This is a genomic window from Streptomyces smaragdinus (assembly GCF_009604385.1).
GTDB lineage: Bacteria > Actinomycetota > Actinomycetes > Streptomycetales > Streptomycetaceae > Streptomyces > Streptomyces smaragdinus.
Genome location: NZ_WEGJ01000033.1, coordinates 1 through 57461, shown reverse-complemented (window position 1 = coordinate 57461; position 57461 = coordinate 1). Strand labels below are relative to the sequence as shown.

The window sequence follows — 57461 nt, the reverse complement described above, 5'->3', positions numbered from 1 at the left end:
GACACACAGCAGCCCCCCGGACACGGGTCCATCGCCGGCGTCCACTCCGAGGACGCCAGCCCTTCGAGCAGCGCGAGGTTCATTCCGCAGATGAGGGCGGGGAATTCGGTCGCCAGCGTATGAAAGGGGCAATTGCGCAGCCGTAGCGTGTCCCCGTCCCGGTACGGCTCGTAACCGCGCTCCCTCAGCGCCGCCTCCATGTCACCCGAGACCGGCGTCCCCGCCGCCCGGGCCGCCGTCTGCAGCTCCCGGTCCAGCCCCGCGTCCTCCAGCACCTCCGCCAGCAGCCGCCCCGCGGCGTCGTACGAGCGCGGCGGCACGGACACCGCGTGCTCCCCCTCGGCCCGCCGGTAGAGCTTCGCCGGACGGCCCGCACCGGGGCCCGTGCGGCCCGACAGGCGGCGGAACGACACCGCGAGCAGGCCCGCCTCGACCAGCTTGTCCAGATGGAACGCGGCGAGGGACCGCGAGATCCCGGCCGCCTCCGCCGCGGCCTCCCGCCCCACGTCGTCGGGGGCGGCGGCCACGTGCTCGTAGAGGCGGCGGCGTACGGGATCGCCCAGGGCGGCGAGTACGGAGAAGTCGTCGGTCACCCGTCGACTCTATGACCAACGTCGGCTGCGTAAACAGCTCACCGTACGGTCGCGAAGATCCCCCGGACCTGCTCGCCGTCCGCCCGCGTCCAGTTCGCCTCGAGGTGACCGCGTACGCCGTCGGGCGCCGGACCCTCCGCCAGACGGCGGTTGACGTGCAGCGTCCGGGGCTCGGGGAGGAGCCGTACGTCCGTACCCCCGAGGACCGCGTCGATCGTCACCGGCGCGTCGCCGTGCGGCAGGCTGCCGGTCACCGTCGGGTCCAGGGTGTCGCTGACGCTCTGCGCCTGCGCCTGGACCTCGCCCCGCAGGAACGCGAAGAGGGTGGCCACCAGCGTCGGGTCGTACACCCCGTCGTAGATCCAGCGCGAGCCCAGCACCCCGTGCTCCGACGTGCCGATCAGCCCCGCCTCCGCGCCCTCCAGCGGCGCCGCCCGGTACGTCATCGGCACCAGATAGGCGTCCTCGCCGCTGCCCACGACCATGAACTCGATGCCGACCTCCCCCTCGGGGTCGTCCAGCCGGAAGCCCCCGGAGCGGCGCAGGTCCGCCGGGTCGCCCGCGTACCAGTCCTGCTTCGGCAGCCATGCGGCGAGCAGCTCAAGCTTGGTGGGGCTCATCGTGGTGTGGTGGATGTGCGCCATGGGTACGCGCGTCCTTCCCGTACGGGTGCGGTGACGGGGATCACTCTCTCACCTGCGGGTATGCCGCCGTACAGTGTTTTCGCCCGCCGCCCTCGAGGCAGCCCGCCCCCGGAAGTGAGGTCAACGATGACCAATCTCGCCCGCAATCTGGTGACCACCGCCGCCGCACGGCCGGCGGCCGCGGCCGTCGTACTGGACGACCTCACCCTGGACTACGCCGCCCTCGACGCACGCAGCGCCCGCGTCGCCGGCTGGCTGGCGGCGAACGGTGTCGGGCCCGGCGACCGGGTGGCGCTGCTGCTGCCGAACATCCCGCACTTCGCCGTCGCCTACTACGGCGTCCTGCGCGCCGGGGCGGTCGTCGTCCCGATGAACCCGCTGCTGAAGGCCGGCGAGATCGGCTACAGCGCCGGCGACTGCGGCGCGAAGCTGCTGCTGGCGTGGGCGGGCGCCGTGCCGGAAGCGTCGGCCGCGGCGGAGGCGCTGGGGGTGCGGTGCGTCGATGTCACCGCCGACGGGTTCGCCGCCGAACTGGCCGCCGCCGAGCCGGCCGCGGAGGTCGTGGAGCGGGCGGACGACGATCTGGCGGTGCTGCTCTACACCTCCGGTACGACCGGCCGCCCGAAGGGCGCCAAGCTGACGCACGGGAATCTGGGCAGCAACACCGCCACGCTGGTCGACATGTTCGACATGACGGCGGACGACGTCGTCTTCGGCGGGCTGCCGTTCTTCCACGTCTTCGGCCAGACCTGCGGGCTGAACGCCGCCGTGCGCGCCGGTACGCGGATCACGCTGCTGCCGCGCTTCGACGCCGCGAAGGCGCTGGAGATCCTGTCGCGCGACCGGGTCACCGTCATGCAGGGCGTGCCGACGATGTTCATGGGGCTGCTCGCCGCCGCGGAGGGCGTCGATTCGCTCACCGACACCATCCGGTTCGCCGCGACAGGCGGATCCGCGATGCCGGTGGAGGTGCTGCACCGGTTCGAGAAGACCTTCGGCTGTCCGGTCGTCGAGGGATACGGGCTGTCGGAGACGGCACCGGTCGTCACGTTCGGGGACATCAACGGGCTGCGCAAGGCCGGCTCCATCGGTACGCCGCTGGCGGGCGTGAGCGTGCGGCTGATCGACGACGAGGGCAAGGACGCCCCCGAGGGCGAGGTCGGCGAGGTGGCGGTGCGGGGGCCGAACGTCATGGCCGGGTACTGGCAGCGGCCCGAGGCCGACGAGGCGGCGTTCGTCGACGGCTGGTTCCGTACCGGCGATCTGGCGCGGCGGGACGAGGACGGCTTCTACTACATCGTCGACCGCAAGAAGGACATGGTCATCCGCGGCGGCTACAACGTGTACCCGCGGGAGATCGAGGAGGTCCTGTACGAGCACCCCGACGTCGCCGAGGCCGCCGTCCTGGGCGTCCCGCACGAGACGCACGGCGAGGAGGTCGCGGCGGTCGTCGCCCTGCGGCCGGGCTCCACGACGACGGCGGACGAGCTGCGGGAGTTCGTGAAGGCGCGGGTGGCCCCGTACAAGTACCCGCGGATCGTGCGGCTCGTCGAGACCCTGCCGAAGGGGCCGACGGGGAAGATCCTCAAGCGGTCCATCCGCGTCGAGGGCTGACCGCTCGTAGGGTGTCGCGCATGGCCTCTGCTGTACGTGTCGAACGCGACGGTCCCGTGTACACCGTGATCCTCGGGCGGCCGGAGGTTCGTAACGCGGTCGACGGTCCCACCGCCGCCGCCCTCGCGGACGCCTTCCGTGCCTTCGACGAGGACGAATCGGCGTCCGTCGCGGTGCTCTGGGGGGAGGGCGGTTCGTTCTGCGCCGGCGCCGATCTCAAGGCCGTCGGGACGGAGCGCGGCAACCGGGTCGCCGCCGACGGCGACGGGCCGATGGGGCCGACGCGGATGCGGCTGTCGAAGCCGGTGATCGCGGCGGTCGCCGGTCACGCGGTGGCCGGGGGGCTCGAGCTCGCGCTGTGGTGCGATCTGCGGGTGGCGGAGGAGGACGCGGTGTTCGGCGTCTTCTGCCGCCGCTGGGGCGTGCCGCTGATCGACGGCGGGACGGTCCGGCTGCCGCGGCTGATCGGGGAGAGCCGGGCGATGGACCTGATCCTCACCGGACGCCCGGTCCCGGCGCGGGAGGCGTACGGGATGGGGCTGGCGAACCGCCTCGTCCCCGCAGGGACGTCCCGGTCCGCCGCCGAGGCCCTGGCCCGCGAGCTCGCCGCGTTCCCCCAGCTGTGCCTGCGCCACGACCGCCTCGCCCTCCTCGCGGGCCAGGGTCTGCCGGTGGCGGAGGCACTGGCGGAGGAGCACCGGCACGGGCTCGTACCGCTGACGGCGGGCGAGACGCGGGCGGGGGCGGGGCGGTTCGCGGACGGGGCCGGGCGGCACGGCGCTTTCTAGAGGACGTCCGCCAGCTCCGCCGTGTCGATGATGTGGGCGCGGCGGGACAGCACGCGGTCCAGCAGAAGGGTGTGCACCTCGGGGTCCGGGTCGGCGACGCCGTCGGACAGGACGTACAGCTCGTAGTCGCGGTCGGCCGCGTCCAGGACCGTGGTCAGGACGACGCCGCTGGTGCTGACGCCGGAGACGACCAGCGTGTGCACGCCGCGGGCACGCAGCTGCCGGTCGAGGTCGGTGGTGGACATGGCGCCGTGGCGGGTCTTCCGTACGACGATGTCGCCCGGTTGGGGGGCCAGCCGCTCGTGGACGGCGGTGGCGGGGTCGGCGTCGGGGAGGCCGCGGTGTTCGGCGACGGCGGAGAAGGCCTTGTTCGCGGCGGGGATCGCGGCCCAGTCGTCCTCCGTGAAGGCGACGCGGACGTACGCGACGGTGCCGCCCTTCGCGCGGACGTCGGCGATGGCTCCGGCAACGCGGTCGAGGAGGGCGTCGGGGTCGTCGAGGGAGGCGAGGATGGCGGGCTGGAAGTCCATGACGAGGAGGGCGACGCTCATACGGGGGTGCTCCTTACGGGGGTGTGCTGTTTCGCGCCTTGCGGCAGCCGGGGGAGGAGAAGGGGGGTGGCCAGGATCAGCAGGCCCACGACCGTGAGGGCGGTGCGGGGGCCGGTGGCGGCGGCGAGCAGGCCGCCGAGGGCGGTGAGGACGGCGATCGCCGTCTGCTGGCCGATCGACCACGCCGTGAGGGTGCGGGCGACGAGGTGCTTCGGGGTGTGCTCGAGCCGGTAGGTGGCGAGGACCGGGTTGTACAGGCTCATGTTGACGATGATGGCAAGCTCCACCGCCATGACGGTGACCAGGCCCGCGACACCCGGCCGGACGAACACCAGCCCGATCAGCCAGACGGCGCGCAGGGTGCCAGCGACGCGGAAGACGCGCGCCTGCCCGTACCGGGCGACGACCCGGCGGGCCAGCCGGGAGCCGACGAGGCCGCCGAGGCAGGGGGCGGCGAAGGCGAGGCCGTACTGCCAGGGCGGGAAGCCGAGGTGGCGCAGGAGGAGGACGGCGAGGATCGGTTCGGTGGCCATGATGAGGCCGGCGACGAGCATGTTGTTGAGGTAGAGGGAGCACAGGACGGGGTGGCGGAGGATGTGGCGCCAGCCGTCGAGGACTCCGGCGGGAGTTTTCGCGGGAGGGACGGCCGGTTGGGATTCGGGGCGGCGGATCGCCGTAAGGCTCAGGGCGGAGAGCAGATAGCTGACGGCGTCCGCCAGCACGGTGACGACGGGGCCGAGGATGCCGATCGCAGCGCCGCCGAGGGGCGGTCCGATGGCGATGGAGCTCCAGTTGGTCGACTCGAAGCGGGCGTTGGCGACGAGCAGATCGTCCTTCGGCACGAGCCCCTTCAGGAACGCCCCGCTCGCCGCCCCGAACGCGATCTTCGCCGTGGCGACGACGACGGAGACCACCATCAGCTGTACGAACCCGAGCCACCCCAGGGCGTACGCGACGGGTATCGACGCCATCGCCGCGAACCGTACGAGGTCCGTCCCGACCATCACCGGCCGCTTGCGCCGGAACTCCACCCACGGCGCGAGCGGCACCGCGACCACCGCCCCCACCGCGGGCCCCACCGCCGACAGCGCGGACACCTCCGCCGGTCCGGCGTCCAGCACCAGCACGGCGATCAGGGGCAGCGCCCCGAACCCGAGCCCCGACCCGTACGCGCTCACGGCGTACGCCGCCCACAGCCACCCGAAGTCCCGCCCCAGCCGTCTCACCGGTCCCCCTCACGTCGGCCCCGAGCCAACCGCGGGACACAACCGCAGGTCAAACAACCTCCGGGCGGCCACTCCACAACCCCCCGTTGTTCCCTAAGGTGAGCCGACGTGGACCTCGAAGCCGTACGAACCGTCGTCACCGTCGCGGACGCGGGCCAGTTCCAGCGCGCCGCCGTCGACCTCTCGCTCACGCAGCAGGCGGTGTCGAAACGCGTCGCCGCCCTGGAGCGCCACCTCGGCGTCCGCCTCTTCACCCGCACCCCGCACGGCGCCGAGCTGACGTCGGACGGCGAGGCATTCCTCCCCCACGCCCGGGAGCTCCTGCGGGCCGCGGACCGGGCGGCGGCGTCGATCCGTACCCGCCCGCTGCGGGTGGACGTCCTCACGTCCCGGAGCGCGCCGACCGGCCTCCTGCGGGGCTTCCACCGGAAGCACCCGTCGGTCGACCTGGAGGTGGTGACGCTCCCCGACATCGACGCGGCGCTGGCGGCGCTCCGCGCGGGCACGCTGGACGCGACGTTCCGCGCGGTCACGGACCCGTCCCGCCGCCTGCCGCCGGACATCGCGTCGACGCGGGTCCTGGACGAGCCGCTCCAGCTCCTGACGGGCCCGTCCCACGCCCTGTCCTCGGCGCCGTCGGTCACGCTGACGGCGCTGCGCGAGCACCGGATCTGGATGCCGGGGCTGCGCCCGGGGAGCGAGTGGGCGGCGTACTACACGGCCCTGACCAGCGAATTCTCCCTACGGATCGAGTCCAAGGGCCCCAACTTCGGCTCGGACGCCCTCCTGGACACGATCGCGTCCTCCCCCACCCTGACCACCCTGATGAGCACCCACCAGTCCTGGCCCACGCCCCACACCCTCCACCACATCCCCATCACCCACCCCACGCCGGTCTATCCCCACTCGCTCCTCTGGCAGCACGCGAACGCCCACCCGGCGCTGGCAACGCTGCGTTCGTATCTCGCCGGCGCGGCTCCGGGGCGGGACGCGGAGGGGACTTGGCGGCCGGGGTGGGTGTTGGCGAGCTAGCCTTCGGCCCGGAGGGGGCTCAGGGAGCGACAGCGCGAACTAGCGCGGCCAATAGGGCGGCGGGCTCTTGGCGGGGTCCACACGGTCGAATCGGTGTTTGCCGGACGGGTTCAATCCCTTGATATGAATCAGTTGCTGGCTGCCCACATCATCGAGTTCGGTGACGATCAAGGGCATGGCAGCAACCACCGCTCCCATGGCGAGCCCCAGACCAGTCATCCCCTTGTGGCCTTGAGTGAACCGGATGTGGTGCATGCCGGACTTCTTGATGGCCTCGGTTTCCCACGGGTCCTCGAGCTGTCGCGCATCCCTCGTCAGAAATGCGCCGAAGCCCTTCTTCGCGGCATCCGGGAGCAGCGCGAGGTCCTTCTTACCTGCCCATTTGATCTCGCTGACGTGCCAGACCTCACGTTTGGGCAGGAGCCGCCTGAGCATTTCCAGCACCTGCACGGGCACGTTCTCGTCGATGAGGATTTGCATCAGGCGGCGCGTGGTCCTTTGGTACTGCCGGTGCTGTAGCTGTCCACGTACAGGGCGAGGGATACGGCATCCCGGGCCGCGTCCGCGGTGACACCGGGGTAGTAGTCGGCGATCTCCTCCGGCGGGACGCCGTCCTCCACAAGTTCCGCGACGGCGTCGAAGGGAATCCGAGTCCCCGCGATGACCGGCTGCCCGCCCTGAGTCTCCGGATCCACGCTGACATGCTGCCGGGGCCGGAGAAGACACGGAATCACGACACCGGGCCGGGGAGCGAACTCCTGGAGGATGTCCTCCAGGGTGGCGACCACCCGTTGCCCCGGACGCTTGACGAGGTCGGTGGCGTGATCGTCGTCGCCCACCAGGGCGATGGAATCGCCCTCCGCGACCAGCGAGTAGCTGGACAGATGCTCGACCTCGCCGATCTGCTTGAGCGTGGCCAGAGCCTTCCGGATCTTCTGGAGGGAAACGTCCTGGCGCAGGTGCGCGAACGCGCGCAGGGCCAGGACGTCGCGGAAGGAGTACAGCGCCGGCGCGGCCGCCAGTTCGGGACGGAGGAGGGGGCCGTTGCCCCGGTCCTGCCGCCAGCTGCGCAGCTGTCCAACCGTCGCTCCGGAAAGAGCGGCAGCCATGCGGGTCGAGTAGGCCATGTCATCTCCCTCCGGTCCGCTTCGTTCCTTCTTGCGATGATCTCAGTGCCTCGGCCGGCAACGCTACAGGTGAGCAATCGTCCGGAGCCCGGAAACCACCCGCCGGGCGACATGCCGAACACGTGACCACCCTCTGCGACCTTCTCGATCGTGCTGATCCGGACCTCGCCCGCCCATGTGGATGTCCGGGCTGCGGGACGGGTCCGAGCTGGAGACGCCGGCCCTCGCCGCACATCTTCGCCTCGGCGACTTCGAACGGGCCGAGTCCCACGCGCACCGGAGCCTCACCCTGCTCGGCCCACGGATGCAACGCGACCGCGCCAACAACACCGCCCAGCTCGCGCAGGGCGAGGCCGAGACCGCCGCGGTCACGGCGATGCAGGTCAACGGCGGGCATCCCCGGGTCGTCCGGATGCTGCGGGGGTTCGGAGCCGCGCTGCACGCCACAGCACCCGGCAGTCCTGGCGCGCGGGCCTGAACGGAGCACGCTGCCGCCGCTCGGCGGCGAGTCGAACCGCGGGGCAGCTGGGGAAGATCTAGGCCCCGGACGTCGGCTCGTCCCGCCCCGCTGTGACCTCGGGATCCGTGTCCGGGAGGAGTCGCACGACCCTGGCCACCGCCTCTTCCGCCGTGGTGAATTCGCCGAGGTCGGCGTGCGGATCGCGGCGGTGGACCCTGAAGTTGCCGTTGATCAGGGGCTCGATCATGCCGCCCTGGTTCGCGTACGGGTAATGCGTGGTGCTGCTGAAGCGCAGGAAGTAGTGACTGGTGTACGGGTACAGGCGGCGGAGGCGGGGTTCGGCCGCTGCGGCCGTCACCAGGGGGATCAGGGGTGGGACCGGGCGGCCGGGGCGGAGGGCTTCGTTGGCCGCGTGGCGCCAGTGCCAGTGCAGGAGCAGGTTCTCCCAGCAGGCGTCCACCGCGGCGGCCGGGCCGCGTTTGCGGGCTTCGGCCATGTCCGGTCTGGCGGATTTCGGCGGGTAAGGGGGGTAGGGCTCCGGCAGCATCGCACGCCTCCTGAAATCCGGCATAGTCATTCGTTTGGGGCAAAACGAGGAGGCGCTTCGTTCGTTGTCTCGGGTATGAGATCCGTGTTCCCACTGGGTGTTGCCGCCACCGTCACCGCGGCAACCATGCTGGCAGGACCCGCGGCCGTGGCCGCCGAGCACGAGCAGCCGGGCGTGAGCGGCACGTACTTCCTTCAGATCGACGGCATTCCCGGCACGTCCACAAACATTCGGCACCAGCGCGAGATCGAGATCGAGTCGTACTCGCTGGGCGTCATGACGGCCGAGGCCGTCCCGGGCGGAGGCGGGGGCGGTGGTGCCGGAAAGCCGGAGTTCATCGACTTCTCCTTCACCAAGGCCCCCGACTCCACCAGTCCGCTGATCTTCAAGAGCGCCGTCACCGGTACGCACCACAAGAAGGCCGTGCTGACCGCCGACAAGGGCGGGGACCAGCCGCAGACGTACCTCAAGATCACGATGGAGGACGTGATCGTCTCCGGCTTCTCCACCTCCGGGCAGTCGGAGGACTCCTCGTCCGAGGAGGTCTCGCTCGACTACGGCAAGATCACGATGTCCTCCCTGGCGCCGGACGGCACGTTCGTCACCACCTGCTGGAACCGGAAGACCGCCAAGGCCTGCTGAACCGGATCGAGCGCTAGGCGGTACGGCGGCGGCGTGTCACCACGACCGCCGCCGTGCCGAGCGCGATCGCCGCTGCCGCCGCGCCCGTGAGCGGGAGTGCCGCGTCGGAGCCGGTGGCCGCCAGCTCGCCGCCGGCGGGGGTGTCGGAGGTGCCGGTCGTCGGGGCGTCGCCGGCGGTGGAGTCCGAGGAGCCGCCCGACGTCTGGGAGCCGCCCGGGTCCGACGGTCCGGAGCCGCCCGACGGCCCCCCGCTGCCCGGGACCGTCAGCGTGATCGCCGCCGTGTCGTTGCCCTTGTCCGGGTCGAACGGCCGGGGCTCGTCCTCCAGTGCGACCGAGCCCTTCGCCCCCGGCACCGCCTTGTCGATCCGCAGCTTGAACGAGTACGTCTCGCCGAAGTTCTCCAGCACCCACGATTCGCTCGTGCCGCACTCATAGACCCCTGCGGACACCCGGTGGCAGAACCCCGGCGTCCTGGTCACCGTCGTCCCGGCCGGGATCCGCACCCGCACCTTCGTCACCGACCGCTCCACGAAGTCGTCCCGCCGCACCCAGGCCGGCCCCGCGTCGGTGAACTTCACGGTCAGCGGGACCGTGTCCCCGACCCTGCCCTTGAGGTGGGCCCCCGTGACGCGGAAGTCCGCCGTGTTGTCCGCCGTGACCTTCACCTCCGCCGAGTCGTACGCCGGGTGGTCCGACGGGCCGGGGTCGGCCGGCTCCAGGTCGGGGCGCTCGGTCAGGGTGACCGCAGGGGCGGTGCCGGGGGTACGGGGGTCGTTGCCGTCCGGGGCGCCCGCGTCGTACGTGCTGACCATCACGCTCGCGGTGTCGTAGAGGGCGTTCCCGCCGACCTTCACGGTCAGCGGCCGCGGCAGCGCGTACACCTTCCCCGGCCGCACCTCCTGCTCGAAGACGCAGGATAGGGGGGTGTTGAGCGAAGACCCCTCGGTGACCAGACAGTTCGCCGGCACGTCGGTGAACTCCAGGCCGCGGCTGGCGGCGAACGTCACGTAGACCCTCTGGAGCGAGGCGTCACCGACGTTCGCGAAGACGGCAGGTACGTCGAAGGTGCTGCCCAACCGCGCTCCGTCGATCGCGGGGAGGGTGCCCATCGTCAGTACGGGTCCGGCCCCTTCCTCGGCGGCTGCCGGGGCGGCGCCCAGCGCGACCAAGGCGGCGGCAGCGAAAGCGGCCCGGAGGGATGAGCTCGGAAGCATGAGGGTCCTCTGCGTGAAGCGGCGACTGCGGACGTTCGAACGGCACATGAACGCGAGTTCCGGTACGCCAGACCCCTCTTGAGCCGCAATGGTTGTACGGGGAATCAACCCGACCGCTCGGGCAGCCACTCCACCGTCACCAGCGCGACCACCGCCGACACCAGGATCAGCGGCATCTGCGCCACCGCCGCGTTCCCCATCAGCAGCCCCGTGAACACGGCGCTCGCCACCGGCAGCCGGGTGAGCGCCGTCATACCCGCCGTCAGCCCCAGCGCCAGCGCCGGAGCGGCGCCCAGCCCCGGCAGCCCCGACGCGGCGACGGCGATCGCCGCCCCCAGCAGCAGCGCCGGAAAGATGGGGCCGCCGCGCATGCTGCCCAGGCACACCGCCCAGGCCAGCCCCTTGCACACGACCAGCGCCAGCAGCGTCCCCACGGCCCACGCCCCCGGCGCCGCGGCCAGCTGCGCCAGCGTGGCCTGCCCCGACAGCGCGGCCTCCTGCGGCGATCGGCCGGTGACCAGCGCGTACGCCGCCAGCAGCCCCCCGACAGCAACCGCGCACAGCACCGTACGCGCCGCGGCGTCCCGCCCGGTCCACGCCGCCGTCGCCCGGCCCAGGCGGTGCCCGCAGGCGATGACCACGGCGATCAGCACGGCCAGCGGCACCCCCCACAGGAAGTCCCCCGCGTCCGGTGTCCCCTCCTTCGGCACGTCCGGCAGCGTAAGCGCGCCGATCGACAGCCCCGTCCAATGGCCGAACCCGGTGAAGACCAGCGCCCCCGCCCCGCTCGCCAGCAGGCACGGCAGCAGCAGCATCGCCGTCCGCGCTCCCGCCAGCCCCGCCGCGCCCTCGAGGACGAGCACGGCGGCGGGCAGCGGACCGCCCAGGATGGTCGCGATCGCCGCCGTCGAACCGGCCGTCCCCAGCACCTTCGACGCCGCCGGACCGGCGGACCGAGCCGCGAGCAGCGCGAGCCCGCTGCCCACCGCCATCAGCGGGGCCTCCGGGCCCAGCACCGCGCCCAGCGGCAGCACCGTGAGCGCCGCGAGGATCACGCCCGGCAGGTCGCGCGGGCCGATGGGGTCGCCGGACATCAGGCCGTCCGCCGGCACATGGCCGCCGTGTCCGGGGAAACGGGTGAGCACCGGGACGAGCAGCAGACCGGCGAGGAGGAGGGCGGGCAGCGGCCACCACCAGGGCGCACGGTTGTAGCCGACGGCGTGCGGGAGGCTCTCCCACACCCAGTGCTGGAGCTCGTGCTGGAGGCCGACGAAGAAGAAGCAGACCAGCGCGATGGGGACGCCGATGACGCCGGAGAGCAGCAGCAGCCGGAGGAAGCCGCGGTCGGCGAGACCAGCGGGGGTGGCCATCTACGGGACCCGGGTCACGGACGCCGGAAGGGACGCCCGGGGCACCGACGCAAGGAACGGCGCCTGGGCCGGGAGCGGCGCCGTCCCCCTCACCGGCGTCGCGGCTCCTCGCGCGGCGGGGTGCGCTCCGGCATGGGGCGCTCGGGCGCCGGCGGCGTCGACTCCTCGCCCATCGGGGGCGCGGGCGGGCTCTGCGGGTGCCGGCCGGCGCGTTTGCGGGGCTGCGGATGCTCCCGCATCGGGGGTGCCGGAGGGCTCTGCTCCGGCTCGTGGGGTGTGGGTCGCTGGCTCATGGCGCCGCCCTTCGTCCGATCGTGCGCACCGCGTACCAGCGTCTGACGCCCGCGGGAGACCCGACAGCCGTGCGCGTCCGTTCGGCTGACGCCACCGCCCCGGCAGGACAACCGGCCCCCGCCCGCCGATCCTTGGAGAACCGCCGCCCCCCGGAAGGAGCGCGCCCGGATGCTGACCAACCCGTACGCGCCCGAGGAGCGTGCCGCCCGCGGCAGAGCCGTCCGCCAGGAGCTGCCGCGGTCCGCGCACGGTGACTGGCGGGCGGCCCCCGACCGCCCCGATCCCGTCGACGTGCTGATACGTCAGGGCGCCGACCGTGTGACGCGGCTGCTGCCCCTCCGGTACGCACGGATGGCCGCCTCCCCGCTGGCGTTCCTGCGGGGCTCCGCCGCCGTGATGGCCGCGGACCTCGCCGCCCGGCCGCACACCGGGCTGACCGTGCAGCTCTGCGGCGACGCGCATCTGCTGAACTTCGGGCTGTACGCCTCCCCCGAGCGGGCTCTCCTCTTCGACGTGAACGACTTCGACGAGACCCACCCCGGCCCCTTCGAGTGGGACGTCGAGCGTCTCGCCGCCAGCGTCGCCGTCGCCGCCCGCGACCGCGGCCTGGACGAGACCCGTACCCGCCGCGCGGTGACGGCCGCCGTCGCCGCGTACCGCACGAACCTGCGCCGGCTGGCGGAGCTCGGGGAGCTCGCCGTCTGGTACGAGCGCATGGACACCGCCGACCTGCTGCCGCTGATCGGCCGCCGCGACCGGTTCCGGGTGGAGGCGAGCCTGGCGCGCGCCCGGCGGCGGACGAATCTGCAGGCCCTCGGGAAGCTCACCGAGAAGGTCGACGGACGGCACTGGATCGTCCGCGATCCCCCGTACGTCGAGCCCCTCGGCAACTTCGACCAGTCCGCGATCCGCAAGGTCTTCGCCGACTACCGCGCCACCCTCCCCGAGGAGCGGCGCACCCTGCTGGACCGGTTCCGGGTGGTGGACGTGGCCCGGAAGGTGGTCGGGGTGGGGAGCGTCGGCACCCGGTGCTTCATCGCGCTGCTCGAGGGGCGGGACGCCGGTGATCCGCTGCTGCTGCAGATGAAGGAGGCGGGACCGTCGGTGCTCGCCGCGCATCTGGGTCCGGGTCCGCACGCGCACGGGGGTCAGCGGGTGGTGGCGGGGCAGCGGCTGCTGCAGGCGGCGTCGGACATCTTCCTCGGCTGGGTGAGCGGGCCGCAGGGGCGGCACTACTACTGGCGGCAGCTGCGGGACATGAAGGGCTCGGCGGACGTCGGTTCGATGAGCGCCGGACAGTTGCGCCGTTACGCGGCGTTCTGCGGTACGGCGCTGTCACGCGCCCACGCCCGGACGGGGGACCGGATCGCGATCGCGGCGTATCTGGGGCCGGGAGCGTCGTTCGACCGGGCGGTGACGGAGTTCGCGCTGCGGTACGCCGACCGGACGGCGGAGGACCACGCGGCGCTGCGGGAGGCGATGGCGGAGGGGCGGGTCGAGGGAAATGAGACGTCCGTAACACCCGAAAAGAAACCGTCTAATGAGTGAATGAGACGATTTGCCGTTAGGTAAAGTGGAGGCAAAATCCGTCTTCCCGGGGGGATCCGCCATGCCCACACCGCGCCTCAGCCAGACTCCGCTGCCCGGAATCGGCGTCCGCTACGACCTGACCACCAAGGACGAACAGCACGTCTCCGTCGTCGCCCACCGGGACGGGACCCGCACGCTCAGCGCGTACGAGAGAGACGACCCCGACGCGTGTTCCCTGTCACTGCGGTTCACCTCCGGCGAGGCGACCGCCCTCATCGACGCGCTGATGCCCTCCCACCACAGCCCCAGCCTGCTGTCCACCACCGACCTCGGGCTGGTCGCCGAACGCGTCGAACTGTCCGCCCTCTCCCACTGGAACGGGCGGGTCCTGGGCGACACCCGGATGCGCACCGACACGGGCGTGTCCATCGTCGCCGTGCTGCGCCGGGCGGAGGCCATCCCCTCGCCGGGGCCCGACTTCCGGCTGGCCGGAGGCGACACGCTCATCGTCATCGGCACCCGGGAAGGCGTCGACGCCGCCGCCGGGATCCTCGGACGGGAGTGATCGGGTGCATTCCGCGGTCATCCTCATCGAGTTCGGGGCGATCATCCTGGGTCTGGGGCTCCTCGGCCGGTTCGCCGGGCGTCTCCAGCTCTCGCCCATACCGCTGTATCTGCTCGCCGGGCTGGCGTTCGGCAAGGGCGGGCTGCTGCCGCTGGCCGCCAGCGAGGAGTTCGTGGCGATCGGCGCCGAGATCGGCGTCGTCCTGCTGCTGCTGATGCTGGGGCTGGAGTACACCGCCAGCGATCTGGTCAGCAATCTGACGACCCAGTACAAGGCCGGTCTGGTGGACGCCGTCCTCAACGCCCTGCCGGGCGCCGCGCTGGCGCTGCTGATGGGCTGGGGGCCCGTCGCGGCCGTGGTGCTCGCCGGCGTCACCTGGGTGTCGTCGTCCGGGGTGATCGCCAAGGTGATGGCGGACCTGGGGCGACTGGGAAACCGGGAAACACCGGTGATTCTGAGCATCCTGGTGCTCGAGGATCTGGCGATGGCGGTGTATCTGCCGATCATCACGACCCTGCTGGCCGGGGCGGGACTCGCGGCCGGGAGTGTGACGCTGGCCGTCGCGCTGGGGGTGGCGGGGCTCGTGCTGTTCCTCGCGGTGCGGTACGGGCGGGTCATCTCGCGGTTCGTGTCCTCCGACGACCCGGAGAAGCTGCTGCTGGTCGTGCTGGGGCTGACGCTGCTCGTCGCGGGCATCGCGCAGCAGCTGCAGGTGTCGGCGGCCGTCGGGGCGTTCCTGGTGGGGATCGCGCTGTCGGGGGAGGTCGCGGAGGGCGCGCACAATCTGCTGTCGCCGCTGCGGGATCTGTTCGCGGCGATGTTCTTCGTCTTCTTCGGGCTGCACACCGATCCGGCGAGCATTCCGCCGGTGCTGCTTCCGGCGGCCGGTCTGGCGATCGTCACGGCCGGTACGAAGATCGGGACCGGCTACTGGGCGGCGCGGCGCGCGGGAATCTCCGTACGGGGCCGCTGGCGCGCGGGCGGGACGCTGGTGGCGCGCGGGGAGTTCTCCATCGTCATCGCGGGGCTGGCGGTGACGTCGGGCGTGGAGCCGCGGCTGGGACCGCTGGCGACGGCGTACGTGCTGATCCTGGTGGTCGTCGGGCCGCTCACGGCACGGTGGACGGAGCCGGCGGCCCGGCTGGTGGGCGAGCGGTTCACCGCCCGCCGGAAGGCCGTCGTACCGGCGCCGCGGGAGCCCGTGGAGGCGGCGGACCGGGAGCCGCTGTAGGCGCTAGCGGCTGCGCAGGGCGCGGATCAGCTGGTCCTTCGTCATCTTGGACCGGCCCTCGATGCCGACCTTCCTGGCCTGGGCGTAGATCTGCTCCTTGGTCTGGTCCTCGTACGTCCCGGCCTTCCCGCCGGAGCGCCCCACGGCCTTGCGTGAGGTGGCGGCGGCCTTGTTGGCGATCCGGGCGGCCTTCTCCTTGCCGGCGCCCTCACGGCGCAGGGCCCGGTAGGTCCGCTCGTCCTTGATCTGCGCTCTGGGCATGGCTCACAGCTCCGTAACGTCGTCCGTACCCCTGTCTCCACAGCTACGCCCGTCCCGTCCCGCCCGCCACTTCTGGGCGGCCGACGGGACGGGCGCCTGACGTCCACCGCCCATCCGGCCTTCCCGGCAGCACACTTGACAGCGTCGAAGGTCTGGACCAATGTACGAACTCATGCAGCCCACGCCCGCCCGGCGCGTCCGCCGCCGCCGTCCGCCACGCCTTCACCGCGCCGCCACGGAGGTGCCGTACTTCAGCGCCGACGGGGAGTCGTACCTCGCGCAGACGTCCCTCCGCGAGCGGACGAAGAGCCATCCGCTGCGGGTGCTGAGCGAGGCGGACTTCGCGCACTGGCAGAGCTACGGATACGTCGTCGTACGCGAGGCGATACCGGCGGCCGCCGCCCGCGAACTGCTCGACTTCACCTGGGACTTCCAGGGCCTGGACCCGTACCGCCCGGACACCTGGCACGAGGAGCGGCAGTTCCGGTCGGCTCTCGACCAGCAGCTGCACATCTACGGGTTCGTCGAGGCGTACCACCACCAGCTCCTGTGGGACAGCCGCCAGACACGGCGCGTGTACGACGCGTTCGTGGACGTCTGGGACTGCGAGGAGCTGTGGGTGACCCTCGACCGGCTCAACCTCAATCCGCCGAACGTGAAAAACCGGGACCGCGCGCTGATCGACCCCACCGACCGGGGGTTCGACATCGAGCTGCACTGGGACATCGACACCACGCTCGACGTACCCCCGCAGCGCGTGCAGGGGATCATCGCGCTGAACGAGACCCGGGAGGAGCTCGGCGGCTTCCAGTGCTGTCCGGAGCTGTTCCACCGGTTCGACGCCTGGAAGGCGGAACAGCCCGCCGGCCGGGATCCGATCCGGCCGGCAATCGACCGGGCCGAGTTCCCCGTCGTACGGCCCGAGCTGCAGCCCGGTGACCTGCTGATCTGGAACGGGCTGCTGGCCCACGGCGTCGCCCGCAACACCTCGGCGGACGGGGCGCGGGCGGTGCAGTACCTGTCGATGATGCCGGCGCTGGAGGAGCACGAAACGCTACGGGCGTCGCGCATCGACTCCTGGCGCCATCTGCGCACCCCGCGCTGGAACCCGACGCTCACCGGCGACCCGGTGCGCCCCGAGGCGCGGCGGTACCCGACGGCGGAGCTCGACGGGCTGGGGCGCCGGCTCCTCGGCCTCGACTCGTGGCACGCCCGGGAGCCCGCGTGCGCCGTGTCCTCCTAGCGCTGCCCACCGACCGGGCGTGCCCGGACGCCGTCGCCGCCCTGGGGGCGGAGGCCGCCTACGCGGCGCGGAACTTCGACGTCGAGGTCCACGTGGGGGTCCTCGACACGTCGGAGGCTCCGCAGAACGCGGCGGCCGTCCGGGCGCTGCCCCCGGCGCGGGGTGTGGTCGTGCACCATCTGGGTACGGCCGCCCAGCGCGCGTTCCTCCGTCAGGCCGTCGACGGTCTCCCCGAGGCCGGGCGGCTGCTCGGGCTGCTGCTGCCGGAGGGGGTGTCGTACGGGGCGTGCACGAACCGGGCGTTCCTCTTCGCCGCCGCGCTGGGCTGCACGTCGGTGCACCGGCGGGACTCCGACAGCCGTTATCAGTACTACGGGGGTTCGCCCGTCTTCCCCGTGCACCATGAACTGACGTCCCTGGGGCGGCGGGCCGCCGACGTGGCCGGTGACGTCACCCGCAGCCGGCTCGATCCGGCCGCCCGGGACCGGCGGGTGGCGCTGGTCGGGGGGTCGTTCGTCGGGGAGATGTCCGTGGATCTGGCGGAGCTTCGGTCGGCTGATCCGGACGTCTATCAGGACGTCGTCGGGCTGTGGATCCCGGACGACTGTCCGCCCGCGTGGCGGCGGCGGCTGGTCGAGTCGTCCTTCCGGGGCGCGGGCGGAGCCCGGTTCGACGGCGACCACACCACGCTCACCGCCGTCAGCCCGATGCGGGTGGACATGTGCAACATCAGCCTGTCGCACGAGGTGTACGGACGGGTGCCGCTGCCGCCCGCGAGGGACACCATCGGCACGGACTACTTCCTCACGCATCTGGTGCACGACTCGGGGCTGCCGGGGGTGTTGCACAACCGGCACATCGTCAACCACTACACGGGCGAGCGGCGCACGGACGCCGGGTTCCTCGCGTACCAGCTGCGGTTCGTTCGCTTCCTGCTGTCGACGGGGTACCTCAACGCCGTGTACGCCCGGACGCTCGCGGCCGGTGACGCGCTGCTGGACGGGGACGGGTTCGTACGGGCCGGCGCGGTGGCCGCGTACGTGCACGAGAGCGTGGGGCTCGACCGCTCGCGGAACGCCGGGAAGCTCGACGTGATCGAGGGCTCCTACCGCAAGCTCGGCGGGCGCTGGACGGCCGTCGCGGACGCGGTGGCCGCCCGCCGCGGGGGGCTGCTGGAGCGGGCGGCGGGCGATATGGCGGACTTCGGTTTCCTGATCGACGGCTGGCGGTCCCTCGTACGGGCGGTCACACCGCCGGGTGACTGATCAGGCGGCCGTCCGGCGTCACCGCCAGCAGCCGCCCCGCGTGCGAGGCGAGCACCGTCGCCGGCGGGAAGGCTGCGACCGGGGTGAACGGGAGGCCGGTCAGCACCGGCGGGCGGGAGAGCACGCCGTCCGGCCCGATCCCGTACAGCCGGGCGCCCAGCACCGTCAGCGACACCGCCTTCCCCGCCGGACCGAGCACCGTCCAGGGGGCGTCCGCCGGATGCGCCGGCCGGTGATGCAGCGTGTCGTCCCCCGGCGTCACTGCGAACAGGGTGTTGTCGCACATCGCCAGCGCCCCGGTCCCCTCGGGCACCCGCCCCGCGTCGGCCCACGGCGCCGCCCCCGGGACGGGGGCACGGTGGACGAGGCGGTCGTCCGCCGTCACGGCCAGCAGCGCCAGCGGCATGGGGTGACACGCCTCCCTCGGCGCGGCGAGACAGCGCAGCTCCACCGGGGGACCGTCCGCGGGGCACGCCGTCCACGGCAGGTTCTGGTCCGACGGCTCGCGGTACAGCAGCGTCGAACCGTCCGCCGCCACGGCGAACAGCAGCCCCTCGCAGGACGTGAGCGCCCGCAGCCCGGGCGCCGGGCCGACCGTGTGCCAGCGGGGCGTGGGGGACGCGCACGAGAGGCGGTCGAGGACGTTGCGGGTGACGCGGTCGACCGCCGGATCACCCAGCGCCCGGCCCCAGCAGATGGTCGCCGCGTTGAAGACCGTACCGGCGCCGAGGCGGTGGGTGCCCATGGTGGCCCAGCCGCCCTGCCCGTACACCCGCCAGTGCCGCAGGTCGGCGGTGGCCAGGGTGGTGAACGAGCGGGGGGTGCCGTCGCGGCCGGTGGAGCGGGGGACGCCGAGGGACCAGTCGAGTTCGGCGGCGTCCGTCTCGTAACCGAGGCTCCCCCGGGCGAAACTGTCGCCGTCCGACAGGCCCGTCCCCTCGAACACCCAGTGGTCGGCGAAGCGCACGGTGTACGCCTCCTCCCCCATCACCGTCATGCCCGGCCCCCAGGCGCCCGCCCCGGCGCGGAAACTGACGCCCGTCATGGTGTTTTCCGGGCGGTCGACGGGGGAGGCGGACCATTCGACGGTCGCCAGCGCGGGGTCGACGGCGGTCATCGGGTCGGCGGCGGCGTCGCGGTGGCAGACCATCGTGCGGCCGTCGTCCTCGAGGCGGATCTGCCACCAGGCGGTGTTGCCGGCGAAGACGGCGAGATTGCCGCCCTTGCGGACGAAGCCCTCGACGCTGTCGCGCATGCCGGCGGTCCAGTACTCGTCGTGTCCGTTGACCACCAGCAGCCGGTAGGGGGCGAGCAGTTCGGCGCCGTCGTGCAGGTCGAAGCCGGAGCAGTACTCGACGGGGCGGCCGGTGCGGTGCAGCCACCGCAGCAGCGGCTCCTCCCAGCGCTCGGGCGGCGGACCGCCGCCGGGGGCGGTGAGGTCGACGCGGGAGGCGCGGTGGGGCTGCTCGGCGTAGTAGATGCTGCGGCCCGGTTCGCCGGCGCGGTGGTAGGCGCGCCAGGTGGCGAAGGGGATGGAGACGAGGATCGCGGAGGTGGTGGCGGGACGGGCGGCCCGTACGACGAACCACACCTCGTACTCGGCGTCCCGCTCCGCCTCGGGCACCTCGGGGCGGTGGTCGTGGAAGCTCGCCCGGTACAGCGAACTGGGCCAGTCCTGCGGTACGTCGAGCTCCCAGGCCGTCGCTTCGGCGATCTCCGCCGTGGCCCGTACGACCTCCGCCACGACGTCCGTGACGACGACCCGTCCGGTGAGCGGCCCGCTGTCCCCGGCGGTCAGCCCGAAGCGGATCCGGCCGCCCTGGACGCAGGAGCGGGTGTCCGTCCGCGCCACCGGCCGGGCGACGGGCGTGGTGGTCACGGGCGGTCCTCCAGGAGGTCCGGCAGCTGGGCAAGCGTGGGCGGGGTGCCGAAGGCGGAGGACACGACGACCTCCTCGATCGCCCGCAGCTGGGCGTGGATCGCGGGGGGCGGCAGATAAACGGTGTCGGCCATCAGCGTGACGGTGAGGGCGGTGCTGTCGCCGGAGACGTGGACGCAGTAACGGCACGCGACCAGCTCCTCCTTGGACGCGAAGTCGAGTGTCGTACGGCTGCGGAGCTCCGCCGGCTCCGCGGCGTCCGGCGCCGGGCGGGCCGTCGGGGGGCGGTCGACCAGGCGCATGTCGTTGAAGCAGCAGTACGGGTGGATCTCGGTGCCGCGCTCACGGGACACCCGTTCCCGCAGGGCGTCGCAGTCGGCCGGATCGTACGAGGCCGCCCGGTAGCCGGCGAGGGCGGCGGGCCAGGCGTCCGCCAGCAGGCCGGTGAAGGTCGTCGCCGGGTCGTCGGGCATGCGCAGGACGAACAGGGCGTCCTGGGAGAGGGTGCTGACGAGGTTGTGCCGGTCGGCACCCGCCCGGTTGCCGGCGATCGGCATCACGGCGGCGGCGGGATGGCCCTGGCTCGCGGCTACGAGGGCCGCGGCGGCGGTCAGCAGGACCGTGGAGCCGCTCACCCGGTGCCGGGCGGCCAGGGCGTCCACGGCGCGCGGGAGGGCGGCGGAGACCAGGCGTCCCTGCCACCAGCGGGGGGTGCTCGGTTCGGCGACGGGACGGGCGAACATCGTCGGGGGGACCTCGCGCAGGCCGCGCTCCCACAGGGCGAGGGACGCGGCGCTGGTCCGGCGGCCGGCCGGGGAGTGCTGGCGGTGGGCCAGGTCGTACGGGGTGTCGGGGCAGGCGGGCCCGGCGGATCCCCGGCGGACCAGCAGCCGCAGGTCGCGGACCAGCACCTCCGCGCCGTGTCCGTCGGACGCCAGGTGGCACAGGGCGAGGACCACGTGGGTGATCCGCCCGCCGCTGCGGACGGCGGCGAACCGGACGGGCCACTCCTCCGCGTAGTCGAAGCGCCGGCCGACGAGCTCCGTCAGGAGGGCGTCGGGGTGGGCGTCGTCGTGGACGGTGAGGTCGATGGTGCCCGTCGCGTGGAGCTGCTGGCGGGTGTCGCCCTCGTAGTCCGTGACGACGCGGGTGCGGAGGGACTCGTGGCGTTCCATCAGCGCGGTGAGGGCGGTCGTCAGGCGGGGGACGTCCACGGGGGTGCCGCGGTCGGCGAGGGGGAGGACGCGGCCGAGGTTGAAGTAGTGGTCGTTGGGGGCGGTGCGCCGGATCGCATGCCAGATCGCCCGCTGACCCCAGGTGAGCGGCGCTTCCCCGGCGCGCCCGCCGGTGAACGGGACGGGGAGGGGTTCACCGGCGGGCGCGGTCCGTGGGGCGGTGAGCGGTGCCGTCATACGCTCGCGCCGAGGTCCCGGACGAGGGTGACGAGCCCGTCGAGTCCGGCCGTGTAGAGGGTGCGGTCGGCGAGGTCGATCACGATCCCGAACTCGGCCTCCAGGGCGTCCGCCAGGCGCAGCAGCGACAGGGAGCTGACGCCGAGGGCGGTGAGCGGTTCGGTGGAGGCGAGGAGTTCGTCCACGCCGACGGTGTGGTCCGTGGCGCGGGAGACGAGCTCGGCCAGGTGCTGTCTGCCGGGGACGCTCACCGGGCGCCTCCCCGGGCGGCAAGGCTGGTGCGCAGGCTGAGCGGGCGGATGTCGGGCCAGACGGAGTCGACGTGGGCCGTGCACTCCTCCTCGGTGCCGGAGAAGCCCTCCTCGCGCCAGCCGGCGGGGAGGGGGGTGCCTTCGGGCCAGAGGGCGTGCTGTTCCTCGTCGTTGACGGCGACGATGTAGCGGTTGCTCATGGGTCACTCCTTGAGGGCGCGGACGGCGGTGGCTACACCGCGTGCCGTGGGGGTGTCGAAGAAGACGTCCAGGGGGACGTCGATGCCGAGGTTCTGGTGGATGCGGGCGGCCATCGCGGTGATGGTCAGCGAGTGGCCGCCCAGGTCGAAGAGGTCCTCGTCCGGGCCGAGGTCGTCGAGCTCGAGGACGTCGCGCCAGATCTCGAGGACGGCGGTGTCGATGGCGTCGAGCTCGTCGGCGGCCCCCTCGGGTGCCGCCGGTTCCGGTCGGGCGGACGTCGGTTCGGGGAGGGCGGCGCGGTCGAGCTTGCCGTTGGGGGTCAGGGGGAAGGCGTCGATTGCGACGTAGGCGTTCGGGAGGACGGCGGCGGGCAGCGTTTCCGCGAGATGGGCGCGCAGTTCCGTGGGATCGAAGGCGGGGTCCGTCAGGACGACGTACGCGACGAGCCGCCGGTCGGTGTCCGGGCCGCGCAGGGCGGCGGCGGCTTGGGCGACGGTGGGGTGGGTGGCCAGACGGGCCTCGATCTCGCCGAGTTCGATGCGGTGGCCGCGGAGCTTGATCTGGGTGTCCGAGCGGCCCAGGTACTCCAGCCCCCCGCCGGGCGCGCGGCGGACGAGGTCGCCGGTGCGGTACATCCGGGCGCCGGGCGGGCCGTACGGGTCGGGGAGGAAGCGGGCGGCCGTCAGACCGGGGCGGCCGCGGTAGCCGTGCGCGACGCCGTCGCCGGCCAGGTGGAGCTCGCCGGGGACGCCGTACGGGACGGGGCGCAGGTTCGCGTCGAGGACGTAGACGCGGGTGTTGCAGAGGGGTTCGCCGATGGTGACGGTGCCGTCGTCGGAGACGGCCGGGTCGGCATACGTGGACCAGATGGTCGTCTCGGTGGGGCCGTACACGTTGACGAGCCGTGTGGTCGCGGCGGCCAGTGCGGCGGCCAGCGATACGGGCAGTGCCTCGCCGCCGGTGAGCGCGGTGAGGCCGGTGTCCGTGAGGCCCGCGTCGAGGAGCAGGCGCCAGCCGCTGGGGGTGGCCTGGACGTGGGTGACCCGCTCCTCGGCGAGCAGGGCCAGCAGGGCGGGGCCGTCGCGGTGGACGCCCTCGGGGGTGAGGACGACCCGGCCGCCGGTGATCAGCGGGAGGAACAGCTCGACGCCGGAGATGTCGAACGACAGTGACGTGAGCGCGAGCCACCGGTCGCTCGCCCGGGAGCCGAGCCGGTCGCGGAGGCTGCCGAGGACGTTGGCCAGCGCCGAGTGCGGGATCTCCACGCCCTTGGGGCGGCCGGTGGAGCCGGAGGTGTACAGGACGTACGCCGGGAGGGCGGGGTCCGGGGCGGCGGGGAGCGGCGGGGTGTCCCCGGTGGCCGGCGCGAGGTCGGCCGGCGTCAGGTCGCCGGGCTGCTCGGGGGTCTCGGTGACGCGGAGGGTGAGGCCCGCGTCTGCCCGTACGAACGCCAGCCGTTCGGCGGGGTAGCCGGGGTCCAGGGGCAGGTACGCGGCGCCGGCGGCCATGGTGGCGAGGACGGTGACGAGCTGGTCGAGGCCCCGGGGCAGGCCGACGCCGACGAGGGTGCCGGGGCCGGCGCCGTGCCGGGCCAGCGCGGCGGCGGCGTGGGCGACGAGGCGGGCGAGCTCGCGGTACGTGACGGGGGTGCCGTCCGCGACGACGGCCACCGCGTCGGGCTGCTCGGCGGCGCGGGCGGCGAACAGCGCGGGGACGGTCTGCGCGGGGAGTTCGGGGCGGGGCAGGGGGGCGGCCAGTTGGTCGCGCAGTTCGTCCTCCGTGAGGAACGGCAGCTCGCCGACGGGGGTGGCGGGCGCGGCGAGGGCGGCGTCGAGGAGTGTCAGGTAATGAACCGCGATCCGCTCGGCCGTCGCGGGGGACAGTGCGTCGGTGCGGTGCTGGAGGCTGCCGAGGACCTCGTCGCCGCAGTCCACCAGCTGGAGGTGGAGGAGGTTGCGTACCGTCCCGGAGAAGCCGATCCAGGCGACCTCCGCCTCCAGCGCGCCGAAGTCCGGCGCGGCGGCGGGCGGACGGCGGCGGTAGCTCACGGAGAGCGGGGTGAGCGCGGTGCGCGGGGTGAGGCCGCGGACGGCGCGGCCCAGGGGGACGGCGCGGTGCGCGTACAGCGCGCGGAGTTCCGAACGCACCGCCCTCGCCCAGTCGGCGAACGGACGTCCCTCGGGGCCGTCGCTGACGCGCAGGGGGAGTTCGTTCACCGCGAGGCCGACGGCGACCGGTTCGCCCGGCGGGCGGAGGGACAGTTCGACGGCCGTGGTGGGCGCCGGGTCGCCGTAGCGGACGAGGAGGGCGTGCCAGGCGGCGGTGAGGAGTTCGAAGCGGGTGACGCCGAGTTCGCGGGCCGTGCCGGCGAGGGCGGCGGTGCGCCGTTCGTCGAGGCGGAAGGCGGTTTCGGTGCCGGGCGCGGCAACGACACCGTTGTCCGGGAGGGGGGCCTGCCCGGGCAGCAGGGGGATGCCCGGTTCGCGCCAGCGGTCCGCCCAGTGCGTGGCGGCCGAATCGACGTCCGCCTGGGACGGCAGCGTCACCAGGTACGGGACGGCGGGTGCGGGGGCGAGGGGTTCGCCGCGGTAGGCGGCGGCGAGGTCGGCGACCAGACGGTCCTTCGACTCGCCGTCGAACACCAGGTGGTGACCGGTCATCAGCAGGACGTGCCGGTCGGCGCCGCAGCGGAACAGCGTGAACCGGCACAGCGGACCGTCGGTCGTGTCGAACGGCGCGGCCCTCTCTTCGTCGAGCAGCTTCGCCAGATCGGCGGCGGCGCACTCCACGCGGCGCGGCGGCGGCACGGTCGCGGTGTGTGCCCCGGTGCCGTCGGGGGCGGTGCGGGTGGCGAGGGCGGGGTGGTGGGCGACGACGGCCGCGCAGGCCCGGTCCAGGGCGGTGGGGTCGAGCGGGCCGGTGAGGGCGACGGTGACGGCCAGATGGTAGGCGGCGCCGGTGTCGAGCGTGCGCTCGGTGAGCCAGATGCCGTGCTGGGCGGGCGTGAGCGGGGTGGTCATGAGGGGGCCTCGCTGGAGTCTTGGATGAGGTACCGGCGCAGCTCGCGCTTGAGGACCTTGCCGCCCTCGTTGCGCGGGAGGGGGGTGTCCTGGAACACGACGGTGGCGGGCAGTTCGTGGACGGCGAGGCGGTCGAGGAGGAACGTCCGCAGCGCGGTCCCGGTCAGCTCCCCGTCCGGTACGACGACGGCCGCGACGACCGACCCGAGGACGGGGTGCGGGATGCCGAAGGCGGCGGCGTCGACGACCTTCGGGTGGGCGTGCAGGGCGTTCTCCACCTGGAGCGTGGAGACCTTGTGGGCGCCGGACTTCACGACGTCACGCTCCCGGTCGAGCAGCTGCAGGAAGCCGTCCTCGTCCACCCGCCCGAGGTCCCCCATCCGCACCCACCGCCCCTGGAACACGGCGCCGTCCGTCTCCCCCAGATACGCGCGCGGCGCGGTGGGCGACCGCAGCCACAGCTCACCGGGCTCCCCCGGCGCCACCCGGTTGCCGTCGGCGTCGGTGACGCGGAGCTCCGCCAGCGACGCGGGGCGGCCGGGGGATTCGGGGCGGGCGGGGTCGAAGAGGAGGGTGATCTGGGCGGGGGCCGCTTCGGTGGACGTGTAGTAGTTGACGATCTGCGCGTGGGGGAAGGCGCGGCACAGTCCGAGGGCCACCGGCTGCGGGAGGGCGGCGGCGGTGGAGCCGACGAGGCGTACGGTGTCGAGCCCGCCGCTGTCGGACGCTTTGCCCAGAGCCGGGGAGGCGAGCAGTTCGATCGCCGTGGCCGGGACCACGAAGACGCTGCCGACGGCGTGTTCGGCGATCAGCCGCAGGAAGCGGGCGGGGGTGAACTGCGGGGCGGTGACGCAGGTCGCGTGCGCGTTGAGGGCGTTGACGAGCATCGTCTGGCCCGCGTTGGTGCCGACGGGAAAGGCGTGCAGGAACGTACGGGAGTGCCGGAGCGGGCGGCGGCGTTCGTCCAGGGTGCAGCCGTGGACGAGGTTGGCGTGCCGGGCGGTGACGCCCTTGGGGGTGCCGGTGGTGCCGGAGGTGTAGAGGATCTGGGCGTCCGCCCGCGGGTCGAGGTCCGGCAGCTCCGCCTCGGCGCCGGCGATCGACTCCGTGAGGGCGCGTACGGCCGGCGGGGTGCCCGCCGGTGCGTCGGAGCCGCCGTGCAGGACGAGGCGTGCTCCGGCGTGCGTGAGGGCGTGTGTGACGCCGGCGGGGGCGGTGCGGTCCGACAACGGAACGGCGACGGCTCCCGCCCGTAGCACCGCCAGGAACGCGACGGCGAACTCCGTCCAGCGGTCCGTACCAAAGCACAGCCCGACACGCTCGCCGGACGTCACCCCCTCCGCCCGCAGGGCTGCCGCGAGGGCGCCGGAACGGGACTGCCAGTCGGCGAACGTCAGCTCCGTCTTCCCGCACACGACGGCGGCACGCTCCCCGTGCGCCGCCGCCCGGTGCGCGAGGAGGGCGGGGAGGGTGGCGGGGTTCATACGGCGTCCGCCTTCACCCTGCGGTCGGCCGCCGCCCGGGCCCGCTCGCGCAGGCCCACGAGGTCGTCCGGCTCCGCGTCGGGCACGTCCCGGTCGAAGCGGGCGAGGACGGGCAGCCGCAGCCCGATCGCCACCAGCCCCATCATGACCAGCCCGAACAGCACGTACATCAGCGCGATCCCGCGCCCCGGCCCCGTGCCGATCAGCGGCCCGAAGACGGGGGCGAGCGCGCCGCCCTTCTCCATCAGCGGCCCGAACACGGCGGACCCGACGGGGGCGACGACCCCGTGCCCGAGCGGCAGCGTGGACCAGGCGACGAGGGTGTTGAGCGCGAACACCCGGCCGTGGAACCGCTGGGCCACCTTCACCTGGACGATCGTCGTGTAGATCCCGTTGACCAGGGCCAGCGCGAAGGACATCCCGAACGCCCCCGCCGCGATCACCCACAGATTGGCGCGCAGCCCCGTGACGGCGCCCGCCAGGGCGAGGACCGCCGCCAGCGCCAGCATGCCGCGCAGCCGGTGCCGCTTGGGGCCGCCCCAGAAGCCCATCAGGATGCCGCCGAGGATCGCCCCCGCGCCGCCCGCGACGGCGACCCGGGCGGCGCCCTCGAGGTCGTCGAAGGCGAGCACCATCGGAGTGACGAGGAGGAACAGCGGCGACAGGAAGATGTTCAGCCCCGCGAACCACAGCAGCATCGCGCGGAACCCGCGGTGCCGCCAGGAGTGCGCGAACCCGTGCTTGATCTCGGCGACCAGCGACTCGCGGCGGGTCCACGGCATGGTCCGCGGGAAGCGGACGGCGAGCAGGACGGTGATCGCGATCGCGTAGCTGATGACGTCGATGACGAGGATGCCCTGGAGGTCGATCGCCGCCATCAGCGCGACGGCCGCCAGCGGGACGACGAACTGGGCGGTGCCGAACGCGAGCTGGACGATGCCGTTCGCGTGCCCGAGATGCTGCTTGGGGACGAGCTGCGGGACGGCGGAGGCGTACGCGAGGCGCTGGAAGGTGAGCGCCACGGACAGCACGCCGAGCAGGACGTACACCTCCCAGGAGTGGAGGTTCCCGGTGAGCAGCAGCGCGAGGAGTCCCGCCTGGGTGGCGCCCGCGGCGATGTCGCCGGCGAGCATCACCGTGCGGCGGTCGAGGCGGTCGACGAGGGCGCCGGCGACGGGGCCGATCAGGATGCCGGGGAGCATGGCGACGACCGCGTACAGGGCGTAGCGAGCCATCGATCCGGTCTCCAGGAGGATCCAGATCGGGAGGGCGAACTCGGTGAGGGCGGAGCCCGTGATGGACAGCAGCTGGCCGCCGGCGACGAGCAGGAAGCGGCGCATGCTGGGCTGCGGTCCCTCCGCCGCGGCGGAGGGTGGTGGTGTTTCCGCCGCCGGTTCGTCGTCGGGGGCGGCGGGTCCCGTCTCGCCGTAGAACCACCAGGAGTTCTCCGGGTCCTGCGCCGGGAGGGTGTCCGTCGTGCCGTCCAGGACGGCGCGGTGGATGGTGGTGACGGCTTCGGCGACCTCGGCGGCGCGGTAGGCGATGAAGAAGTGACCGCCCTCGTCGAGGACCGCGACGGCGGACCGTTCGGCGAGGAGCAGCCATTCGCGGTAGCGCTCCTGGTAGAAGTCCGCCGCCGGGTCGCGGTCGCCGACGAGGGAGACGACGGGAGCGCGCAGTTTCGGTGCGCCCGCCGCAACCTCCGCGAGGGCGCGCGTGAAGTAGTCCTCGGCGGCGGCGGAGTCGCGGCGCATGTTGCCGATGACGAACTTGATCTGCTCCTCGTCGAGCTCGGAGATGTCGACGCCCATGCCGGTGAGCCAGTTGGCGTAGACGCGGTCGCCGAGGAGCGGTTCGAGGGCGGCGATCTTCCCGAGGGTGGTCAGGAAGCGGCTCTTCGGCTTGGCGAACGGGAACTGGGCGCCGGCGTAGACGGCCTCCAGTTCGCGGCCGGAGGATTCGAGCAGCCGGGAGACGGCGACGGCGAGCGCTGTTCCCACGCCGCAGTGCCCGTACACCACGAGCGGGCCGTCGGTCTTCTCCCGTACCTCCGCCGCGACGGTCTCCGCCAGCTCGTCGAAGTCGAGGTGCTCGTCGGTGACGCCGAGGTCGTGGCCGGGGATGGCGACGGACCACAGTTCGGTGTCGGGCGGGAGCTTGTCGGCGACGGGCTGGTAGATGACGGCGCTGCCGCCGCCGTACGGGACGCACACCAGGGTGAGGCGGCGGCGGTCGGCGGGGATGGCGCGGGTCAGGCGGTGGAGGAGGGCGCGGGGGCCGCGTTCGGACTCGTCCTCGGAGGCGACGGCGGCGAGTTCGCCGACGGTGCGGTGGGTGAAGAGGTCCATCACGCTGATGGGGCGGGCGTCGACGGCGGTGAGCTGTTTACGGGCCTTCGCGACGACCTGGGTGGCGAGGAGGGAGTGGCCGCCGAGGTCGAAGAAGTTCTCGTCGGTGCCGACCTCCGGGAGGTCCAGGACCTCGGCCCAGATCTGCGCCAGGACGACCTCCGCCGGGGTGGACGGCTTCGTCGTGCCGGCGGCGCGGTGGATCTGGGGGGCGGGCAGGGCGCGGCGGTCGAGTTTGCCGTTGGGCGTGAGCGGGAGCTCGGGGACCACCGTGAAGGCGGTCGGCACCTGGTGGTCGGGGAGGCTGCGTTTGAGGGTGGCGCGCAGGGCCGACGGGTCGAGCTCGTCGGCGTCGGGGGCGGCGACGAGGTAGCCGACGAGGCGTTTGTCGCCGGGGCGGTCCTCGCGCAGGACGACGGCGGCGTCGGCGATGCCCGGCTGGGCGCGCAGGGCGGCCTCCGTCTCGCCCGGCTCGATGCGCAGACCGCGGAGCTTGACCTGCTGGTCGATGCGGCCGAGGTGTTCCAGGGTGCCGTCGGGGCGGCGGCGTGCGAGGTCGCCGGTGCGGTACAGGCGGGCGCCGGGCGGGCCGTAGGGGTCGGGGACGAAGCGGGCGGCCGTCAGGCCGGGGCGGCGGTGGTAGCCGAGGGCCACGGCGGTGCCGCCGATGTGCAGCTCGCCGGGGGCGCCGGGCGGGACGGGGCGGAGGCGGGAGTCCAGGACGTACAGGCGGGTGTTGTCGATCGGCAGTCCGATCGGGACGGTGTCGAGCGGGCCCTCGCACTCCCAGGAGGAGACGTCGACGGCGGCCTCGGTGGGACCGTAGAGGTTGGCGAGCCGGAGGTTGGGCAGCCGGCGGGTCAGTTCGCGGGCGGCGTCCGGGGGGAGGGCCTCGCCGCTGCTGACGACCCGGCGGAGGGTGGTGCAGCGTTCGACGCCCTCCTCGCCGAGGAAGACGGTGAGCATCGCGGGCACGAAGTGGGCGACGGTGACACCGGCGGAGGCGATGAGGTCCCGCAGATAGCCGCTGTCCTTCTGACCGCCGGGCTTGGCCAGGACGATGCGGGCGCCGGTTGTGAGCGGCCAGAAGAATTCCCAGACGGACACGTCGAAGCCGGTCGGCGTCTTCTGCAGCACGGCGTCGTCGGGGCCGATGCGGTAGGCGTCCTGCATCCACTGGATGCGGTTGGTGATCCCCCGGTGGGTGTTGGGCACGCCCTTCGGGTTGCCGGTCGAGCCGGAGGTGTAGATGACGTACGCCGTGTCGTCGGGCGTCGGGCCGGCAGGGCGGGTCCTGGCGCGCGGCCATTCGGTGGGGTCGTCCAGCAGCAGCACGCGAGCCGCGCAGCCGTCAGGCGTCGGGAGCTTGCGCTGGGTGAGCAGGACGGACGCGTCACTGTCGTCGAGCAGGAACGCCAGTCGCTCCGCCGGGTAGTCCGGCTCCAGCGGTGTGTACGCGGCGCCCGTACGCAGCACGCCCAGCAGCCCCGCGACGAGCTCCGGGGAGCGCTCCGCCGCGACAGCGACCAGGCTGCCGGGGCCGACGCCCTCGGCGGCCAGACGGGCGGCGATACGGTCGGCGTGGGCGTCGAGCTCGCGGTACGTGAGGGCCGGTGCGCCCTCCATCGCGACGGCCACCGCGTCCGGCGTACGGGCCACCTGTTCGGCGACCAGGGCGGTGAGCGTGGTGGCCGGGCGGTCGACGGCGGTGCCGTTGAACCGCTCCGTTTCGAACACCCGCTCCTCGGGGGTGAGCGATTCGAGGGCGGACAGAGGGACGTCGGGTGCGTCGGCGACGGAGGCCAGCAGGCGGCCGAGGTGGTCGGAGACTCCGGCGATGTCGTCCTCGGCGAACAGGTCGGTGTTGTAGTTGAACGACCCGTACAGCCCGTCCGGCCACTCCTGGAGGAACAGCTCGAAGTCGAACCGCGTGCCGCTCGCCTGCACCCCGAACGGCTCCACCTTCACCGGCAGATCGACGGCGGCGTCGCGCTGCACCGCGTAGTTCTGCACGGCGAGCACCGCCTGGAACACCGGCGGACGCGACACGTCACGCGTCCAGTTCAGCTCGCTGACCAACTGCGCGAACGGCAGCTCCTGATGCGCGTACGCGTTCAGGCACGTCTCGCGGGTCCGGCGGATCAGCTCGGCAAACGACGGGTCGCCCGCCAGCCGCGCGGGCAGCGCGACGACGTTCACGAACATGCCGACCAGCGGCTCCAGCTCCTCCTCCGGCCGCCCCGCGACGGGCGAGCCGACGGCGAAGTCCGTACGGCCGCTGTAGCGCGCGAGGAGCAGCTGGAAGGCGGCCATCAGCACCATGTAGACGGTCGCGTCGTGCTTGCGGCCGAGGGCGGTGAGGCGGTCGAGGAGTTCGCGGTCGATCTCGAAGGCGTAACCGGCGCCCTCGAACGTCTGGCGCGGCGGCCGCGGCCTGGAGAACGACAACTCCAGCGGCTCCACCCCGGCGAGTTCGGCGCCCCAGTGGGCGACCTCGGCGGCCAGCCGTTCGCCGCTGAGCAGGTCGCGCTGCCAGATGGCGAAGTCGCCGTACTGCACCGCCAGCTCCGGCAGCGGATCGGGCTCCCCGGCCACGCGGGCGGCGTACGACCGCAGGATCTCGCCGAGCAGCACCTCGCTCGACCAGCCGTCGCCGACGCTGTGGTGGACGACGAGGAGCAGCACGTGGTCGTCGTCCGCCAGCCGGATCAGCTCGGACCTCAGCAGCGGACCGTTCTCCAGATCGAACGGCACGGCGGACGACGCGTCGACGATCCGCCCTGCCGCCGCCTCGTCCCCGGCGTCCGTCAGGGTCAGCGCGGCGGGCCCCGGTTCGTCGATGACGAGCAGCGGGCGTCCGTCGTCGGTGGCCGGGTAGCGCGAGCGCAGCGTCTCGTGCCGCGCCACGCTCGCGTCGAGGGCGGCCCGGAGCGCGTCGAGGTCCAGCGGTCCGCGCAGCCGGCGGACGACGGGGATGTTGTACGCGGACGTCCCGGGCGCGAACTGCTCCATGAACCAGAGGCGTTCCTGCGCGAACGACAGGGGGACGTCCGCCCCGGGGTCGCGGCGGGGGATGGCCGCCTTACGGACGGTCGTACGGGAGGCGAGGCGGCGGCGGAGGAGTTCACGTTTGGCGGCGGACAGATCGGCCTTGCCGGCGGCCGGGGTGGTCAGGTCGGCGCTCATGACGTCGGTGCGGTTCCTTCCGGGGTGTCCGACGCCGCCAGGAGCTCCTCGGCGTCGGCGTCGGACAGCGTGTCGATCTCGGCGACCAGGGCGGCTTCGACGGCCTCGGCGAAGGCGGCCACCGTGCGGTGGGTGAACAGGGCACGCAGCGGTACGGACAGGTCGATCGCGGCGCGGATACGGGCGACGACCCGGGTGGCGAGGAGAGAGTGGCCGCCGAGGTCGAAGAAGTCGTCGTGGGCGCCGACGGCGTCCACCCCCAGCACCTCCTGCCAGACGTCGGCGACGAGCTCCTCGGCGTCCGTCCGGGGCGCCACGTGCGGGGCGCGGGGGCGGTCGGCGGCGTCCGGTTCGGGGAGGGCGCGGCGGTCGAGTTTGCCGTTCGGCGTGAGGGGAAGGGCGTCGAGTTCGACGAACGCGCCGGGGATCTGGTGGGGCGGCAGGACGGTGGCCAGGGCGGTGCGCAGGGCGGCGGGGTCGAGGCTGTCGCCGACCACGTACGCCGCGAGGGTGTCGCCGCGGGCGGTCACCGCCGTCTGCGCGACGCCGGGGAGGGCGAGGAGGGCGGATTCGATCTCGCCGGGTTCGATGCGGTAGCCGCGTACCTTCACCTGATCGTCGATCCGCCCCAGGAACTCCAGCGCCCCGTCGGGACGCCGCCGCACCAGGTCGCCGGTGCGGTAGCGGCGGGCGCCGGGCGGGCCGTCGGGGTCCGGGACGAAGGCGCGGGCGGTGGCGCCGGGGCGGCCCAGATAGCCGTCCGTGACGCCCGCTCCGCCGATCACCAGCTCGCCGGGGGTGCCGGGCGGTACGGGGGCGCCGTGGCGGTCCAGGACGGCGACCGTCGTGGCGCCGAGGGGGCGGCCGATGGGGGGACGGCGGACGGCGTCGTCGGCGCCGAGGTCGGCGGTCGTGGCGATGATCGTCGTCTCGGTGGGCCCGTACGAGTTGATCAGCCGTACGCCGTTCCCGAACCGCTCCCGCCACGCCGCGACGGCCTCCGGCCGCACCTGGTCGGCGCCGAGGATCAGCAGGCGCAGGGTCTTGGGCCAGGGCGTCTCGTCGAGGTCGGCGACGAGGTGGTGCCAGTACGGGGTCGGCAGGTCGATCACCGTCACGCCGTCCGCGTACGGCTCGGCGAGCTGGTCGGGGAGCGCGGCGCCGGGGCGGGCGCTGATCAGGACGGCGCCGGTGGCGAGGGCGGGGAAGATCTCCTCGGCGCTGGTGTCGAAGGAGAGGGTGGCGTACTGCAGGACGCGGTCGGCCTCCGTGAGCCCGTATCCGTCGCGCATCCAGGCGACGCGGGCGGCGAGCGCGCGGTGCGGGACGAGGACGCCCTTGGGGGTGCCGGTGGAGCCGGAGGTGTAGATGAGGTAGGCGGGGTCGTCGGGGGCGGCGGGGGTCTCTTTGAGCTCTCTTGAATCCGAATCGTCGTCCGTCCCGACCGCCAGCACCGGGATCCCGGCGTCCACCCCCTCGACCGGCGCCCCGTCCGGCGTGAGGAGCAGCGACGCCCCGCTGTCCGCGAGCATGAACGCCAGCCGCGACGCCGGGTAGTCGGGGTCCAGCGGCAGATACCCGGCGCCCAGCCGCCAGGCGGCCAGCATGGCGACGACGGCGCGGGGCCCGCGCGGGAGGCAGAAGGCGACGAGGTCACCGCGGGCGACCCCGTGGGCGGCGAGGCGGTGCGCGAGGGCGCGGGAGGCGGCGGCGAGTTCGCCGCGGGTGAGGGTCTCGTCGGGGCCGGCGATCGCGGTGGCGTCGGGGCGGTCGGCGGCGGCGCGGTCGATCGCCTCGAGGACGGTGGGGGTGTACGGGGCGAGCTGAGGCCCGTACGACTCGGCGGCGAGGAGCTTCTCCTCGTCGGCGTCCAGCAGCGGCAGCCGGTGCACGGGGGTCGCCGGGTCGGCGAGGGCGGCGCGCAGGAGGGTCTCGAAGCGGGCGGCGTAGGCGGCGGCGGTCGATTCGTCGAGCAGATCGGTGCGGTAGCCGAAGATGGCGTGGAGGTCGTCTCCGTCGGGCCGTACGTCGACGCCGAGTTCGAATTTGGCGGCGGTGTGTCCGCCGTCGATTTCCGTACACGTCAGATCGGCGAACCGCTCCTCGCCGAGCGCGCCTCCCGCGTGGGTGTGGACGGCGAGCATCGTCTGGAAAACGGGCGTCCGTCCGGCGTCGCGGTCGGGGCGCAGTTCGTCGGTCAGCCGCTCGAAGGGGATACGACGGTGGGTGAGGGCGCGCATCCACTCGCCGCGGATGCTTCGCAGGAGGGCGTCGAAGGTGGGCGCCCCCGTGAAGTCGGCGCGCAGCACGAGAGCGGACGAGAAGTAACCGACCGTCCGCTCGCTCTCGACGGTGTCCCGGGCGGCGGTCGGTACGCCGACGCAGAAGTCGTCCTGTCCGGTGCAGCGGTGGAGCAGCGTCTGGTACGCGGCGGCGAGCACCATGAACGGCGTCACCCGCCTGCCCCGCGCGAACACCTCCAGCTCCGCCCCCAGCCCCCGCAGCACCCGGGTGTGGTACGCCCCGCCGCTGCTCGGCTCGTCGGTCCGTGGCCGGTCGAGGGGCAGCTCCAACGGGAGTGCGCCGGCGAGCCGTTCGCGCCAGTAGTCGAGCGCCTGTACGGCCTCGGGACCGTCGAGCCAGTCCCGCTCGGCGGCGGCATGCGTCAGGAAGGAGGGGGGCGGGGGGAGTTCGGCGGTGCGTCCCTCGCGGTGGGCGGCGTAGTGCTCGGCGAGCTCCGCCCGCAGCAGGCCGAGGGACCATCCGTCGGCGACGATGTGGTGCAGCACGAGGGAGAGCAGGTGCTCGTCGTCGGCGGTGCGCAGGAGGCCGGCTCGTACGAGGGGTCCCTCCGCCAGGTCGAAGGCGAAGTTGCTCATCGCGGCGAGCAGGGCATCCGTCTCGCCCGCGGGCCGCCCCCGCAGATCGCGCTCGTCGAGCTGTACGGGAGCGGGCGGGTCGACCACGACGGACGGCCGTCCGTCCTCGGCGGGGAAGCGGCTGCGCAGTGCCTCGTGCCGCGCGACGACGGCGTCGAGGGCGGCGCGCATCGCGGCGGGATCCAGCGCCCCGCCGAAGCGCAGCACGAGGGGGATGTTGTACGCGGGGTCCCCCGGCTCCAACTGGTCCAGAAACCACAGGCGTTCCTGCCCCACGGACAGCACGGCGGTGTCGTCGGCCACCGCTTCCGCCGCGGTGTTCCCGGTAGACACGAATGGAACTCCTGTTCGATCCAGGGTGGTACGCCGACCGGGGCCCGCACCACGAACCCCGGCGCAGCCGGTTCACACACAACCCGCTTGCGACAGTGACGCGTTCGGGAGTTGAGGGGCGCCTTGATGGGGCTGCCGCGACAGCACGGATGCTATGGAGCGATCACCCGTGGGGTCAATGGTCTGGACTAATTACCTGATGTGGCCATGGGCCAGGGAAGCCCCAGTTCAGACCGTATGCAACCGCATACGGAGCGGAGTCGTCGCTGGCCCTTGGCTGTCGCGGGGCCGCCCCTGCCGAAGCGTGCGGCAGGTGTCGCCGGATGCGCTGGGGGATCGTCTTCGACATCGGCGAGTTCATCGGCCACCTCACCCGGTGGATACCGGAACTCGCCGGGCCGTCACGGCTTCGCGGGCGACAGCTTCCGGCACATCCTGATCCCCGGCGATCTCAGCCATGCGAAACCGGACCCGGAAATCGGGGCCGCAGCCCGTGAAGCCGAGCAGGAGATCGCGGCTTCCCTGGCCTCGCAGGCCCATCCACCTGCCGTTTCATCGCCTCCACGTCTCCCCCGACAGCATTCCCGCAATTCGAACTCAGATCGGTTGCGGGGCCATTGGTCCCGACCCGAAGGACCTGTGGCTCACGATTCCCCACACCCCACCATGCCAATGTGCGACGGCAATACAGACCACCCGAAATTCGTGGGCCCCACAAGCCGACGAGAACGGACCGCACATGTCACCCATGACACCCCTGCCCCCGTCCCCCGGATACCCCGTCCACCGCCCACGGCACCGCCGTTCCGCCTGGGTAACGGCAGCCCTGATAGTTCTCCCGCCCCTCGGCTGGTTACTCGCCGGGCTGAAGCGCGAATGGACGATCAAGCACCGCGTGCTCGTCATCACCGCCTCAGCCCTGTGGTTCGCCCTGGTCCTCCCGACAGGCGGCGACCCCAAGCCCCCGGAAAGCAAGGCCCCCGCCCCGAAGCCCACGCCCTCGACCGCGCCGCCGGCCCCCACCACCGCAGAGCCCCAACCCACAACACCCCCGCGGATGCCCACCGTCACCGGCCGGTCCTACGACGAAGCATCCACCGCCCTCACGGCACGCGGAGTCACGGACATCAGCCTGACCAGCGCATACACCGACGTCACCCTCCCGTCCGCCCCGACCGACTGGACCGTCTGCTTCCAGACCCCGGCCCCCGACACGACCATCGACAACCCGCAGACAACCTCGGCCAACCTGGCCCTCGTACACCCGACGGGCACCCGCCGCAACCCGCCCCCGAGCCCCACCACCAACCCGGTGGACGAAGCCCCGCCCAGCGTCTACTACGCGAACTGCGCAGCCGTACGAGCAGCCGGCCAGGCCCCCCTGTACAGGGGCGAACCCGGCTACAGGCCCGCCCTGGATCGCGACAACGACGGCACCGCCTGCGACACGTGAGGCCACACATCGCAGTGGACGGGTCAGGCACCGACCCGTCCCGCGATCCGCCGCCGGAAGTGCGGGCACTCCGCGACGTCCTCGTGCGCGCAGTCCAGGCCACCCTCGACCGTGATCGACGCGGACGACGCGGCCCTCACCCGTACGATCGTGCACGCCCGCGCCGACCTCCCCGGGCCGGCCGCCGGTACCGCGGCCTGCTCCTCGACGGCGGCTTCGAGGACGTCACGGTCGAGGCGCACACCGGCGTGTTCACCGACCCCGCCATGCTGTCGCTGCTCACCCGGCTCGCCGAACCGGCCTGCGCGAGCGGCGCCGTCGACCGCGACCGGGCCGACGCCTGGCTCGACGAACAGCGCCACCGGGCCGATACGGGGCGCCTGCTCATCGCCGTCCCGGTCTTCCTGGCCGCCGCTTCCTCCCCTTCGCACTCCGGCGGGCGGCCTTGACCGGAAACGCCCGATGGCCCAGCCGCCGGAGTTCCTCCAGCCCCGCCCGGTCCGGGTGTGCGGAGTCCAGCGCGGCGGCGAGCGCGTCGCGGACCTCGGGTCCCTGGGCCCGCAGAGCCTCCTCCGCACCGGTGCCGCCGCCCGCGAGCTCCACGAGCTGCAACAGGCTCTCGGCGAGCACGAGCAGATGTTCCCCGTCGGTCATGTCCGCGGGGAGCAGCAGATCACGGTGGACCAGCGCGCTCAGCACAAGTGGCGCGAGCCGGGCGTCGCCCCGCAGCCCGCGCAGCAGACGCTCGCCGTCGGGCAGCGCGGTCAGCAGCACGTCGAGCATCGCCTGCGCACGGGTACGGAAGACCATGACGGCTACGGCATCGGTGAGCTGCCGCAACGCCGCGTCTCGCGCACCGTGGGCCGCGAGCCATCCTGCCAGTTCCGTACGGGCGGAGTCCGGGTTGTAGTCGTCGGCCAGCACCCCCAGCAGACCGGCCGCCGGCGCCTGGGCCAGCTCCCCGACCAGCGGCGCGTCCCGGCCGGCCACCAGAAGGCGGCGGCGCAGGGCGTGGGTGCCCAGCTCGGTGAGGCGGATGAGCTCGACCGGTCCGGCCGCGAGTTCCTCGCGCCGGACCCGGTCCCGTGCGTCCGCGTCCTCGTCCCGCGGCTCGCCCCCGGCACCCAGCAGCTCCGCGAGCTCCGCCGGCAGGCCCGGGGGAAGTCCGTCCCCGGGGCCGGACAGGTCGACGTCCAGAAACACCGGATCGGCTGTTCCATGCTCCCGTTCGATCGCGCCGAAGTCCTCCAGCACGTCGAGGACGGTGTGCAGATCCCGGTCGGCGTGGTCGAACCACATGCGGTGCCCCAGGCCGGCCCCGCTGTCGGAACCGATGTCGAAGCGGGCCCGGTAGGCCAGATGCACGGAGTCACGCAGATGCGGCCAGGGCATCGGGTGCGGAAGGCTGTACAACGTGTTCAGCACGTCCTCCAGCACCGCCTCGTAGGCGTCGAACAGCATCGACTCCATGTGCCACCCGCTGCGTGCCCCGATCAGCGCCTGACGCAGCTCGAAGAACGCGTCGAAGGCGGCCGACCACAGCCGCAGCGGATCGGCCAGCACCGCCCGGGCCTTGGCGACCGCGTACAGCCGCCCCTTGACGACCCGCACCAACCGCGCCTTCTTCGCCCACTCGACCAGCAACCCCAGCCGCGGCAGATCCGCCGAGGAACGCACCCCCTCGGTCTTGTCACCGGTCCCCAGTGCCTCCACCAGCGCTCGCGCGTCGGCCATCCGCAGCCGGCCCGCCCCCGTCACCGCGCGTCCGTCGCGTCCCGCCCACTCGGCCAGCCCGCGCAACTGCGCCACAACGGCGGACGCCCCGGCCCGCCGGCGCAGTTCGTCGTCCGGCGGCAGCACCACGGGCAGCTGGGGCTCGGCCCGTACCGCACCGGCCAGTCCCCGGCCGGTGAGTCGCCGCTCCATGATCGCGTCGAGGGTGTGCTGCTCGAAGTCGGCCTCGCCGGCCTGCACCCGGTCCGCGAATCGCTGCATGGCCGCGTCGTTCAGTACGTCCACGCCCTGCCCGGCGGCAGTCATCGTCCAGAACTTCGCCAGACCCCAACGGGAGGGGTCCTCCATCGCCGCCGGATACCGGTCGGCCGCCGCGTCCACCGCGGCGAGGGACTCCTCGAGTACGGGACCGCGCGGATCCGCCAGCCGCATCGCGTGCAGGAAGCGCACCAGCGTACGCACCGTCCCCGGCCCGTCACCGGGCTCTTCCCCGGGAAGCTCGGTGACCCGCTCCGGCAGCCAGGACAACAGCAGTTCGTCCACGTGCCGCGGCTCCCACAGCCCGAGCCGCCCGTCGACGGTGCCCTCGTGCCGGTACTCCAGCGCCGCCTCCGCCAGAAACGCGTCCACGGGCAGCCGCTGCTCCTCGGCCCACCGCACGAGCCGGTCGACGAACAGCTCACAGCCCGCCTCGAACTCTTCCCCGGCATCGGCCTCGAACGTCATCCGCATGAACCCGCCCGCCCAACATGTCCGCCTCTGAATTCCGCAGACACGCTATCGCCGGGCGAGGGCCCCCGGTTCGGCCGGGCAAAAGGTCACCCCTCCGTGGCTGTACGTGACGCCCGGCTACCGTCGCGGCAGATGCCGCGCCAACAGCTCCGCGAGATGCTCCCCCCGCCGATCGGTCAGATCCCGCAGCTGCGTCCGGCAGCTGAACCCGTCCGCCAGCACCACCCCGTCGGCGGACGTCTCCCCCACCGCCGGCAGCAGCTGCTGCCCCGCGACCGCCACGGACACGTCGTGATGCCCCTTCTCCACCCCGAAGTTCCCCGCCAGCCCGCAGCACCCCCCGATCCGCCGCACATCCGCCCCCGCGTCCCGCAGCAACGAGGCATCCGCCTCCCACCCCATCACCGCATGGTGGTGACAGTGCGGCTGCGCGAAGCCCGAGACGTCCCCCAGGTCCGGCGCCACCCACCCCTCCGTCGCCGTCAGCACCTCCGCCAGCGTCCGCGTGGCCGAGGCCACCTCCCGGGCCGCATCCGCCTCGGAACCGGAGAGCAGCTCCGCCGCATCCGCCCGCAGCACCCCGGTGCACGACGGCTCCATCCCGACGACGAGCGCCCCCCGCCGTACATGCGGAAGCAGCGCGGCCACCGTCCGCCGCAGCTGCGCGCGAGCACCATCAAGCTGACCCGTCGAGATCCACGTGATCCCACAGCACACCGGCTCGGAAGTCACCGCCACCCGATAGCCCGCGTCCTCCAGCACGGCCACCGTCGCCCGCCCCACCTCAGGCGAAAAACCGTCCGTAAAGCTGTCGACGAACAGCACCACTTCCCCACGATCCCCCGCCCCAACCACCCGCCGCGAAGCGAACCACCGCCGGAACGGAACGGGAGCGAACGACGGCAGCCCCCGCCGCGCATCGATCCCGGCGGACCACGCGACGAACGGCCGCAAGGAAGACAGAGCCCGATTGGCCAAACGCGTCAAGAAGGACGACCGCCCCACCAGCCGCGTCCACCGCGGCAGCCACCCCAAGGCGTAATGCGACCGCGGCCGCAGCCGCCGGCGATACCGCTGATGCAACGCCTCCGCCTTGTACGCCGCCATATCCACCCCCGTCGGACAGTCGGACGCACACCCCTTGCACGACAGGCACAGGTCCAGCACATCGTGCAGCGCGGAGGACCGCCACGGATCCGACCCGAGATGCCCGGAGACGGCGTCCTGCAGCACCCGCGCCCGCCCCCGCGTCGAATCCTTCTCCTCCCGTGTCGCCTGATACGACGGACACATCACGCCACCGGAGTCGGCGCGGCACTTCCCGACCCCCGTACACCGATGCACGGCCCGCGACAGATCCCCCCGGTTCTCCCCGTACGCAAAGGCCAAAGGCAGCTCAGCCCTCGAAAGCGAACGGGGCACCCGCAGATCAGCAGTAACCGGAGCGGGCCGGACGATCACGCCGGGATTGAGCACGTCATCGGGGTCGAACAGCCCCTTCACCCGCCCGCACAGCGCCAGCGCCTCCGGCGAGTACATGTGCGACAGCAGCTCGCTCCGTGCCCGCCCGTCCCCGTGCTCGCCGGACACGCTGCCGCCGTGGCGGGCGGCGAGGGCGGCGGCGTCGTACAGGAAGTCGCGGAAGACGGTCGTACCGCCGGGGCGGTCGAGGGGGAAGTCGATCCGGATGTGCACGCAGCCGTCCCCGAAGTGCCCGTACGGCACCCCCGTCAGCCGGTGCTCCCCCATCAGCGCCTCGAACTCCCGCAGATACGTCCCCAGCCGCTCCGGCGGTACGGCCGCGTCCTCCCACCCGGCGTGGGCGGGCTCGCCGGCCTCCGTACGGGCGGCGAGCCCGGAGCCGTCCTCGCGGATGCGCCACAGGGCGGCGGCCCGGGCGGCGTCGGCGACGACCATGGAGTCGAGGGCCCCGGAGTCGGCGACGACCCGCCGCGCGACGGCGGCCAGCTCGCCCGGGTCGTCGCCGGCGAGCTCGACGAGGAGCCAGCCGGAGCCGCGCGGCAGGGGCGGTACGGCGTGGGGGCCGCGGCGGTTTCGTACGACGTCGGTGATCCGCGCGTCGAGGCCCTCGCAGGCGACGGGGTGGTGCGGGAGGAGGGCGGGGACGGCGTCGGCGGCGTGGGCCATGGAGTCGTAGCCGAGGACGACGAGGAGCTGGGCGGGGGCCTCGCGGACCATGCGCAGCCGGGCGCCGAGGGTGAGGGCGAGGGTGCCTTCGCTGCCCACGAGGGCGCGGGGGACGTCGAACTGGTGCTCGGGCAGGAGGTGTTCGAGGGAGTAGCCGGAGACCTGACGGGTGAAACGCCCGAACTCGGTCCGCAGCAGCGCCAGATGATCCCCGGCCAGGGCACGCAGGCTGTCCAGCAGCGGGTCCCCGGTGGTCGGAGAGGGCATCGCGCCCAGGCGCAGCCGCTCGCCGGAGCCGGTGACGACGTCGAGCCCGAGGACGTTGTCGCTGGTCCGCCCGTACCCCAGGGCCCGCGAGCCGCAGGCGTTGTTGCCGATCATGCCGCCGAGGGTGGCCCGGTTACGGGTCGACGGATCGGGCCCGAACCGCAGCCCGTCCCGCCCCGCGACGGCGTGCAGCTCCGACTGCACGACGCCGGGCTCGACCAGCGCGGTCCCGGCGTCGGGGTCGATCTCCAGCACCCGGTTCAGATGCCGGCTGACGTCGACGACGACCCCGGGCCCGACGGCGTTCCCGGCGATGGAGGTCCCCGCGCCGCGCATCGTCAGCGGCACCCCGTACTCCCGGCACACGGCGAGGATCGCCGGCAGCTCACCGACCTCCCGCGGCACCGCGACGGCCATCGGCGCGACGCGGTAGAGGGAGGCGTCGGAGGAGTACAACGACCGCGCCAGCACGCTGTCGTCCACCCCGCTGACCCCGGCCCGCCGCAACGCCTCCGTCAGGTCCCCGGCATCCACCATCACGTACCTCCGTCGCGTACAGCGCCTGGACCAGCAGTTTCGCATCCGCTGCCCCGGGGGTCCGGACACGAAACAGCGGGTACCACCCCGACCCCGGGGCGATACCCGCTCGCGTCGACAGACCGGATCAGCCCCGCAGAGCCACCGTCACCGCCGCCGACTCCCGGACGGTGTCCTGGAAGCCGTCCAGCGTCCCGGTCACCTCGACCGTGACCCGCTTCCCGCGCTCGTGACCGGTCAGTTCGTACGTCGCGCCCGTGGCGATCGGCTTTCCGTCGGCCAGCCAGCGGTACCAGAACGCCGCGCCCGGCGTCCACTCGCCCGCGTCGACCGCGAGGACCACACCGGCCTTGACGCGGTTCTTCCCGTCCGTCGAAAGGACCGCAGGCGCCGAGGCCGCCAGATGCGGGTTGACCAGGGTGAACGTCACCGACGTCACGTTCCCCTCGACGTCGTACACGTCAAGGGTGTTCTCCCCGACGACCGCGCCGCGTTCCCCGCGGACGATGCCGTCGAACGAGGTGACAGCGGCGTCGGAGAGGTCCGTGACCGTCCCGTTGAGGACCGCCTTGTCGACCCCGCCCGCGTCGCGCAGCTCGAACGAGATCGTCTCGTACGTCTGCTCGACACCGTCCTTGACCACAACGGTCGGTGCCACGGTGTCGATGCCCAGGTCACAGTCGATCGTGCCGACCCAGAGCGAATGCCCCTCGTTGTTGCCGTCGTCCGAACGGATGACCTGCTTCTGCCCGGCGACGCAGGTCGAGTCGGGCATGAGCACGAAGCCCTCGAGGTTACGGTCGGCCAGACCGGCCGGGCGGTCGTAGATCCGGTCGCTCACGAAGGCGCCGGAAGCACCCAGCTTCAGCAGCACCGTCGATCCCGCGCTGGAGTTGTCGGCGACGGCCCACAGCCGGTTGTTGTCGGCGTCCCACTGGGTGTCCGCGATGTTCGGCATGCCCGTGGCGATGTCGGCGAGGCGGTGGCTCGTACCGTCGTCGCCGAGGACGTACGCGTAGATGTGGCCGTTCTTCTCGAGCGCGAGGAAGAACACGCCGCCGCCGTGCGCGGGGTAGTCCGCCGGGTCGTACGCCGCGCCGGTCGACTCGTCGCGGAAGCGGCCCGCCAGCGCCTCGTCGGGCACATAGGTGATGCCCTCGAAGCCGAGGTTCGCGTCGTCGGAGTCGCCCGGGCTCAGCACTCCCGCGAAGTCCGCGGTGAGGTCCCAGCTGTCCGTCGGGGTCAGCGTCGGGCCGGAGGCGTTCGGGTCGAAGCGCAGGACGCTGTCGAGGGCGACGTTCTTGTTCGCGTTGTCGCGCTCGGTCGTCACGAAGAGGCCGCCGTCGGCGGTCGTGATGCCCTCGGTGTCGGGCTGGCCGGAGCCGTCCGCGAAGACGGTCGCCTTGCCGGCGGTGGCCGCCGGGTCGGCCGTGCCCCAGCCGTTGTCGGTCGCGGGGACCCAGAGGCCGGCGGCGTCGCGGTGCAGCTTGTAGATGCGGTTCTTGTTCTTGACCGCCCACAGCGTGGCGGGGTCGGCCGGGTCGACGTCGAGCCCGGAGACGTCCTGGCCGGACGCCGAGGTGACGAAGCCGCACTCGGTGTCCGCGGCGGTCCAGGCCACGCCGCCCGGCCACGCGATGCCACCGGGGACGGCGGGGCCGCTGCCGGTCGGGGCCTCGGTCTGGCAGTCGACGCCGCCGGGGGGCGTGCCGGGGTCGCCGGGGGGCGTGCCGGGGGCGGACGAGAAGCGGCTCATGCCGGGGGAGCCGATGTAGCCGCCGGTGGAGGCCCAGCTGCTCTCCGCGTCGCCGACGGTCGAGCGGGTCCACGCGGCGGCGTCGTCCGCGCCGATCACGTCCGCGCTCGACGGCCAGGCGCTGGCGGTGTCGGTACGGGGGCCTCTGCCGGACTCGTCGCCGTAGGTGAGGGTGTCCTGGAGGGTGCCGGAGGCGTCGTAGAGGTTGATCGCGTCGGCGCGGCCGAGGTTCGTGGTGTTGCCGCCGACGACCTTCACAGTGTCCGCGAGCCTCCACTGCGTACGGAACGCGTCCGCGGACGCCTCGCTGAGGAGGAACGACTCGCCGGCCGCGATCGTCCCCGCCGGACTCAGGCTCACGTCGCCGGGCGTCGCGCCGCTGTCCGAGAACGACCACCCCGTCATGTCGGCGGGGGCGTCGCCGAGGTTCGTGAACTCCACGAACTCCGAGCCGTTGTACTCCCACTCCGTGATCTTCACGTCCGGCGCCCCGGCCGCTACGGCCGTCCCGCTCAGGGCGCTCGCGGCGCCGCCCATCAACGCGGTCGTCGCGACCGCGGCGGCCAGCCTTCTTCTTCTCGTACCCACGTCACATCCCTGTCCTGACAACAACGCGCTGCAGTGCGCCTGACGAGACTCACGCCATCCGGCAACGGGCGGCTGAACCGCGCCCGCCGGTGGGGTGAACAACCCCGAAGTCCCGGTGGCGGCTTCGCGCCAGACGTTTCTCCCGTCACACTGGGCATGTTCAGGTCAACGGAGGCGATCCCTCCGACCCGCCTACTCCGAAAGGTCCCCCGCCGATGAAACGCAGTCTGCGCGCACTCGTGGGGGCGGCAGCCGCCGCCCTCGCGCTGGCCACGCTCGCCGCACCCCCCGCCGCGCACGCCGCCACCACCGCCACGGTCCCGTCCCAGGGATCGCCGACCCAGCTCGACGTCGGCAACTACAACATCGAGTGGTTCGGCGCACCCGACATGGGCCCGACCAACGAGGCGCTGCAGCAGCAGAACGTCCGCGACGTCATGGCCGGCGCCGACATGGACGTATGGGGCCTCGAGGAGGTCGTCAGCACCTCGGCGTTCAACTCGCTCGTCGCCGGAATGCCCGGCTTCACCGGCATCGTGGCGAACGACTCGCGGGTGACGAACGGGGCGGCGTACTACTCCGACTTCAACAACACCGAGCAGAAGGTCGCGCTCGTCTGGCGCAGCAGCGTGGCGAGCCTGGTGAGCGCGAAGGTCATCCTGACCGCGCAGAACAGCGTCTTCGCCGGCCGCCCGCCGGTGGAGTTCAAGCTGCGCGGCACCTTCGACGGCGTCTCCCGTGACCTGATCTTCATCGTCATGCACGCGAAGGCCGGCTCGGACACGGCCGCCTGGAACCAGCGCGACCCCGCGTCGCAGGCGCTCAAGTCCTACCTCGACACGACCTACCCGACGCAGGACGTCTTCGTCATCGGCGACTGGAACGACGACGTCGACACGTCGATCACATCGGGGAAGGCGTCCCCGTACGCGAACTTCGTGAGTGACACCGCGCGCTACGGCTTCCCGACCCGCGCCCTCTCCCTGGCCGGGGTGGCCTCGACGACGAGCTACCCGGACTTCATCGACCACCAGCTGGGCACCAACGAGGTCTACGCGAGGTACGTCGCGGGTACGGCGAAGGCGTTCCAGCCGCAGGCGTACATACCGAACTACGCCTCCACCACCACCGACCACTACCCGGTGATGGCCCGCTACAACTTCGTCACCGGCGGCGGGGGCGGCACCGACCCGGCGGGGGTCATCCTCAACGAGGTCCTGGCCAACGAGCCCGGCAGCAACACCGCCGGCGAGGGCGTCGAACTGGTGAACACCGGCAGCACCTCGATCAGCCTGGCGGGCTGGACCCTCCGCGACGGCACGGCCCTGCGCCACACCTTCGCCTCCGGCACGACACTCCAGCCCGGAAAGGCGCTCACGGTCTTCGGCGGCTCCTCTGCCATCCCCTCGGGCATCACGGCGGTGGCGGCGAGCACCGGCGACCTCAACCTGGCCAACGGCGGCGACTCGGTGATCCTGCGGGACGCGTCGGGGGCGACGGTCCAGTCGCTGACGTACTCCTCGACGCTGGCGAGCACGGACGGCGTGTCGATCAACCGCAGCCCGGACGTGAGCGCGACGGGCACGTGGGTGAAGCACAACACGATCAGCTCCCTGCTCCAGTCCCTCGGCCGCCGCGCGAACGGCACGGCGTTCTGACGCCGATGCCGGGGACCGCTACGTACGGCGGTCCCCGGCATCGGTCGCGTCAGCAGTAGAGGTTCGCGCCCGGCGTCACGCCGAGGATCGCGGTGAACCGGATGTACGCGTCGACCCGGCTCTGGACCTGTGCCGGGTTACGGCCGTCGCACTCCAGGGAGCCGTTGATGGAGCGGATCGTCTGGCCGAAGCCCGCCCCGTTGACCATGGCGTTGTGGGGGGTCATCGAGCCGGGACCGGTCTGGGTGTTCCAGTACCAAAGGCCCGTCATCATCGCGACGGCCGGATCGGTCTCGACCCGCCAGGGGTTGTTCAGGAGGTCGATGCCGAGGGCGTCGCCGGCGGCCTTGTAGTTGAAGTTCCAGCTCAGCTGGATGGGGCCGCGACCGTAGTAGGCGGCCTGGCCGGCGGGGCAGCCGTAGGGCTGGTTCCAGTCGCAGTAGTGCGGGTAGTTGGCGGTGTTCTGCTCGACGATGTACACGAGACCGCCCGTCTCGTGGTTCACGTTGGCGAGGAAGGCCGCCGCCTCCTGCTTGCGCACGGTGTCGCTGCCGGTGCCCGCGAAGGCCGGGTACTTCTTGCCGGCGGCGACCAGACCGGCGTACGTGTAGAAGGGGTTCCGGTTCGGGAACATCTGGTTGAACTGGGCCTCCGACACCACGAACCCGGACGGCGTACCGCCGCCGCTCGCGGGCGCGTTCCACTTCTGGTTCGCCGCGCCGGTGCAGCTCCAGATCTGCAGCCGGGTGCCGTCGGCGCTGGAGTTGTCCCGGACGTCCAGACACTTGTTCGCCGCCGGGTTGACGATGTCGTGCGCGGCGGTGACGACCCACTTCTGGTTGGCCCCGCCGGTGCAGTCCCACAGCTGGACGGCCGCGCCGTCGCCGGTGCCGCGATCCACGACGTCAAGACACTTCCCGAGAGCACGAAGGCTCCCGTCACCGGGATTGGACCACCGCTGCGCGCTGGTCCCGTTGCAGGTGTAGAGCTGAACGGCGGTGCCGTTGGCGCTGCTGGCGGCCGCCACGTCGACGCACTTGCCGGCGAGCCCGGTGATGGAACCGTCGGCGGCCTCGGCGGGCGCCGCGGTGAAGAGGGCGGACAGTACGGCCGTAAGTGCGGTCAGGGCCAGGGCCCTTCCGGAGAATCTGCGTATACGCATGGAGGGGGACACGCTCCTCGGTGGGGGGACAGGGGGTGTCGCGCGACGTGAAGTTAAAGGTCTGGACCACCATGCGTCAAGGGTTGAAGTAAGTATTGAAGGAAGGGAGTACGGCGACAACCCACCCGGAAACCGGGTAGCCGCGCACCGACGCCTCACCGTGTGCCGCTACGGACGAGGCCGAACACCTTGCCCAGCCTTGACAGTGCCACCTTGCTCGACGGCGGTACGTTGGCCGGCCCCCGGAAGCGCCTGATCAGCGCACCGGACTCCGATCGGAGATCATCGATCCGGCCGGGACGTGACCTGATGGCCCCCGCGGATAGATTCCCGTCGTGATCCACGACGAAGACACTCTCGCTGCCGAACTCGACCGGGTCCGCCGACGCCCCCCGGCCGGCTCCGCGCCCCCGGTGCCGGCTGCCTTCACGGCGGAGGTGTCCTCGGGCACCCCGGAGGAATACGCCGCCCGGGTACGGGAGGTCCTCGCCGCGGTGCTGGAGCTGGCGTGCACGGTGGAATTCGGCGACGAGGACCTGCCGGAGGACACCATTCCGTCATGGTTCGTCTCCGCCTCCGGGGACACCTATTCCGCCCGGACCGGCGGAGAGCCCTGGTCCCAGCAGAACTGGCTGTTCCGCTTCCACCCGGACGAGGAATCCCGCGGCTGGCAGTTCTGGGACGTGGTCCCTGCGGGCCCGTCGCAGGTCCGCGTACTGGTCGACAGCTGGGGCGAGTCGTTCTTCGGCAGCCTGGAACTCCAATGGCTGCTGTACGCCGCCGGGGCATCCGGGGTCAAGGGCCCAAACCTGCTCCGGACACGCTCCTGAGCCCGGCCCCGGGGCGCGACCGTCGAGTGGCCCACTCCGCGCCTTCGGGGCGGCCGGATCGGCTACGGGCGGGGGCCGTTCACCCGATACGTCAGTCCTCATCGGGTACGGGGATCCGGGCCCCCCGACTCTCGGCGACCCGGTGTACGGCGCGCAGCGACTCGGCCATACGGGCCACGAGGTAGCGGAGCTGGGGGAGGGTGGTCGGGCCGTGATCGAGCATGTCGGCGGCATGTCCGATCAGTTCGGCGGCCATGATGAGCTGCACCCGCTCGACATCATCCGCGACCCGGGACACCTGCCCCTTCCCGTCCCCGAGGAGATAGCAGGGCTTGCCCTCCGGCGTGGTCCAGGGCAACAGCCGCCCGCCGCTCACGCGGGCACCTCCATCCCGTGAATCACCCGCGGCCCGGCGTCCACGCCGTGCACGGCGAGCCACAGCTCCAGCCGCCGGGCCCGCTGCCGCCGGGCCTCGGCGCGGTGCTCGTGGGCGAAGACGTAGGGGCGTACGCGCGGCGGGGTGAGGTCCGGGGCGGGCGGAGGCGGCTGCGGGATGGCTGTGGGACGTGGGTCGTGGGCTGCGGGTGGCGGCTCCGGGGCGGCGCGGCGGTGACGCCCTCGGCTCGGCCAGAGGAACCACAGCAGCGGTTCAAGAAGGGGGGCGATCAGGTCAAACACGTCTTCAACTCCTGTGTGGGGATCTCTTCGTCCGGTCGGCGATCGGCCGAGCCCTTGCGACAGCGGTGCGGACCACCGACGGATGGCATCGCTGTGTAGCGATCCACTCACAGAGTGAGACAACTCCTATTACGCTCACCAGGGGTGACGGTGTGACAAGGCTTCCGTCACATGGGAGGCACCGGATGTCGAACATCTACGGGAATTGGCTCAGGTCCCAGCGCGAGGCCCAAGGCCTCACCCAGCAAGAACTGGCGGACCTGGCACTCATGACCCGCTCGCACATCGCCCACATCGAGGCGGGCCGCCGCCTGCCGTCCAGGGAGGACGCCCGCCGCCTGGACAAGGCCCTGGGCACGGGAAACGTACTGGCCAGCTTCCTCCCGGACGAGGACGCGGCGGTCGCCGAGTACTTCGAAACAACGCGGCTGCTCGAACAACAGGCCACGATGATCCAGGAGTTCGCGCTGTCCTACGTGCCCGGCATCCTGCAGACAGCGTCGTACGCCCGTACAGTTTTCCGCTTGGCATTCCCCCCGCCGAGTGATGACGAGTGTGACAGGCTCGTCGTCACACGGCTCGAGCGCGCCAAGGTACTCGATGGGGCGCGCACGCCCGTAGTGTGGACGCTGCTGGATGAGGCAGTACTACGCCGCCCCGTCGGTGGAGCGACCGTCATGGCTGAACAGCTCAAGCATCTCGTCTGCTTGGTGGAGAGCGAACGTGTGCGCCTTCACGTTCTGCCGTTCGACCTGGGGTTTCACCCATTGCTGCCGGGCATGGTGACGCTGATGTCATTCGAGGACCAGCCACCGGTCGCCTACAGCGAAGGGGCAGCGATCGGCAAGCTGCACGACTCCCCGGACGTGGTCCAACGACTGCAAGGCGCATACGCTTTGGCCATGGGTGATGCGCTCCCATTGAGGGAGTCCCTCGCCGTCATGAATAGATACGCGGAGGAATACGAGCATCATGACTGAGCGCCTCATACCGTGCGCGGCCGTGTTGAACGGCTGGCGCAAGTCCTCCTACAGCAACAGCGAAGGAGGCAGCTGCCTCGAGATCCTGGACGGGCACGCGTCCGGCGTCCCAGTCCGCGATTCCAAAGACCCCAATGGTCCCGCGCTGGTCTTCCCACCAGATGCCTGGGCGTCGTTCGTAGAAGCCGTCAAACTCGGCCAGTTCCTTACCTGATCGGACATCCAGCGTCCCCCTCCCCCTGGGGCGAGGCTTCCTGGTCACCGGCTTCGTCCTCGACGAGGAGCGCGGGCCCCAGGGGTGGGGAGCCGAAGAGCGGTGGCCTCTACCTGGGACTGGTGTTCCTCGAGCGGCTGGGTTCCGTCGAGTTCGGTCGCGTCGTTGGCCACGTCAGCAACGACGTCAGTCGGCAGCTCTGTTCAGCAACGCTTCTATGCGGGCGCGGATGGACGTGGCCCGGGGGTCGGTATAAGGGGTCAGGTGGGTCAGGGCCTCGATCCAGTGGCCACGGGCGGTCTCGGGGTCCTCCGGGTGAACGGCTGCAGCCAGGTGGTCGAGTTCCAGGGCGAGTTGCCACGTGTCCCCCAGGTCGCGGTGAACGGCCGCGGCCTGGCGGTGGAAGGTGGTGGCCTCGCCGCGGCGGTCCATCGCCGCATACGTCTGGCCCGTGCCGCGCCAGGCCAGGGCTTCGCGGCTGCGGTCGCCGAGGCGTCGGTGGAGCATGGCGGAGCGCTGGTAGGAGGTCAGGGCGTCGCCGTGCTGGGCGGTGGTGCGCTGGATGTCGCCGAGGGTGAGGAGCCAGAAGCCTTCCCGGGTGTGGTCGCGGAGGGCGAGCGCGATATCGAGCGCCTCGTCGATGGATCGCCGGGCGGCATCCGTGTCGCCCTCTTCGAGTCGCAGGGCGGCCGCGATCCGAAGCAGGTTGCCTTCACCGCCACGATTGGCCAGGGCCCGGTGCGCGGCAAGCGCCTCGTCGATGACCGAGGCGGCCTCGGGCAGGCAGCCGGCGCTAAGGCGAGTGCTGGCGATGTTGGACAGCGCGGTGGCGGCTCGTTGACCATTTCCCAGGTCCCGGAAGACGGTCATGGCCTGCCCGAAATGCGTGTCCGCCAAGTCGAGTTCGCGCTGTCGTAGATGAATCAGGCCCATGAGGTTGAGGGCCTGGGCCTCGTCGTACCGGCTCTGCGAGCTGCGAGCCAATGTGACGGCTCGCCCCAGTGCGTCCAGGCCCTCGGAGAAATTGTTCAGGGCCCTGTGCGCGATGCCCATGTTGATAAGCAGTCGTGTCTGCGCTCTCTGATCCTCTCGTCTTGTCGCTGCCTCCAATCCGAATCGGCCCAGCTCCAGCCAGTCCCGCTCCGACGAGGAGGCGGGACGTGCGAACCACAGGATGGTGGCCAACTGCCCAGCCGTCCCGTCCATTCCGTTTCGGACGGCGTCGCGCACGGCGGGGAGGAAGTTGCCCTGTTCCCGTTCGGACCAGTCGACGGCGGCGTTGTAGTCGGTGAAGACGAGGGGCGTAACTTCCGGCAAGGGTTCAGGCAGTGGCAGATGGTCCTCTGATGGATAGAGCCACGTCTGGGCGGCATCGGCCGTGTGGAGGTACCAGCTCAGGACGCGTCGTCGCGCGGCTTGCCTTTGGTCGGACGACTCCTCTGCCTGCGCGAGGTCGGTGGCGTACGCGCGTAAGAGGTCATGGAACTCGTAACGGTCCGGGGCGGTCTGCTCCAGCAGGTGGGCCCCGACCAGATCGTCGAGTAGCTGGCGTGTTCGGCTGGGTGTGGCTTCGCCGAGGGCGGCGGCAGCGGGGAGGCTGAACGCCGCTCCAGGGTGCAGGCCAAGGAGGCGGAAGAGGCGTGCGGAATGCGCGGGTAGCGCACGGTAGGACCAGGTGAAGACCGAACGGATTGCCTCGGCCTCGTCATCGATGCCGGTGCTGAGAGCGTCCCAGAGGGCGGACTCGTCACGCAGATCGCTGATGAGATCGTCGAGTCGCATGTGCGGGTGGCTGGCGGCCCGTTCGGCGGCGATCCGCAGGGCAAGCGGCAGACGGGCGCACAGGCGCGCCAGTTCTGCGAGTTTGTCGCCGTCGTCCTCGGGTCGATAGCCCCTCGTGACCGCGCGCAGCAGAGCGACTGCCTCCAGCTCCGGAAGCGTGCCAAGGGTGATCCTTTGGGCGCCGTCACGCACCGAGAGACCTGCCAGGCGGCTGCGGCTGGTGACCACAACGAGGCTGTCTCCTCCGCCGGGGAGCAGCGGCCGGACTTGGCTGACCGTGGCCGCGTTGTCCAGGAGGATCAGGACCCGGCGGTCGGCGATCAGTGAGCGGTACATCGCTGCCGCGTCGTCAACGTCCTGGGGAACCTCGGCCGGGGCCACCCCCAGGGCCCGCAGGAAACGCTGAAGTGCCTGCGCGGCTGTGACTGGTTCTCCGGGATCGTACCCACGGAGATTGACGAAGAGCTGGCCGTCCGGGAACTGGTCCTTGACCTGGTGCGCCCAGTGCAGGACCAGCGAGGTTTTGCCCGCACCCGCCGTGCCGGCCACCACGTGAACGGAGACGACGACGCGCCCGCCGTTTCGGTCGGCAAGCACCGCGTTCAGCTGTCCCAATTCGTCGGAGCGGTTGACGAAGGTGTTCACGTCGGCCGGGAGCTGGCGTGGGACGGGTCCCGATCGCCCCGAGGCGGCGACGTGGTGGAAGTGGATGTCACCAGTGACGCTCCCGGCCTGAACGACATCACGAGACGACCCGGAGAGGTCGTTCCGCGAGTCTCCGGGTCGCCTGTTGCCCTCTGTAGGCACGTCGATCGATGTGCCCTGGTCAGGCCGCGGGCGGCGGAGGCAGGTCGGCCACGGCACGGTCGAAGTACGCCTGGACGTCCTCCGCAGCCGCGTACAGTTCCCGCAGATGCTCCGCCCAGTTCCCCACGATGCTGGGATCGGTGAAGCGAATCGCCCCGTCCGGTTGACCGGCAGCGGTGTACAGCACACGGTAGAGAACCCTGCTGTCCAGAAGGTTCAACTCCGGCAGCAACGCATCGCCCTCCGCGGCGGCGACCGCGGAAGCAGGCAGGACGCGAACGGAATGCCCGCATTCCGCGCTCAGTCGTAGCCAGTGCAGCTCCCACTGCACATACGGCGTCAGCGGCTCCTCAACCACACGGACACGATGAAAGACCGCCCCGCGCGCAGCTTCATCCCTGGCCCTTCGAACCAAGGCGTCACGGTCGGCCTCGAACAGCCGCAACACCGCCGGCCAGTCCCCCCGACGCAGCGCCTCCCGGCTGTCGTCGCCTGTCTCCTCGAAGTGCTGCAACCGCTCCAGTTTCCAGGACTCGCCATCGCGGATCGCGGCGCGCCGCCCCCGGAAGTCCCGCTTGTAGTCCTGGCGTGTGAGCCGCTCGCCCAGCTCGTCCGGGAGCCCAGGAGCGAGGAGATCAAGCATCGGGAATGTCCACCTTCGCCGCACTCAGCATGTTGCCCGGGATGACGACCAACGCCTCGTCCGGCCCCAGGTTCACCTCGCTCGGCAGGCGCGAACGGTAGTGCGCGGTGAGATCGCGGCCGATCACCGCAACGTCACCGTTGCTCAGCTGCCAGATGTCCGGGCATTCGTCGTCGTCCTTGGAGTTGCCCAACTCCGCCGCCGACTTACCGAGACGCTTGACGAATAACGCTGACGGATCGGCTTCCCACGCGCGGGCCACGACTGCCTCCAGTATCCACAGCATCACTGACAGTGTCCTCAACGATACCGGGGGCACCCGGATGCGTACATCAGGAAAGCCGCCAGTCCATGCAGCACTCCCCCAGCGGACGCGCGGACGTCCTGAGCTACCGCACGGGTGATCAGAGTCACACAGATGATGGGACGCAACCCCCTGTATCGACGACATCCGAACCGGAGTCGCCCGGGACGTCGCAAGGATCGGCCGAAGCCTTCAACTCTCCTGCACGGGGGAAACCGTGGGACTGGTGAAGGTGATGCCGGAGAAGTCCCGACCCTGGACCACCGGACCGTACTGAGTACCGCCACTGACCGTGTTGGTCACCGAGCCCTCGACCGACGCTGGAATCCGGCCACGCCACGAGTCCAGCGCGGCGGCGAACTCCGGGTCAACGGCCGCCCGTGCGGCGAGGGCAACACTCAACGCTTCTGCCCGTGCCAGTTCGGCTGGTGCCTCGGCCAGCGCCACCAACTCGGCCTCCCCGGATGCCGAGGCTCCCGCCTGCCCGCCGAACGGTCGCCGAACCAACTCACTCAGCGTCGCCCAGGCCTGCCGCCCCAGCTCGCCCCCGACCCCGCCTGCCAGCGCCGCCAGCACTCCCACCGATACCGGATCCAAGGGCGTCTCCTCGACTACACGTTCCCGGTCTCATTTCGACTGACCACGGTAGAGGCGAGACCATCCTCACCGCAGCCCGAATCTCTGAACCACCGGAAGCTCCTGAATGCCGCCCCGCGAGGGGCCAAGGACAGCCCAGAGGCCTAAGAAAGAAAAAACCCCAGGTCACGGTAAGTGAGTCCTGGGGTTCTCGGAGCCGCCTTCGGGATTCGAACCCGAGACCTACGCATTACGAGTGCGTTGCTCTGGCCATCTGAGCTAAGGCGGCGTGCGGCGTACGTCAGTGTGACTGCCGCGGCGTCGGTAAGTCTACACAGTTTCGGGGGGTGGTCCGTACGCCGGTGGGTGGGGGGCCGAGGGTGTCGTACGGGTCACATTCCGTTAGGTGCAGCGCTTGCCGTTCTTCGGGGCTTTGCCCGTGAGCAGGAACGTGTTGATCGTGCCGTCCACGCACGTGCTGCCCCGGACGTATGCCGTGTGGCCGTCGCCCTCGTATGTCAGGAGGACGCCCGAGTCGAGCTGGGACGCCAGGCTCTTCGCCCAGCCGTACGGGGTGGCCGGGTCGCGGGTCGTGCCCACGACCAGGATGGGCGGGGCGCCCTTCGCCTCGATGCGGTTCGCGGTGCCTGTGGCGGCCACCGGCCAGTCGCCGCAGTTCAGGGCCGCCCAGGCGAAGTCGCGGCCGAAGACCGGGGACTTCGCCTCGAAGTTCGGGATGCTCTTCTGGACGTCCCGCGGGCGGCGGAACGGCGCCGGCTGGTCGAGGCAGCTCACCGCGGCGAACGCGTACATCATCGTCCCGTAGCTGCCGTCCGGCCCCCGTTCGTAGTACTGGTCGGAGAGGTCCAGCAGCCCCGTACCGTCGCCGTTCTCCAGCGCCTCCGCCAGGGCGTCGCGCAGGGTGGGCCAGAAGTCCTCCAGGTACATCGCCTGCAGCACGCCCATCGTGGCCAGCGGCTCGCTCAGCCGGCGCTTCGGGTCGTCCGTCGGCAGCGGCTTCGCGTCCAGGGAGTCCAGCAGCGCGCGCAGCCGCTTGCCCACGTCGGCCGTCGACTCCGTGCCCAGCGGGCAGTCCCGGCGCTTCACACAGTCCGCCGCGAAGGCGTCGAAGGCCACGTCGAAGCCGGCGTTCTGCTCGAGGTTCAGCTCGAGGGCGGACAGCGACGGGTCCATGGCGCCGTCCAGCACCAGCCGGCCCGTACGCGTCGGGAACAGGCCCGCGTACGTCGCCCCCAGCATCGTGCCGTACGAGGCCCCGACGTACGTCAGCTTCTCGTCGCCCAGCGCGGCCCGCAGCACGTCCATGTCGCGCGCCACCTCGGCCGTCGAGACGTGTCCGAGCAGCTCCCCCGTGTGCTTCTCGCAGCCCTCCGCGAACTTGTCGAACGCCTCCATCAGCCTGCTGATCTCTCCGGCGTCGTCCGGCGTCGCGTCGACCTGGGTGTGCGCCTCCATCTCGCGGTCCGTCAGACAGCGCACGGGCTGGCTGCCGCCGACGCCGCGCGGGTCCATCGCCACCATGTCGTACGCGGCCCGCACCGCCGGCGGATAGCCGATGCCCGCCCACGAGTGCAGGAACTCGATCGCCGACGCGCCCGGCCCGCCCGGGTTCACGTGCAGGGAGCCCTGCCGCTTGCCTCCGGTTGCCTTCGTCCGCGACACGGCCAGCTTCACGTCCTTGGCGGTGTCGGGGGCGGTGTAGTCCAGGGGGACGCGGAGGGTGGCGCAGTCGAAGGACGGGGCGTCGGCGCAGGGCTTCCAGGTGAGCTTCTGGTCGTAGTACGGCTTCAGCGCGGCGGGGATCTCCGGCGCCAGGGCGGCCAGGGTGCGGACCTTCGAGCTGCCCTGCTCCGTACGGGCCCGGGCGGGCTCCTCCGGGGCGCCGGACGAGGTGCAGGACGTAAGGAGCAGGGCGGACGTCAGGAGGGCCGCGGCGGCCGGTGCCGGGAGGAGCAGGCGCATGCGCTCACCGTAGTGGCGCGGATACGCGACGTCGTGGGCGGCTTGCTGCCCGTACGGGTGACAGCTAGCCGGCGCGCAGAGCCAGGGTCATCGCCTCCATCGCGAGGAGGGGGGCGACGTTGCGCTCGAGGGCGTCGCGGCAGGCGAAGATCGCCTCTATGCGGCGGAGGGTGGCCTCCGGGGCGGAGTCGGCGGCGATCCGGCTGACGGCGTCGCGTACGTCCTCGTTCGCCAGGGGGGTGGGGGCGCGCAGCTGGAGGGCCAGGACGTCGCGGTAGAAGCCGGTGAGGTCCGTGAGGGCCAGGTCGAGGCTGTCGCGCTGCGTACGGGTGGCGCGGCGCTTCTGGCGGTCGGCGAGGTCCTTCATCGCCCCCGCCGTGCCCCGCGGCATCCGGCCCGCGCCGCCGGGGGCCGCGCCCAGCGCCGTCCGCAGGTCCTCCGTCTCCTGGGCGTCGGTCTCCTCCGCGCGCTGCTTGGCGGCCTCGGCGGCCGTGTCGACGAGCTCCTGGGCGGAACGCAGGCAGCCGCCGATGTCCGCGACCCGCAGGGGGACCTTGAGCACGGCCGCCCGGTGCTCGCGGGCGCGCGCGTCGGTGGCCAGCAGGCGGGCGCGGTCGATGTGGCCGCCGGAGGCGCGGGCGGCGTCGGCGGCTGCGGCGGGGTCGATGCCGTCGCGGCGGACGAGGAGGTCGGCGACGGCGGCCACGGGCGGGGTACGCAGGGTCAGGGAGCGGCAGCGGCTGCGGATGGTCGGGAGGACGTCCTCGAGGGAGGGCGCGCAGAGGAGCCACACGGTGCGGGGGGCGGGCTCCTCGACGGCCTTCAGCAGGACGTTGGCGGCGCCTTCGGTGAGGCGGTCGGCGTCCTCGAGGACGATCACCTGCCAGCGGCCGCCGGCCGGGGAGAGGTTCGCCCTGCGGACGAGCTCGCGGGTTTCCTTGACGCCGATCGTGAGAAGGTCGGTGGCGACGACCTCGACGTCGGCGTGGGTGCCGAGGAGGGCGGTGTGGCAGCCGTCGCAGAAGCCGCATCCGGGTGCGGTGGCCCGGTCGGGGGCGAGGCATTGGAGGGCGGCGGCGAAGGCTTTTGCGGCGGTGGCGCGGCCGGATCCGGGGGGGCCGGTGAAGAGCCAGGCGTGGGTCATCGCCGAGGCTGGTTCGCCTCCGGCGGGGGGGTGGTCGTCGGGGGCTCGGTCATTGGCGGTGCGGTCGCCTTCGGCGGGGGGGCGGGTGCCTTCGGCGGGGGGGCGGTCGACGAGGGCGGTGGCGGAGCGGGCGGCGGAGGTCAGCTGGGCGCTGATGCGCTCTTGGCCGATCAGGTCGTCCCAGACGGTCATGGGGGGTGCCTCCGATTTCTTCCGCTGGGTTCCATTGTGGGGGGTGCCTGTGACACGCCGGGCGTCCGCCCGGGGGGTGGGGTGGGTGGGGGTGCGGTGGC

At 72.3% G+C, this 57461-nt stretch carries 48 protein-coding genes and 1 tRNA gene (1 of these 49 running past the window's edge); 16 read left to right on the top strand and 33 right to left on the bottom strand.

What is annotated here, in order from left to right; genetic code table 11:
* Together SRB5_RS28200 and SRB5_RS28195 are read right to left on the bottom strand one after the other, a co-directional pair.
* Window positions 1-593, bottom strand: partial view of a helix-turn-helix transcriptional regulator gene (locus SRB5_RS28200; protein WP_323378620.1) — the 5' portion only. The gene continues 25 nt to the left of window position 1, outside the view; the window shows 593 of its 618 coding nt (coding positions 1-593); it begins with the start codon at window positions 591-593; its stop codon lies beyond the left edge, outside the window.
* Window positions 594-631: 38 nt separating this feature from the next.
* Complete coding sequence (locus tag SRB5_RS28195; protein WP_153456269.1) at window positions 632-1237, bottom strand: maltokinase N-terminal cap-like domain-containing protein; 606 nt, start codon at window positions 1235-1237, stop codon at window positions 632-634.
* 126 nt (window positions 1238-1363) lie between these two features.
* Between SRB5_RS28195 and SRB5_RS28190 the strand changes: the two genes are divergently transcribed.
* Together SRB5_RS28190 and SRB5_RS28185 are read left to right on the top strand one after the other, a co-directional pair.
* On the top strand, window positions 1364-2851 hold the full coding sequence (locus tag SRB5_RS28190; RefSeq protein WP_153456268.1) for a long-chain-fatty-acid--CoA ligase: 1488 nt from the start codon (window positions 1364-1366) through the stop codon (window positions 2849-2851).
* 20 nt (window positions 2852-2871) lie between these two features.
* On the top strand, window positions 2872-3639 hold the full coding sequence (locus SRB5_RS28185; protein WP_153456267.1) for a crotonase/enoyl-CoA hydratase family protein: 768 nt from the start codon (window positions 2872-2874) through the stop codon (window positions 3637-3639).
* On the opposite strand, the gene SRB5_RS28180 is transcribed toward SRB5_RS28185, so the two are convergent.
* Together SRB5_RS28180 and SRB5_RS28175 are read right to left on the bottom strand one after the other, a co-directional pair.
* Complete coding sequence (locus SRB5_RS28180; protein WP_153456266.1) at window positions 3636-4190, bottom strand: cysteine hydrolase family protein; 555 nt, start codon at window positions 4188-4190, stop codon at window positions 3636-3638. The two genes, SRB5_RS28185 and SRB5_RS28180, sit on opposite strands and share 4 nt — an antisense overlap.
* Window positions 4187-5407, bottom strand: a complete 1221-nt coding sequence (locus tag SRB5_RS28175) for an MFS transporter (RefSeq protein WP_228390516.1) — start codon at window positions 5405-5407, stop codon at window positions 4187-4189. Before SRB5_RS28175 ends, SRB5_RS28180 begins: the two co-directional genes overlap by 4 nt.
* 117 nt (window positions 5408-5524) lie before the next feature.
* Between SRB5_RS28175 and SRB5_RS28170 the strand changes: the two genes are divergently transcribed.
* On the top strand, window positions 5525-6448 hold the full coding sequence (locus SRB5_RS28170; protein ID WP_323378618.1) for a LysR family transcriptional regulator: 924 nt from the start codon (window positions 5525-5527) through the stop codon (window positions 6446-6448).
* A gap of 39 nt (window positions 6449-6487) precedes the next feature.
* On the opposite strand, the gene SRB5_RS28165 is transcribed toward SRB5_RS28170, so the two are convergent.
* Window positions 6488-6928: a PIN-like domain-containing protein gene (locus tag SRB5_RS28165; protein ID WP_153456265.1), complete on the bottom strand. Its 441-nt coding sequence runs from the start codon at window positions 6926-6928 to the stop codon at window positions 6488-6490.
* Entirely contained in the window at window positions 6928-7575 is a 648-nt protein-coding gene (locus SRB5_RS28160) for a DUF433 domain-containing protein (RefSeq protein ID WP_194293053.1), read from the bottom strand. Before SRB5_RS28160 ends, SRB5_RS28165 begins: the two co-directional genes overlap by 1 nt.
* 181 nt (window positions 7576-7756) lie before the next feature.
* On the opposite strand from SRB5_RS28160, the gene SRB5_RS28155 reads away from it, so the two are divergent.
* Window positions 7757-8053, top strand: a complete 297-nt coding sequence (locus tag SRB5_RS28155; RefSeq protein WP_153456264.1) for a hypothetical protein — start codon at window positions 7757-7759, stop codon at window positions 8051-8053.
* A 58-nt stretch (window positions 8054-8111) separates the two neighbouring features.
* Here SRB5_RS28155 and SRB5_RS35995 read toward each other — a convergent pair whose 3' ends face one another.
* Window positions 8112-8531, bottom strand: coding sequence for a DUF6193 family natural product biosynthesis protein (locus SRB5_RS35995; RefSeq protein ID WP_194293052.1), 420 nt, complete (start codon window positions 8529-8531; stop codon window positions 8112-8114).
* A gap of 177 nt (window positions 8532-8708) precedes the next feature.
* Between SRB5_RS35995 and SRB5_RS35990 the strand changes: the two genes are divergently transcribed.
* Window positions 8709-9224, top strand: a complete 516-nt coding sequence (locus SRB5_RS35990) for an Hcp family type VI secretion system effector (protein ID WP_194293051.1) — start codon at window positions 8709-8711, stop codon at window positions 9222-9224.
* Window positions 9225-9237: 13 nt separating this feature from the next.
* Here the strand turns inward: SRB5_RS35990 and SRB5_RS28140 are convergent, their stop codons facing one another.
* From SRB5_RS28140 to SRB5_RS28130, 3 genes are all read right to left on the bottom strand, one after another.
* The gene (locus SRB5_RS28140; protein WP_153456261.1) at window positions 9238-10440 is read right to left on the bottom strand and encodes a hypothetical protein; all 1203 of its coding nucleotides are present in this window, start codon (window positions 10438-10440) and stop codon (window positions 9238-9240) included.
* A 104-nt stretch (window positions 10441-10544) separates the two neighbouring features.
* On the bottom strand, window positions 10545-11810 hold the full coding sequence (locus SRB5_RS28135; protein ID WP_194293050.1) for a chloride channel protein: 1266 nt from the start codon (window positions 11808-11810) through the stop codon (window positions 10545-10547).
* Between the two features lie 89 nt (window positions 11811-11899).
* The gene (locus SRB5_RS28130; protein WP_153456260.1) at window positions 11900-12103 is read right to left on the bottom strand and encodes a hypothetical protein; all 204 of its coding nucleotides are present in this window, start codon (window positions 12101-12103) and stop codon (window positions 11900-11902) included.
* Window positions 12104-12272: 169 nt separating this feature from the next.
* Here SRB5_RS28130 and SRB5_RS28125 point away from each other — a divergent pair, with 169 nt between their 5' ends.
* From SRB5_RS28125 to SRB5_RS28115, 3 genes are all read left to right on the top strand, one after another.
* Window positions 12273-13652 (top strand): DUF2252 domain-containing protein, encoded by a 1380-nt coding sequence (locus SRB5_RS28125; RefSeq protein ID WP_153456259.1) that lies wholly within the window; start codon window positions 12273-12275, stop codon window positions 13650-13652.
* Window positions 13653-13713: 61 nt separating this feature from the next.
* Window positions 13714-14199: a cation:proton antiporter regulatory subunit gene (locus SRB5_RS28120; protein ID WP_153456258.1), complete on the top strand. Its 486-nt coding sequence runs from the start codon at window positions 13714-13716 to the stop codon at window positions 14197-14199.
* A 4-nt stretch (window positions 14200-14203) separates the two neighbouring features.
* Window positions 14204-15430, top strand: coding sequence for a cation:proton antiporter (locus SRB5_RS28115; RefSeq protein WP_323378617.1), 1227 nt, complete (start codon window positions 14204-14206; stop codon window positions 15428-15430).
* Between the two features lie 3 nt (window positions 15431-15433).
* Here the strand turns inward: SRB5_RS28115 and SRB5_RS28110 are convergent, their stop codons facing one another.
* Entirely contained in the window at window positions 15434-15691 is a 258-nt protein-coding gene (locus SRB5_RS28110; protein WP_153456257.1) for a DUF7218 family protein, read from the bottom strand.
* A 160-nt stretch (window positions 15692-15851) separates the two neighbouring features.
* On the opposite strand from SRB5_RS28110, the gene SRB5_RS28105 reads away from it, so the two are divergent.
* On the top strand, window positions 15852-16934 hold the full coding sequence (locus tag SRB5_RS28105) for a phytanoyl-CoA dioxygenase family protein (RefSeq protein ID WP_228390508.1): 1083 nt from the start codon (window positions 15852-15854) through the stop codon (window positions 16932-16934).
* Complete coding sequence (locus SRB5_RS28100) at window positions 16916-18199, top strand: DUF6271 family protein (RefSeq protein ID WP_323378616.1); 1284 nt, start codon at window positions 16916-16918, stop codon at window positions 18197-18199. The genes SRB5_RS28105 and SRB5_RS28100 overlap by 19 nt, the downstream gene beginning before the upstream one ends.
* On the opposite strand, the gene SRB5_RS28095 is transcribed toward SRB5_RS28100, so the two are convergent.
* From SRB5_RS28095 to SRB5_RS28060, 8 genes are all read right to left on the bottom strand, one after another.
* Window positions 18180-20009, bottom strand: a complete 1830-nt coding sequence (locus SRB5_RS28095; RefSeq protein WP_323378628.1) for a N,N-dimethylformamidase beta subunit family domain-containing protein — start codon at window positions 20007-20009, stop codon at window positions 18180-18182. The two genes, SRB5_RS28100 and SRB5_RS28095, sit on opposite strands and share 20 nt — an antisense overlap.
* A 65-nt stretch (window positions 20010-20074) precedes the next feature.
* On the bottom strand, window positions 20075-21490 hold the full coding sequence (locus SRB5_RS28090) for a condensation domain-containing protein (protein WP_153456256.1): 1416 nt from the start codon (window positions 21488-21490) through the stop codon (window positions 20075-20077).
* On the bottom strand, window positions 21487-21741 hold the full coding sequence (locus SRB5_RS28085; protein WP_323378615.1) for an acyl carrier protein: 255 nt from the start codon (window positions 21739-21741) through the stop codon (window positions 21487-21489). Before SRB5_RS28085 ends, SRB5_RS28090 begins: the two co-directional genes overlap by 4 nt.
* On the bottom strand, window positions 21738-21941 hold the full coding sequence (locus SRB5_RS28080; RefSeq protein ID WP_153456254.1) for an MbtH family protein: 204 nt from the start codon (window positions 21939-21941) through the stop codon (window positions 21738-21740). The genes SRB5_RS28085 and SRB5_RS28080 overlap by 4 nt, the downstream gene beginning before the upstream one ends.
* A gap of 3 nt (window positions 21942-21944) precedes the next feature.
* Entirely contained in the window at window positions 21945-24962 is a 3018-nt protein-coding gene (locus SRB5_RS28075; RefSeq protein ID WP_153456253.1) for a non-ribosomal peptide synthetase, read from the bottom strand.
* Window positions 24959-26446 carry a class I adenylate-forming enzyme family protein gene (locus tag SRB5_RS28070; protein WP_153456252.1) on the bottom strand — a complete coding sequence of 496 codons (1488 nt, stop codon included), beginning with the start codon at window positions 26444-26446 and terminating at the stop codon, window positions 24959-24961. Before SRB5_RS28070 ends, SRB5_RS28075 begins: the two co-directional genes overlap by 4 nt.
* Window positions 26443-31980, bottom strand: a complete 5538-nt coding sequence (locus SRB5_RS28065) for a non-ribosomal peptide synthetase/MFS transporter (RefSeq protein ID WP_153456251.1) — start codon at window positions 31978-31980, stop codon at window positions 26443-26445. The genes SRB5_RS28070 and SRB5_RS28065 overlap by 4 nt, the downstream gene beginning before the upstream one ends.
* Window positions 31977-35192 carry an amino acid adenylation domain-containing protein gene (locus tag SRB5_RS28060; protein ID WP_323378614.1) on the bottom strand — a complete coding sequence of 1072 codons (3216 nt, stop codon included), beginning with the start codon at window positions 35190-35192 and terminating at the stop codon, window positions 31977-31979. Before SRB5_RS28060 ends, SRB5_RS28065 begins: the two co-directional genes overlap by 4 nt.
* 895 nt (window positions 35193-36087) lie before the next feature.
* Between SRB5_RS28060 and SRB5_RS35985 the strand changes: the two genes are divergently transcribed.
* Complete coding sequence (locus SRB5_RS35985) at window positions 36088-36645, top strand: excalibur calcium-binding domain-containing protein (RefSeq protein ID WP_194293049.1); 558 nt, start codon at window positions 36088-36090, stop codon at window positions 36643-36645.
* A gap of 23 nt (window positions 36646-36668) precedes the next feature.
* Here SRB5_RS35985 and SRB5_RS37600 read toward each other — a convergent pair whose 3' ends face one another.
* On the bottom strand, window positions 36669-36887 hold the full coding sequence (locus tag SRB5_RS37600; RefSeq protein WP_323378613.1) for a hypothetical protein: 219 nt from the start codon (window positions 36885-36887) through the stop codon (window positions 36669-36671).
* Between the two features lie 6 nt (window positions 36888-36893).
* Here SRB5_RS37600 and SRB5_RS37595 point away from each other — a divergent pair, with 6 nt between their 5' ends.
* Window positions 36894-37094, top strand: a complete 201-nt coding sequence (locus tag SRB5_RS37595) for a methyltransferase domain-containing protein (RefSeq protein WP_323378612.1) — start codon at window positions 36894-36896, stop codon at window positions 37092-37094.
* Here SRB5_RS37595 and SRB5_RS28045 read toward each other — a convergent pair.
* The 3 genes from SRB5_RS28045 to SRB5_RS28035 form a co-directional block, all read right to left on the bottom strand.
* A complete protein-coding gene (locus tag SRB5_RS28045) occupies window positions 37030-39105 on the bottom strand; it encodes a hypothetical protein (RefSeq protein WP_228390517.1) in 2076 nt (691 codons plus the stop codon). The genes SRB5_RS37595 and SRB5_RS28045 overlap by 65 nt on opposite strands.
* A gap of 123 nt (window positions 39106-39228) precedes the next feature.
* Window positions 39229-42063: an FAD-binding and (Fe-S)-binding domain-containing protein gene (locus tag SRB5_RS28040; RefSeq protein ID WP_153456248.1), complete on the bottom strand. Its 2835-nt coding sequence runs from the start codon at window positions 42061-42063 to the stop codon at window positions 39229-39231.
* A 127-nt stretch (window positions 42064-42190) separates the two neighbouring features.
* Window positions 42191-44407 (bottom strand): lamin tail domain-containing protein, encoded by a 2217-nt coding sequence (locus SRB5_RS28035; protein WP_153456247.1) that lies wholly within the window; start codon window positions 44405-44407, stop codon window positions 42191-42193.
* A gap of 215 nt (window positions 44408-44622) precedes the next feature.
* Here SRB5_RS28035 and SRB5_RS28030 point away from each other — a divergent pair, with 215 nt between their 5' ends.
* On the top strand, window positions 44623-46065 hold the full coding sequence (locus SRB5_RS28030; RefSeq protein ID WP_153456246.1) for a lamin tail domain-containing protein: 1443 nt from the start codon (window positions 44623-44625) through the stop codon (window positions 46063-46065).
* A 49-nt stretch (window positions 46066-46114) separates the two neighbouring features.
* On the opposite strand, the gene SRB5_RS28025 is transcribed toward SRB5_RS28030, so the two are convergent.
* Entirely contained in the window at window positions 46115-47227 is a 1113-nt protein-coding gene (locus SRB5_RS28025; protein ID WP_153456245.1) for a glycoside hydrolase family 19 protein, read from the bottom strand.
* A 335-nt stretch (window positions 47228-47562) separates the two neighbouring features.
* Here SRB5_RS28025 and SRB5_RS28020 point away from each other — a divergent pair, with 335 nt between their 5' ends.
* A complete protein-coding gene (locus SRB5_RS28020) occupies window positions 47563-48057 on the top strand; it encodes a hypothetical protein (protein ID WP_228390507.1) in 495 nt (164 codons plus the stop codon).
* Between the two features lie 91 nt (window positions 48058-48148).
* Here SRB5_RS28020 and SRB5_RS28015 read toward each other — a convergent pair whose 3' ends face one another.
* Together SRB5_RS28015 and SRB5_RS28010 are read right to left on the bottom strand one after the other, a co-directional pair.
* A complete protein-coding gene (locus SRB5_RS28015; RefSeq protein ID WP_323378611.1) occupies window positions 48149-48433 on the bottom strand; it encodes a hypothetical protein in 285 nt (94 codons plus the stop codon).
* Window positions 48430-48735: a hypothetical protein gene (locus SRB5_RS28010; protein ID WP_323378610.1), complete on the bottom strand. Its 306-nt coding sequence runs from the start codon at window positions 48733-48735 to the stop codon at window positions 48430-48432. Before SRB5_RS28010 ends, SRB5_RS28015 begins: the two co-directional genes overlap by 4 nt.
* Before the next feature lie 185 nt (window positions 48736-48920).
* Between SRB5_RS28010 and SRB5_RS28005 the strand changes: the two genes are divergently transcribed.
* Both SRB5_RS28005 and SRB5_RS28000 read left to right on the top strand, forming a co-directional pair.
* Window positions 48921-49715: a helix-turn-helix domain-containing protein gene (locus tag SRB5_RS28005; protein WP_153456244.1), complete on the top strand. Its 795-nt coding sequence runs from the start codon at window positions 48921-48923 to the stop codon at window positions 49713-49715.
* Window positions 49708-49929, top strand: coding sequence for a DUF397 domain-containing protein (locus SRB5_RS28000; RefSeq protein WP_153456243.1), 222 nt, complete (start codon window positions 49708-49710; stop codon window positions 49927-49929). The genes SRB5_RS28005 and SRB5_RS28000 overlap by 8 nt, the downstream gene beginning before the upstream one ends.
* Before the next feature lie 186 nt (window positions 49930-50115).
* On the opposite strand, the gene SRB5_RS27995 is transcribed toward SRB5_RS28000, so the two are convergent.
* The 7 genes from SRB5_RS27995 to SRB5_RS27965 all read right to left on the bottom strand — a co-directional run bounded on the left by SRB5_RS27995 (window position 50116) and on the right by SRB5_RS27965 (window position 57360).
* Window positions 50116-52356, bottom strand: coding sequence for an ATP-binding protein (locus SRB5_RS27995; RefSeq protein ID WP_323378609.1), 2241 nt, complete (start codon window positions 52354-52356; stop codon window positions 50116-50118).
* Window positions 52357-52537: 181 nt separating this feature from the next.
* Entirely contained in the window at window positions 52538-53161 is a 624-nt protein-coding gene (locus SRB5_RS27990; RefSeq protein ID WP_153456242.1) for a DUF6879 family protein, read from the bottom strand.
* Complete coding sequence (locus SRB5_RS27985; protein ID WP_323378627.1) at window positions 53154-53423, bottom strand: hypothetical protein; 270 nt, start codon at window positions 53421-53423, stop codon at window positions 53154-53156. Before SRB5_RS27985 ends, SRB5_RS27990 begins: the two co-directional genes overlap by 8 nt.
* A gap of 234 nt (window positions 53424-53657) precedes the next feature.
* Window positions 53658-54062 carry a hypothetical protein gene (locus SRB5_RS27980; protein ID WP_153456240.1) on the bottom strand — a complete coding sequence of 135 codons (405 nt, stop codon included), beginning with the start codon at window positions 54060-54062 and terminating at the stop codon, window positions 53658-53660.
* A 194-nt stretch (window positions 54063-54256) separates the two neighbouring features.
* Window positions 54257-54330 (bottom strand) — tRNA-Thr (locus SRB5_RS27975).
* Window positions 54331-54443: 113 nt separating this feature from the next.
* Entirely contained in the window at window positions 54444-56024 is a 1581-nt protein-coding gene (locus SRB5_RS27970; RefSeq protein WP_153456239.1) for an alpha/beta hydrolase, read from the bottom strand.
* 64 nt (window positions 56025-56088) lie between these two features.
* The gene (locus tag SRB5_RS27965; RefSeq protein WP_153456238.1) at window positions 56089-57360 is read right to left on the bottom strand and encodes a DNA polymerase III subunit delta'; all 1272 of its coding nucleotides are present in this window, start codon (window positions 57358-57360) and stop codon (window positions 56089-56091) included.
* Window positions 57361-57461: the final 101 nt, after the last annotated feature.

Excerpts from the sequence above, each read along its gene's own strand:
- SRB5_RS28195 (WP_153456269.1), bottom strand. The coding sequence starts at position 1,237 with ATGGCGCACATCCACCACACCACGATGAGCCCCACCAAGCTTGAGCTG.
- SRB5_RS28190 (WP_153456268.1), top strand. The coding sequence starts at position 1,364 with ATGACCAATCTCGCCCGCAATCTGGTGACCACCGCCGCCGCACGGCCG.
- SRB5_RS28185 (WP_153456267.1), top strand. The coding sequence starts at position 2,872 with ATGGCCTCTGCTGTACGTGTCGAACGCGACGGTCCCGTGTACACCGTG.
- SRB5_RS28180 (WP_153456266.1), bottom strand. The coding sequence starts at position 4,190 with ATGAGCGTCGCCCTCCTCGTCATGGACTTCCAGCCCGCCATCCTCGCC.
- SRB5_RS28165 (WP_153456265.1), bottom strand. The coding sequence starts at position 6,928 with ATGCAAATCCTCATCGACGAGAACGTGCCCGTGCAGGTGCTGGAAATG.
- SRB5_RS28160 (WP_194293053.1), bottom strand. The coding sequence starts at position 7,575 with ATGGCCTACTCGACCCGCATGGCTGCCGCTCTTTCCGGAGCGACGGTT.
- SRB5_RS28155 (WP_153456264.1), top strand. The coding sequence starts at position 7,757 with ATGTCCGGGCTGCGGGACGGGTCCGAGCTGGAGACGCCGGCCCTCGCC.
- SRB5_RS35995 (WP_194293052.1), bottom strand. The coding sequence starts at position 8,531 with ATGGCCGAAGCCCGCAAACGCGGCCCGGCCGCCGCGGTGGACGCCTGC.
- SRB5_RS35990 (WP_194293051.1), top strand. The coding sequence starts at position 8,709 with ATGCTGGCAGGACCCGCGGCCGTGGCCGCCGAGCACGAGCAGCCGGGC.
- SRB5_RS28140 (WP_153456261.1), bottom strand. The coding sequence starts at position 10,440 with ATGCTTCCGAGCTCATCCCTCCGGGCCGCTTTCGCTGCCGCCGCCTTG.
- SRB5_RS28135 (WP_194293050.1), bottom strand. The coding sequence starts at position 11,810 with ATGGCCACCCCCGCTGGTCTCGCCGACCGCGGCTTCCTCCGGCTGCTG.
- SRB5_RS28130 (WP_153456260.1), bottom strand. The coding sequence starts at position 12,103 with ATGAGCCAGCGACCCACACCCCACGAGCCGGAGCAGAGCCCTCCGGCA.
- SRB5_RS28125 (WP_153456259.1), top strand. The coding sequence starts at position 12,273 with ATGCTGACCAACCCGTACGCGCCCGAGGAGCGTGCCGCCCGCGGCAGA.
- SRB5_RS28120 (WP_153456258.1), top strand. The coding sequence starts at position 13,714 with ATGCCCACACCGCGCCTCAGCCAGACTCCGCTGCCCGGAATCGGCGTC.
- SRB5_RS28110 (WP_153456257.1), bottom strand. The coding sequence starts at position 15,691 with ATGCCCAGAGCGCAGATCAAGGACGAGCGGACCTACCGGGCCCTGCGC.
- SRB5_RS28105 (WP_228390508.1), top strand. The coding sequence starts at position 15,852 with ATGTACGAACTCATGCAGCCCACGCCCGCCCGGCGCGTCCGCCGCCGC.
- SRB5_RS28090 (WP_153456256.1), bottom strand. The coding sequence starts at position 21,490 with ATGACGGCACCGCTCACCGCCCCACGGACCGCGCCCGCCGGTGAACCC.
- SRB5_RS28080 (WP_153456254.1), bottom strand. The coding sequence starts at position 21,941 with ATGAGCAACCGCTACATCGTCGCCGTCAACGACGAGGAACAGCACGCC.
- SRB5_RS28075 (WP_153456253.1), bottom strand. The coding sequence starts at position 24,962 with ATGACCACCCCGCTCACGCCCGCCCAGCACGGCATCTGGCTCACCGAG.
- SRB5_RS28070 (WP_153456252.1), bottom strand. The coding sequence starts at position 26,446 with ATGAACCCCGCCACCCTCCCCGCCCTCCTCGCGCACCGGGCGGCGGCG.
- SRB5_RS28065 (WP_153456251.1), bottom strand. The coding sequence starts at position 31,980 with ATGAGCGCCGACCTGACCACCCCGGCCGCCGGCAAGGCCGATCTGTCC.
- SRB5_RS28045 (WP_228390517.1), bottom strand. The coding sequence starts at position 39,105 with ATGACGTTCGAGGCCGATGCCGGGGAAGAGTTCGAGGCGGGCTGTGAG.
- SRB5_RS28040 (WP_153456248.1), bottom strand. The coding sequence starts at position 42,063 with ATGGTGGATGCCGGGGACCTGACGGAGGCGTTGCGGCGGGCCGGGGTC.
- SRB5_RS28030 (WP_153456246.1), top strand. The coding sequence starts at position 44,623 with ATGAAACGCAGTCTGCGCGCACTCGTGGGGGCGGCAGCCGCCGCCCTC.
- SRB5_RS28025 (WP_153456245.1), bottom strand. The coding sequence starts at position 47,227 with ATGCGTATACGCAGATTCTCCGGAAGGGCCCTGGCCCTGACCGCACTT.
- SRB5_RS28005 (WP_153456244.1), top strand. The coding sequence starts at position 48,921 with ATGTCGAACATCTACGGGAATTGGCTCAGGTCCCAGCGCGAGGCCCAA.
- SRB5_RS28000 (WP_153456243.1), top strand. The coding sequence starts at position 49,708 with ATGACTGAGCGCCTCATACCGTGCGCGGCCGTGTTGAACGGCTGGCGC.
- SRB5_RS27990 (WP_153456242.1), bottom strand. The coding sequence starts at position 53,161 with ATGCTTGATCTCCTCGCTCCTGGGCTCCCGGACGAGCTGGGCGAGCGG.
- SRB5_RS27970 (WP_153456239.1), bottom strand. The coding sequence starts at position 56,024 with ATGCGCCTGCTCCTCCCGGCACCGGCCGCCGCGGCCCTCCTGACGTCC.
- SRB5_RS27965 (WP_153456238.1), bottom strand. The coding sequence starts at position 57,360 with ATGACCGTCTGGGACGACCTGATCGGCCAAGAGCGCATCAGCGCCCAG.